Origin of the sequence: Massilia sp. METH4, from assembly GCF_037094685.1 — a bacterium.
Lineage (GTDB): Bacteria > Pseudomonadota > Gammaproteobacteria > Burkholderiales > Burkholderiaceae_D > Rugamonas.
The window spans coordinates 57672-114402 of sequence record NZ_CP146614.1 but is presented as its reverse complement, the minus strand read 5'-3'; the positions used below and the strand labels follow the sequence as shown (position 1 = coordinate 114402).

Annotated in this window: 52 protein-coding genes (2 of these 52 only partly in view); 39 read left to right on the top strand and 13 right to left on the bottom strand. The window is 64.8% G+C overall.

Annotation, left to right across the window (positions count from 1 at the left end; all coding sequences use genetic code 11):
* The 7 genes from V6Z91_RS00530 to V6Z91_RS00500 form a co-directional block, all read left to right on the top strand.
* Positions 1-1343: the 3' portion of an acetyl-CoA hydrolase/transferase family protein gene (locus V6Z91_RS00530; protein WP_338765205.1), read on the top strand. Its footprint begins 190 nt before the window's first position; the window shows 1343 of its 1533 coding nt (coding positions 191-1533); the start codon falls outside the window, past its left edge; its stop codon occupies positions 1341-1343.
* 93 nt (positions 1344-1436) lie between these two features.
* Positions 1437-1760: a tail fiber protein gene (locus tag V6Z91_RS00525; protein WP_338765202.1), complete on the top strand. Its 324-nt coding sequence runs from the start codon at positions 1437-1439 to the stop codon at positions 1758-1760.
* Between the two features lie 146 nt (positions 1761-1906).
* A complete protein-coding gene (locus V6Z91_RS00520; protein ID WP_338765199.1) occupies positions 1907-3370 on the top strand; it encodes a catalase in 1464 nt (487 codons plus the stop codon).
* A 171-nt stretch (positions 3371-3541) separates the two neighbouring features.
* Positions 3542-4666: a M14-type cytosolic carboxypeptidase gene (locus V6Z91_RS00515; protein WP_338765196.1), complete on the top strand. Its 1125-nt coding sequence runs from the start codon at positions 3542-3544 to the stop codon at positions 4664-4666.
* On the top strand, positions 4666-5130 hold the full coding sequence (locus tag V6Z91_RS00510) for a CYTH domain-containing protein (RefSeq protein ID WP_338765193.1): 465 nt from the start codon (positions 4666-4668) through the stop codon (positions 5128-5130). The genes V6Z91_RS00515 and V6Z91_RS00510 overlap by 1 nt, the downstream gene beginning before the upstream one ends.
* Positions 5131-5274: 144 nt before the next feature.
* Positions 5275-5778, top strand: a complete 504-nt coding sequence (locus V6Z91_RS00505; protein ID WP_338765190.1) for a hypothetical protein — start codon at positions 5275-5277, stop codon at positions 5776-5778.
* Between the two features lie 67 nt (positions 5779-5845).
* Positions 5846-6184, top strand: coding sequence for a hypothetical protein (locus tag V6Z91_RS00500; RefSeq protein ID WP_338765188.1), 339 nt, complete (start codon positions 5846-5848; stop codon positions 6182-6184).
* Between the two features lie 60 nt (positions 6185-6244).
* Here V6Z91_RS00500 and V6Z91_RS00495 read toward each other — a convergent pair whose 3' ends face one another.
* The 5 genes from V6Z91_RS00495 to V6Z91_RS00475 form a co-directional block, all read right to left on the bottom strand.
* Positions 6245-7510: a DUF2863 family protein gene (locus V6Z91_RS00495; protein ID WP_338765185.1), complete on the bottom strand. Its 1266-nt coding sequence runs from the start codon at positions 7508-7510 to the stop codon at positions 6245-6247.
* 321 nt (positions 7511-7831) lie between these two features.
* Entirely contained in the window at positions 7832-10543 is a 2712-nt protein-coding gene (gene acnA, locus V6Z91_RS00490; protein WP_338765182.1) for an aconitate hydratase AcnA, read from the bottom strand.
* 70 nt (positions 10544-10613) lie between these two features.
* A complete protein-coding gene (locus V6Z91_RS00485; RefSeq protein WP_338765179.1) occupies positions 10614-11195 on the bottom strand; it encodes a hypothetical protein in 582 nt (193 codons plus the stop codon).
* A complete protein-coding gene (locus V6Z91_RS00480; RefSeq protein ID WP_338765176.1) occupies positions 11195-12196 on the bottom strand; it encodes a CoA ester lyase in 1002 nt (333 codons plus the stop codon). Before V6Z91_RS00480 ends, V6Z91_RS00485 begins: the two co-directional genes overlap by 1 nt.
* A 101-nt stretch (positions 12197-12297) precedes the next feature.
* Positions 12298-13287, bottom strand: a complete 990-nt coding sequence (locus tag V6Z91_RS00475) for a malate dehydrogenase (RefSeq protein ID WP_338765173.1) — start codon at positions 13285-13287, stop codon at positions 12298-12300.
* Between the two features lie 428 nt (positions 13288-13715).
* On the opposite strand from V6Z91_RS00475, the gene V6Z91_RS00470 reads away from it, so the two are divergent.
* The 7 genes from V6Z91_RS00470 (at position 13716) to gltA (ending at position 19833) form a co-directional block, all read left to right on the top strand.
* Positions 13716-14546 carry a GntR family transcriptional regulator gene (locus V6Z91_RS00470; protein WP_338765171.1) on the top strand — a complete coding sequence of 277 codons (831 nt, stop codon included), beginning with the start codon at positions 13716-13718 and terminating at the stop codon, positions 14544-14546.
* 363 nt (positions 14547-14909) lie between these two features.
* On the top strand, positions 14910-15332 hold the full coding sequence (gene sdhC / locus V6Z91_RS00465; protein WP_338765168.1) for a succinate dehydrogenase, cytochrome b556 subunit: 423 nt from the start codon (positions 14910-14912) through the stop codon (positions 15330-15332).
* Positions 15333-15695 (top strand): succinate dehydrogenase, hydrophobic membrane anchor protein, encoded by a 363-nt coding sequence (gene sdhD, locus V6Z91_RS00460; protein WP_338765166.1) that lies wholly within the window; start codon positions 15333-15335, stop codon positions 15693-15695. It begins immediately after the preceding gene.
* Positions 15696-15698: 3 nt separating this feature from the next.
* The gene (gene sdhA / locus V6Z91_RS00455) at positions 15699-17477 is read left to right on the top strand and encodes a succinate dehydrogenase flavoprotein subunit (RefSeq protein ID WP_338765163.1); all 1779 of its coding nucleotides are present in this window, start codon (positions 15699-15701) and stop codon (positions 17475-17477) included.
* Positions 17478-17489: 12 nt separating this feature from the next.
* The gene (locus V6Z91_RS00450) at positions 17490-18200 is read left to right on the top strand and encodes a succinate dehydrogenase iron-sulfur subunit (RefSeq protein ID WP_338765161.1); all 711 of its coding nucleotides are present in this window, start codon (positions 17490-17492) and stop codon (positions 18198-18200) included.
* A gap of 5 nt (positions 18201-18205) precedes the next feature.
* On the top strand, positions 18206-18487 hold the full coding sequence (locus V6Z91_RS00445; protein WP_338765159.1) for a succinate dehydrogenase assembly factor 2: 282 nt from the start codon (positions 18206-18208) through the stop codon (positions 18485-18487).
* A gap of 41 nt (positions 18488-18528) precedes the next feature.
* Positions 18529-19833: a citrate synthase gene (gene gltA, locus V6Z91_RS00440; protein WP_338765156.1), complete on the top strand. Its 1305-nt coding sequence runs from the start codon at positions 18529-18531 to the stop codon at positions 19831-19833.
* Between the two features lie 148 nt (positions 19834-19981).
* Here the strand turns inward: gltA and V6Z91_RS00435 are convergent, their stop codons facing one another.
* Positions 19982-20386, bottom strand: coding sequence for a Dabb family protein (locus V6Z91_RS00435; protein ID WP_338765154.1), 405 nt, complete (start codon positions 20384-20386; stop codon positions 19982-19984).
* Positions 20387-20573: 187 nt separating this feature from the next.
* Between V6Z91_RS00435 and V6Z91_RS00430 the strand changes: the two genes are divergently transcribed.
* On the top strand, positions 20574-21779 hold the full coding sequence (locus V6Z91_RS00430; RefSeq protein WP_338765152.1) for a cation:proton antiporter: 1206 nt from the start codon (positions 20574-20576) through the stop codon (positions 21777-21779).
* 182 nt (positions 21780-21961) lie between these two features.
* Here the strand turns inward: V6Z91_RS00430 and V6Z91_RS00425 are convergent, their stop codons facing one another.
* Together V6Z91_RS00425 and V6Z91_RS00420 are read right to left on the bottom strand one after the other, a co-directional pair.
* Positions 21962-24022 (bottom strand): EAL domain-containing protein, encoded by a 2061-nt coding sequence (locus tag V6Z91_RS00425; RefSeq protein WP_338765150.1) that lies wholly within the window; start codon positions 24020-24022, stop codon positions 21962-21964.
* A gap of 164 nt (positions 24023-24186) precedes the next feature.
* Positions 24187-24570 carry a BlaI/MecI/CopY family transcriptional regulator gene (locus V6Z91_RS00420; protein WP_338765148.1) on the bottom strand — a complete coding sequence of 128 codons (384 nt, stop codon included), beginning with the start codon at positions 24568-24570 and terminating at the stop codon, positions 24187-24189.
* A 310-nt stretch (positions 24571-24880) separates the two neighbouring features.
* On the opposite strand from V6Z91_RS00420, the gene V6Z91_RS00415 reads away from it, so the two are divergent.
* The 6 genes from V6Z91_RS00415 to V6Z91_RS00390 all read left to right on the top strand — a co-directional run bounded on the left by V6Z91_RS00415 (position 24881) and on the right by V6Z91_RS00390 (position 32953).
* A complete protein-coding gene (locus tag V6Z91_RS00415) occupies positions 24881-27736 on the top strand; it encodes a 2-oxoglutarate dehydrogenase E1 component (protein WP_338765146.1) in 2856 nt (951 codons plus the stop codon).
* Between the two features lie 76 nt (positions 27737-27812).
* Positions 27813-29087 (top strand): 2-oxoglutarate dehydrogenase complex dihydrolipoyllysine-residue succinyltransferase, encoded by a 1275-nt coding sequence (gene odhB, locus V6Z91_RS00410; protein ID WP_338765143.1) that lies wholly within the window; start codon positions 27813-27815, stop codon positions 29085-29087.
* A gap of 211 nt (positions 29088-29298) precedes the next feature.
* A complete protein-coding gene (locus V6Z91_RS00405) occupies positions 29299-29664 on the top strand; it encodes a PspC domain-containing protein (protein ID WP_338765140.1) in 366 nt (121 codons plus the stop codon).
* Positions 29661-31094, top strand: a complete 1434-nt coding sequence (gene lpdA, locus V6Z91_RS00400; RefSeq protein WP_338765137.1) for a dihydrolipoyl dehydrogenase — start codon at positions 29661-29663, stop codon at positions 31092-31094. Before V6Z91_RS00405 ends, lpdA begins: the two co-directional genes overlap by 4 nt.
* 79 nt (positions 31095-31173) lie before the next feature.
* Complete coding sequence (zapE, locus tag V6Z91_RS00395; protein WP_338765134.1) at positions 31174-32271, top strand: cell division protein ZapE; 1098 nt, start codon at positions 31174-31176, stop codon at positions 32269-32271.
* 13 nt (positions 32272-32284) lie between these two features.
* Positions 32285-32953 carry a hypothetical protein gene (locus V6Z91_RS00390; RefSeq protein WP_338765131.1) on the top strand — a complete coding sequence of 223 codons (669 nt, stop codon included), beginning with the start codon at positions 32285-32287 and terminating at the stop codon, positions 32951-32953.
* Between the two features lie 360 nt (positions 32954-33313).
* Here the strand turns inward: V6Z91_RS00390 and V6Z91_RS00385 are convergent, their stop codons facing one another.
* Entirely contained in the window at positions 33314-33811 is a 498-nt protein-coding gene (locus V6Z91_RS00385) for a thioredoxin family protein (protein WP_338765129.1), read from the bottom strand.
* Between the two features lies 1 nt (position 33812).
* Entirely contained in the window at positions 33813-34487 is a 675-nt protein-coding gene (locus tag V6Z91_RS00380) for a cytochrome c biogenesis CcdA family protein (protein WP_338765126.1), read from the bottom strand.
* 178 nt (positions 34488-34665) lie between these two features.
* On the opposite strand from V6Z91_RS00380, the gene V6Z91_RS00375 reads away from it, so the two are divergent.
* From V6Z91_RS00375 to V6Z91_RS00365, 3 genes are read left to right on the top strand one after another with little or no spacing between them, the layout of a single operon-like run.
* Entirely contained in the window at positions 34666-34800 is a 135-nt protein-coding gene (locus tag V6Z91_RS00375) for a hypothetical protein (RefSeq protein WP_338765123.1), read from the top strand.
* Between the two features lie 16 nt (positions 34801-34816).
* A complete protein-coding gene (locus V6Z91_RS00370) occupies positions 34817-35557 on the top strand; it encodes a response regulator (RefSeq protein ID WP_338765120.1) in 741 nt (246 codons plus the stop codon).
* Positions 35554-36846 carry an ATP-binding protein gene (locus V6Z91_RS00365; protein WP_338765117.1) on the top strand — a complete coding sequence of 431 codons (1293 nt, stop codon included), beginning with the start codon at positions 35554-35556 and terminating at the stop codon, positions 36844-36846. Before V6Z91_RS00370 ends, V6Z91_RS00365 begins: the two co-directional genes overlap by 4 nt.
* A 100-nt stretch (positions 36847-36946) precedes the next feature.
* Here the strand turns inward: V6Z91_RS00365 and V6Z91_RS00360 are convergent, their stop codons facing one another.
* A complete protein-coding gene (locus V6Z91_RS00360) occupies positions 36947-37702 on the bottom strand; it encodes a serine/threonine-protein phosphatase (protein ID WP_338765114.1) in 756 nt (251 codons plus the stop codon).
* A 147-nt stretch (positions 37703-37849) separates the two neighbouring features.
* Between V6Z91_RS00360 and V6Z91_RS00355 the strand changes: the two genes are divergently transcribed.
* From V6Z91_RS00355 to rlmD, 9 genes are all read left to right on the top strand, one after another.
* Positions 37850-38050, top strand: a complete 201-nt coding sequence (locus V6Z91_RS00355; RefSeq protein ID WP_137314028.1) for a DUF465 domain-containing protein — start codon at positions 37850-37852, stop codon at positions 38048-38050.
* 174 nt (positions 38051-38224) lie between these two features.
* Positions 38225-40168 (top strand): ATP-dependent DNA helicase, encoded by a 1944-nt coding sequence (locus V6Z91_RS00350; RefSeq protein ID WP_338772124.1) that lies wholly within the window; start codon positions 38225-38227, stop codon positions 40166-40168.
* Positions 40169-40492: 324 nt separating this feature from the next.
* Positions 40493-41098 carry a toll/interleukin-1 receptor domain-containing protein gene (locus V6Z91_RS00345; RefSeq protein WP_338765108.1) on the top strand — a complete coding sequence of 202 codons (606 nt, stop codon included), beginning with the start codon at positions 40493-40495 and terminating at the stop codon, positions 41096-41098.
* Positions 41099-41179: 81 nt separating this feature from the next.
* Positions 41180-42985, top strand: coding sequence for a tetratricopeptide repeat protein (locus V6Z91_RS00340; RefSeq protein ID WP_338765105.1), 1806 nt, complete (start codon positions 41180-41182; stop codon positions 42983-42985).
* A 74-nt stretch (positions 42986-43059) separates the two neighbouring features.
* On the top strand, positions 43060-43797 hold the full coding sequence (surE, locus tag V6Z91_RS00335) for a 5'/3'-nucleotidase SurE (RefSeq protein ID WP_338765102.1): 738 nt from the start codon (positions 43060-43062) through the stop codon (positions 43795-43797).
* Positions 43794-44786 carry a protein-L-isoaspartate(D-aspartate) O-methyltransferase gene (locus V6Z91_RS00330; protein WP_338765099.1) on the top strand — a complete coding sequence of 331 codons (993 nt, stop codon included), beginning with the start codon at positions 43794-43796 and terminating at the stop codon, positions 44784-44786. The genes surE and V6Z91_RS00330 overlap by 4 nt, the downstream gene beginning before the upstream one ends.
* Before the next feature lie 148 nt (positions 44787-44934).
* Positions 44935-45852, top strand: a complete 918-nt coding sequence (locus V6Z91_RS00325; protein ID WP_338765097.1) for a peptidoglycan DD-metalloendopeptidase family protein — start codon at positions 44935-44937, stop codon at positions 45850-45852.
* 110 nt (positions 45853-45962) lie between these two features.
* The gene (rpoS, locus tag V6Z91_RS00320; RefSeq protein WP_338765095.1) at positions 45963-46994 is read left to right on the top strand and encodes an RNA polymerase sigma factor RpoS; all 1032 of its coding nucleotides are present in this window, start codon (positions 45963-45965) and stop codon (positions 46992-46994) included.
* A gap of 165 nt (positions 46995-47159) precedes the next feature.
* Positions 47160-48503, top strand: coding sequence for a 23S rRNA (uracil(1939)-C(5))-methyltransferase RlmD (rlmD, locus tag V6Z91_RS00315; protein WP_338765092.1), 1344 nt, complete (start codon positions 47160-47162; stop codon positions 48501-48503).
* A gap of 42 nt (positions 48504-48545) precedes the next feature.
* On the opposite strand, the gene V6Z91_RS00310 is transcribed toward rlmD, so the two are convergent.
* Together V6Z91_RS00310 and V6Z91_RS00305 are read right to left on the bottom strand one after the other, a co-directional pair.
* Entirely contained in the window at positions 48546-49328 is a 783-nt protein-coding gene (locus tag V6Z91_RS00310; RefSeq protein ID WP_338765089.1) for a hypothetical protein, read from the bottom strand.
* Positions 49329-49682: 354 nt separating this feature from the next.
* Entirely contained in the window at positions 49683-50366 is a 684-nt protein-coding gene (locus V6Z91_RS00305; RefSeq protein WP_338765086.1) for a Bax inhibitor-1/YccA family protein, read from the bottom strand.
* A 331-nt stretch (positions 50367-50697) separates the two neighbouring features.
* Here V6Z91_RS00305 and ndk point away from each other — a divergent pair, with 331 nt between their 5' ends.
* The 6 genes from ndk to hisS all read left to right on the top strand — a co-directional run.
* Positions 50698-51123 (top strand): nucleoside-diphosphate kinase, encoded by a 426-nt coding sequence (gene ndk / locus V6Z91_RS00300; RefSeq protein WP_338765084.1) that lies wholly within the window; start codon positions 50698-50700, stop codon positions 51121-51123.
* A 100-nt stretch (positions 51124-51223) separates the two neighbouring features.
* Positions 51224-52396: a 23S rRNA (adenine(2503)-C(2))-methyltransferase RlmN gene (rlmN, locus tag V6Z91_RS00295; protein WP_338765081.1), complete on the top strand. Its 1173-nt coding sequence runs from the start codon at positions 51224-51226 to the stop codon at positions 52394-52396.
* Positions 52396-53226, top strand: coding sequence for a type IV pilus biogenesis/stability protein PilW (pilW, locus tag V6Z91_RS00290; RefSeq protein ID WP_338765079.1), 831 nt, complete (start codon positions 52396-52398; stop codon positions 53224-53226). Before rlmN ends, pilW begins: the two co-directional genes overlap by 1 nt.
* A 73-nt stretch (positions 53227-53299) precedes the next feature.
* The gene (locus tag V6Z91_RS00285; protein ID WP_338765077.1) at positions 53300-54274 is read left to right on the top strand and encodes a helix-turn-helix domain-containing protein; all 975 of its coding nucleotides are present in this window, start codon (positions 53300-53302) and stop codon (positions 54272-54274) included.
* A gap of 5 nt (positions 54275-54279) precedes the next feature.
* Positions 54280-55557 (top strand): flavodoxin-dependent (E)-4-hydroxy-3-methylbut-2-enyl-diphosphate synthase, encoded by a 1278-nt coding sequence (ispG, locus tag V6Z91_RS00280; protein WP_338772122.1) that lies wholly within the window; start codon positions 54280-54282, stop codon positions 55555-55557.
* A protein-coding gene (gene hisS / locus V6Z91_RS00275) for a histidine--tRNA ligase (protein ID WP_338765075.1) crosses the window boundary here: on the top strand, positions 55558-56731 show its 5' portion. Its footprint extends 176 nt past the window's final position; the window shows 1174 of its 1350 coding nt (coding positions 1-1174); it begins with the start codon at positions 55558-55560; the stop codon falls past the right edge of the window.

Sequence of the window (56731 nt, the reverse complement as noted above, 5' to 3'; positions counted from 1 at the left end):
AGCGGGCGCGCGAACAGCCGCTCGATCTCACCCTGATCACCGGCGCCTCGCTGGGCAACGACAGCGACGGCCTGATGGCCAATGCCGGCGTGATCGCGCGCCGGCTGCCGTTCCAGGCCGACGCCTCGCTGCGCCGCAAGATCAATACGGGCGAGGTGATGTTCATCGACCAGCACCTGTCGGAGACGGCCGAACAGCTGCGCAGCGGCGCGCTGCCGCGCATCGACATTGCCGTTATCGAAGCCTGCGCGATCCGCGAGGATGGGGCCATCGTGCCCACCATGGCCGTGGGGAACAGCGCCAGCTTCGTGCAGAGTGCCCGGCAGGTGATCGTGGAACTGAACCTGGCCGCGCCGGCGGCGCTGGAAGGGCTGCACGACATCTACGTGCCGCGCCCGCGCCCGGAGCGCGAGCCGATCCCGCTCACGCATCCAGGCCAGCGCATCGGTTCCACCGCGATCGCGCTCGACCCGGAACGCATCGCCGCGATCGTGGTCACCGACAGCCCGGACAGCCCATCCTCGGTGCTGCCGCCGGATGCCGGAACCGATGCGATCGCGCGCCACGTGATAGCTTTCCTCGAAGGCGAAGTGGAGGCGGGCCGCATGACGCCTGAACTGCTGCCCCTGCAGGCCGGCATCGGCACCATCGCCAACGCGGTGCTGCACGGGCTCACGCAATCGTCGTTCCGCAACCTGTCGATGTATTCCGAAGTGCTCCAGGACAGCGCGATCGCCCTGCTCGAATCCGGCCAGCTGGCGCTGGCGTCGGCATCGTCGATCACGCTCTCGGGGCCGATGCACGAGCGTTTCCTCGCCAACCTGGAGCGCTACCGCGACCGCATCGTGCTGCGGCCGCAGGAGATCAGCAACCACCCCGAGATCGTGCGCCGGCTCGGCATCATCGGCCTGAACACGGCGCTGGAGTTCGACATCTACGGCAACGTGAACTCCACCCACGTTGGCGGCACGAACATGATGAACGGTATCGGCGGCTCGGGCGACTTCGCCCGCAACGGCGAGCTGGCGATCTTCGTCAGCAAGTCCGAGGCGAAGGATGGCGCGATCTCCAGCGTGGTGCCGATGGTGGCGCACGTGGACCACACCGAACACGACGTGGACGTGCTGGTGACCGAATGGGGCCTGGCGGACCTGCGCGGGCTGGCGCCGCGCGAACGCGCGCCGCGGATCATCGAGAAGTGCGCACACCCGGATTACCGGCCGCTCTTGCGCGACTACTACGAACGCGCGCTGCTGCGCGGCGGGCAGACGCCGCACGTGCTGGAAGAAGCGCTGTCGTGGCATGAAAGGTATCGGACCGGCAGGCACATGCGGGCCGGATGAGCGCCCCGCGCGTGGTGACATAAGCACGACAAACGATTACGCCTGCCGGCAAGCCTTCATGTGACCATGCTTGCTTTCCAACCAGGGGGAAGCATGGAAGTTTATCTCGGACAGGTCATCGTTTGGCCCGGCAGCTGGATCCCGAAAGGCTTTGCTGCCTGCGACGGCAGGCTGCTGCCGATCAATCAGCACCAGGCACTCTTCTCGCTGCTGGGGACGACCTACGGCGGCGACGGCAAATCCACTTTCGCGCTGCCGAACCTGGCGCCTGTCGTCTCGCGCAAGCCGAAGGGCGAAGGCTTCGGCATCACCGAGCGCGATGCCGCCGGTTTCGACCGGGTGGGCATCGACAAGGGCAGCCAGCCGGGGGCACGCTATCTCATCGCCATGTACGGCGAGTATCCGCCGCACCCGTGACATCCTTGCAACAGCGCCCCGGGTGCTTGGGGGATAGGCAGCTCTTCCATTGGAAATAGCTATGACATTGATTTAATCAATTAGCTTTTCCAATGCTGAGTGGGCACGTAGAATTTCCCTACGTTCACACCACCGAGGAGCCAAACATGAGCCAGCCGCCAATCACTACCGCATCGGGCATTCCGGTCGCCGACAACCAGAACTCGGCCAGCGCCGGCGCACGTGGCCCGCTGTTGCTGCAGGACTTCCACCTGATCGAGAAGCTGCAGCACTTCAACCGTGAGCGCATTCCCGAGCGCGTCGTCCACGCCAAGGGCTCCGGCGCCTACGGCACGTTCACGGTCACGCACGACATCACGCGATTCACGAAGGCCAGGCTGTTCTCGGCCATCGGCAAACAGACCGAGACGTTCCTGCGCTTCTCGACCGTGGGCGGCGAGAAGGGCAGCGCCGACACCGAGCGCGATCCACGCGGCTTCGCGGTGCGCTTCTATACCGAGGAAGGCAACTGGGACCTGGTGGGCAACAACACGCCCGTGTTCTTCCTGAAGGATGGCATCAAGTTCCCCGACTTCATCCACACGCAGAAGCGCGACCCGCAAACGAACCTGAAGTCGGCCACGATGATGTTCGACTTCTGGAGCAAGGCGCCGGAAAGCCTGCACCAGGTGACCACGCTGTTCTCCAGCCGCGGCACGCCGGACGGCTACCGCCACATGCACGGCTTCGGCAGCCACACCTACAGCCTGATCAACGATGCGGGCGAGCGCGTGTACGTGAAGTGGCACTTCCTGACGCAGCAGGGCATCAAGAACCTGACCGCGGCCGATGCCGTGCGGATCGCCGGCGAAGACCCGGACTACGCACAGCGCGACCTGTTCAACGCCATTGCACGGGGCGAGTTCCCGCGCTGGACCGTGTCGATCCAGGTGGCGACCGAAGCGGAACTGGCCGCATGGGAGCAGCGCACCGGCTGGAACCCGTTCGACCTGACGAAAGTCTGGCCGCATGGCGACTTCCCGCTGCGGCAGGTGGGAGTGCTGGAACTGAACCGCAACCCGCTCAACTACCACGCCGAAGTGGAGCAGGCCGCGCTGTCGCCCGCGAACGTGGTGCCGGGCATGGGCTACTCGCCGGACAAGATGCTGCAGGCCCGCCTGTTCGCCTACCACGACGCGCAGCTGTACCGCGTGGGCACGAACCACCAGTACCTGCCGGTGAACGCTCCGCGCTGCCCGGTGCACAACCAGCAACGCGACGGCGCCATGGCCTTCGCCAACGGCGGCGCCGAGCAGAATTATCACACGGTGCAGGCTGGCGGCTCGGGCGTGCAGGGCCTGGGGCACGGCGAACCGGCCCTGGCGCTGAGCGGCCCGGCCGGCATCTACGACCCGCGCGGCACGGATGACGACTACACGCAGGCAGGCAACCTGTTCCGCGTGCTGGACGCTGCCGAGCAGCAGAACCTGTTCGACAACCTGGCCGGCCCGCTGTCGCAGGTGTCCGACGAGATCATCGCCCGCCAGCTGGGGCATTTCGACAAGGCGGACAAGGCCTATGGCGCCGGTGTGCGCGCGGCGCTGAAGAAGCGGGGGCGCAACGTCGACTGATCCAGCGCGGCTGGTTCGGTCGAGGAAAACCGGTGTCGGACCTCAGGCTTTGCCTGGATGTCCGACACCAGCGGATCGGGCGCCTCGACAAGGCGGGCCAGGTGGCCCGCCTTTTGCGTTAACGCCCCAAACCAAGGACAATAACGCCATCCAAACCCAACGGATTCCACAATGACCATCAAAATCAGTCAGAACTTCGACTCCGGCGCGATCGACGTCGTGAGCGCGGAGGATCCCGCCAACATCGAGCTGAAGCTGCGCAGCGATTCGCATGCCGACATCCATCAGTGGTTCCACTTCCGGGTGCAGGGCGCGCGCGGTACGGGGCTCGTGCTGCGCTTCCTGAACGCCGGCCAGGCAACCTATGCCAAGGGCTTCGAGGACTACAACGCGGTGGCCAGCTACGATGGCGAGAACTGGTTCCGGGTGCCGACCTCGTTCGATGGCGAAGTGATGACGATCCGGCACACGCCGGACCTGGACAGCGTGTACTACGCCTACTTCGAGCCGTACTCGTGGGACCGCCACCTGCGCCTCCTGGGCGAAGTGGCCGAGAATCCGGTGGCGCGCGTGCTCGACCTGGGTTCTTCCGTCGACGGGCGCGACATGAACCTGGTGGTGATCGGCGACCAGCAGGCGGAAAAGAAGATCTGGTTCATCGCCCGCCAGCATCCGGGCGAATCGATGGCCGAATGGTTCATCGAGGGTTTGATCGATGCGCTGCTGGACGATGCCAATCCCATCGCCCGCAAACTGCTGCAACGCTGTGTGTTCTACATCGTGCCGAACATGAACCCGGACGGTTCGGTGCGCGGCAACCTGCGCACGAACGCGGCCGGCGCCAACCTGAACCGCGAGTGGATGACGCCGACGCAGGAGCGTTCGCCGGAAGTGCTGTGCGTGCGGCAGAAGATCCACGAAACGGGCGTGGACATGTTCTTCGACATCCATGGCGACGAGGCGCTGCCGTACAACTTCGTCGCCGGCAACGAGATGCTGGAAACCTTCACGCCGGAGCAGGCCGCCGCGCAGAAGGCCTTCATCGAGCGCTACAAGAATGCCAGCCCGGACTTCCAGGACGCGGTGGGCTATCCGATCAGCAAGTACAAGGCGGATGTGCTGACCCTGGCCTCGAAATACATCGGCCACCACTTCGGCTGCCTGTCGCTGACGCTGGAAATGCCGTTCAAGGACAACGCCGACCTGCCCGTGCCGCACATGGGCTGGAACGGCGCGCGCAGCGCCGCGCTGGGCGCCGCGATCCTGCAACCGATCCTGCTGTCACTGGACGACTGATGGGCATCGAGATCGAACGCAAGTTCCTGGTACTGGGGGACGGCTGGCTGAAGGAGGGCGAGCCCGTGTTGTTGCGCCAGGGGTACCTGTCCTCGCATCCGGAGCGCGTGGTCCGGGTGCGGATAGAGGGCGACCATGCCGTCATGACGATCAAGAGCAAGGCCGTGGGCGTGTCGCGCGGAGAGTGGGAGTATCCGCTGCCGATGGCCGACGCGATGGAATTCCTCGACCGGCTGTGCGAGCAGCCGATCATCGAGAAGTACCGGCGCCGCATCGCGCATGCCGGCTTCGTGTGGGAGGTCGACGAGTTCCTCGGCGTGAACGCGGGCCTGGTCGTGGCGGAGATCGAGTTGCCTTCGGAAGATACGGTGTTCGACAAGCCGGACTGGGTGGGCGAAGAGGTCACGCACGACAAGCGCTACCTGAACTCGAACCTGATCGGTCATCCGTACAAGGACTGGTAGGGCTTACTGTCGGGGCAGGTAGGAGCCTTCCGACCCCGTGACGGTGTCGGCTCCGATGCTGCGCGCATGGCGAAGGGGCTACTCTGGTTGTCCACGGTCCTTCGTGACCGCTGAACCAGATCGGACCTCAACAGGAGCTCTACCATGCGCAAAACCTTGATCGCAGCAGTCCTTGCAACGATGGCCACCGTCGCCTATGCCCAGACCGGCGCGGGCAGCAGCACCTCGACCGACCCGCAGCGCACGTCGGGCGCTTCGTCGAACAACGCCACCTCCGGCAGCTCGTCGTCGGACCAGCAGTCCACCAAGAAATCCAAGCGCAACAAGCAGTCGGGCTCCAGCTCCGGCTCGCAACAAAGTGGTTCGTCCGGAAGCTCCTCGGGCGGCATGTCGGGCGGCACCTCGGGCGGCACGTCGGGGAGTGGTGCTTCCGGCACGTCCGGTGCCGGCGGTGCTTCGGGGACCGGCGGCTCGTCCGGCACCGGCACTTCGGGGGGCAGCGGTTCCTCCGGCACCGGCACTTCGGGTGGCAGCGGTTCCTCCGGCACCAGCGGCTCGTCGGGCATGAGCGGCGGTACCGGGACGGGCAGCAGCAGCGGTTCCACGTCGGGTTCGCAAAACAGCTCGTCCGGCAGCACCGGTCGCTGATGCGGCGGCGCCGGCCAACAGACCAGGAGGCACTATGCGACGGAACTTCATCATATTGGGACTCTTCATGGCCGCACTGGCCGGCACCGCGCACGCGCAGTCGACTGTCGGCGACGCGCTGAAGAACAAGCCGGGCAGCGTCGGCCTGCAGGATACCGCCGCCAATAGCAGCGGCACGGACAGCAAGGATGGCCGCGCGCAATCCACGGGCACGGCGCCGAAAACGAGCGACAAGACGCGCCCCGTCCCCGGCAAGGATCCCGCACCGCTGGGCAGTACCGCGAACCGGGCAGGGCGGGACAAGGCCGCGGCGGACGATACGTCCGGCCATGGCACCGCGCATACCGACAGCCGCAAGTCCAGCAACGGCAAGCAGACCACGGGCAACAGCAACCTGACACACTGATCCGGCCTGAACGAAAAAAAACCTCGCGCGATGCGAGGTTTTTTCATTTGGCGTTGCCGGTCAGTGGAAGTGCTCGGTGCCGGCCGGCGCGTCTTCCGGCATTTCAGCATGCACCAGTTCGCCGGCAGGGTCGGCGAACAGCGGGGCGCCGCAATCGTCGCAGTACTCGGCCACGTAGCGCTCCGACAGTTTCTTGACGACGGAAACGCCCGCGGCACCCAGGTGCTCGACGATTTCCTCGACTGGCGTGCGCGGCTGCAGCAGGTTGGCCAGGCCGCCCGCCAGCGGGCCTTCCGGCGGCGTGCCTTCCTCGTCTTCCTGGCCGTACAGCGGCCACACGACCCCGTAGATCACATCGGTATCCGAACGGCGCGTGAACGCCACGCGGTATTCGTCGATCTGGCCGTCGGCCGATTCCTCGCCGAAGCCGGCGATCACGGCACGCAGGTCGGATGGCTCGCAGGCCAGCGTATGCGTGAGGTAGTGCACGGCGGCGCGGATCGAGACAGGGCGGATCAGCTTGTCCGCCTCGCGGCAAGCCATGTAATACGCTTCCGGCAGCAGCAGCTCGATGCCGCAGCCCGGCAGCAGGCGCGCCACGGTCGGCGTGGCCTGCGTGCGCCACGCGTCCAGCGCGTTGCGGCGCTCGTCCGCCTGGTGCAGGTGGGCGGCCGGCATCTGCCAGCGGAACATCGGGCCGCCGGCGGGCGCAACGATCGCCACGATCAGGTAGCGCGTATCGGCCAGGAACGGCGCCGTCTCGGGCGGCTTCACGTCCGTCTTCACGGCCACGCCCTTCACGGCGGCCTGGGCCAGCTTGTGCATCTTGGCATAGGTTTCGGCGTGCGTGCGCGGCAGCTGGTCGATCGAGAACAGGTTCGACGCCATGGCCATCTTCGTGCCATCGGCCAGCAGGTGGGCGGAGAAGTGGGCGGAGAGGGTGTTCAGGATGTCGGCCGGGACGGGGCCGGAAGCGATCGAATAACGCGTCCATGCCAGAATCGGCGCGGCCACGAGCAGCACGTCGTACTGGACCGGCGCGCCGTCGGTCTCGACCGTGATGGTGGCCGATTCGCTGACGGCTTCCACGCTGTCCATCAGCACGTCGTAGGCGGCCAGGTCGACCGCGAACAGGCTGTTCAGCGCGGCGTCGACGGTGTCCTGGTGGCTCGTCTTCAGGAGCTTGGTCAGCTGCACGTCCAGCGCACGCTCCCAGCTGCGCTCCTCGATACGGCTGCCCGCCTGGCCCACGGCCTGGGCAAGAGTGGAAAGGCGCTGGCTGTCGGCAGACAATTTTTGGGATGAATCTTTGGATGGGCGACGCATAGCGCTAGCAATCTCGGTAGTGGTGAAAAACTTATCAGACGTATTGTAGTTGATTCGCCGGGGGCTGTCCGACACTCCCGAACGGATGAGCAGGCGCATGCCTGGTGTCGTACATCATTCATGGTGTACGACACCAGTTTTCCCGTGAGGCATCTACCCTGCAGCGAGGGAAACCCGGCTGCCCGGCCCTCATGCACGGGATGCCTGCGGAGAAATCCGGTGTCGCACACCGATGAACCCGGTGTCCGACACCCGCGGATCTGCGGCCAACAATAAAAAACGCCGGGCGAACCCGGCGTTTTGGAGCGAAGCAGCTGGAGCTTAAGCAGCCAGCAGCTGGCGCAGCACGAACGGCAGGATGCCGCCATGCTTGTAGTAGTCGACTTCGATCGGCGTGTCGATGCGCAGCAGCACTTTCACTTCCTGCTTCGAGCCGTCTTCGCGGTTGATCACCAGGGTGGCCAGTTGCTGCGGCTTGATCTCGCCTTCCAGGCCGATCAGGTCGTAGGTTTCCTTGCCGGTGATGCCCAGCGATTCCACGCTGTCGTTGCCGATGAATTGCAGCGGCAGCACGCCCATGCCCACCAGGTTCGAGCGGTGGATACGCTCGAAGGAACGGGTGATCACGGCCTTCACGCCCAGCAGCTGGGTGCCCTTCGCGGCCCAGTCGCGCGACGAGCCGGTGCCGTATTCTTCACCGCCGAAGATCATGGTCGGGGTGCCGTCGGCGACGTATTTCATGGCGGCGTCGTAGATCGACATCTGTTCGCCGGTCGGCTGGTGAATCGTGATGCCGCCTTCCACCGCGGAACCGTCGGCCTTCGGCGGGATCATCTTGTTCTTGATGCGCACGTTGGCGAAGGTGCCGCGCATCATGATCTCGTGGTTGCCGCGGCGCGAGCCATAGGAGTTGAAGTCGGCCTTCGATACGCCGTGTTCCTTCAGCCACTTGCCTGCCGGGCCGTCTTCCTTGATCGAGCCGGCCGGGGAGATGTGGTCGGTCGTGATCGAGTCGCCGAACACGCCCAGCGCGCGGGCGCCGGTGATGTTGGCGTTATCCGACGATTTCGGCTGCATCTCGAAGCCTTCGAAGAACGGCGGCTCGGCGATGTAGGTCGATTCCGGCCAGTTGTACACCTGGCCTTCGACGGACGACACGGCTTCCCACAGCTTGCCCGGGTTGCTCTTCACCTGGGCGTAGTTGGCCTTGAACACTTCCGAGTTCATCGCGAACTTCATCAGGCCTTCGATCTCGGCCGAGGTCGGCCAGATGTCGCCCAGGTACACGTCGCGGCCGCCCGTGCCCTTGCCCACCGGCTCGGTCATCAGGTCGCGCGTCACGTTGCCGGCGATCGCGTAGGCGACGACCAGCGGCGGCGAAGCCAGGAAGTTGGCGCGGATGTTCGGGTGGATACGCGCTTCGAAGTTGCGGTTGCCGGACAGCACGGCGGCGGCCACGATATCGTTGCTCGTGATGGCGGCGTTCAGTTCCGGCGTCAGGTCGCCCGCGTTACCGATGCAGGTGGTGCAGCCGTAGGCGGTCACGCCGAAGCCCAGCTTGTCCAGGTACGGCAAGAGGCCTGCCGCTTCCAGGTACTCGGTCACCACGCGCGAGCCGGGGGCCAGCGAGGACTTGATGTGCGGTGCCACGGTCAGGCCGGCTTCGACAGCCTTCTTGGCCAGCAGGCCGGCGGCAAGCAGCACGCTCGGGTTCGACGTGTTGGTGCACGAGGTGATGGCGGCGATCAGAATGTCGCCGTTCTTCACCTGCACGCCGTTGGTCGTTTCGTAGGTGGCGGTCAGGTCTGCCGGGTTCTTGTTGAAGCCGTTCTGCGTGGTCGGCTTGGAGAACAGGTCGGTGAAGGTGGCCTTCACGTTGCCGATCTCGATACGGTCCTGCGGGCGCTTCGGGCCGGCCAGCGACGGGGTCACCGTGGCCAGGTCCAGGTGCAGTTCGCGGGTGTAGTCGATTTCGCCGGCGCGGGGCACGCCGTACATGTTCTGGGCCTTGAAGTAGGCCTGGAACGCGTCGATTTCCTCGCGCGTGCGGCCGGTGCCTTCGAAGTATTCGATGGTCTTGTCGTCGACCGGGAAGAAGCCCATCGTGGCGCCGTATTCCGGTGCCATGTTGCCGATGGTGGCGCGGTCCGTCACGGACAGCGACGCGGTACCTTCGCCGAAGAACTCGACGAACTTGCCCACGACCTTCTCTTTACGCAGCATCTCGGTGATCGTCAGCACCAGGTCGGTCGCCGTGCAGCCTTCGCGCAGCTGGCCGGTCAGGTTCACGCCGATCACGTCCGGCGTCAGGAAGTACACGGGCTGGCCCAGCATGCCGGCTTCCGCCTCGATGCCGCCCACGCCCCAGCCCACCACGCCGATACCGTTGATCATGGTGGTGTGGGAGTCGGTACCCACCAGCGAGTCCGGGTAGTACACGCCATCGGCGTTGTGCACGCCGCGTGCCAGGTATTCCAGGTTCACCTGGTGGACGATGCCGAAGCCCGGCGGCACCACGCCGAACGTGTCGAAGGCCTGCATGCCCCACTTCATGAACTGGTAGCGCTCGTTATTGCGCTGGAATTCCAGCTTCATGTTCAGGTCCAGCGCCTTCGGCTCGCGGAAGTGGTCGATCGTGACCGAGTGGTCGACAACCAGGTCGACCGGCACCAGCGGTTCGATCTTCTTCGGGTTCGCGCCCTGCTTGTAGGCGACGTTGCGCATGGCGGCCAGGTCGGCCAGCAGCGGCACGCCGGTGAAGTCCTGCAGCACCACGCGGGCCACCACGAACGGGATCTCGTCGGTGCGTTCGCCGGTCGGCGCCCAATTGGCCAGCTGCTTCACGTGCTCTTCGGTCACCTTCTTGCCGTCGCAGTTGCGCAGCACGGATTCCAGCACCACGCGGATCGACACCGGCAGGCGGGAGATCTTGGCGCCCAGGGCCTGTTCCAGCGCGGGCAGGGAGTACAGTTTGCCCTTGGTCTTGCCGGAAATCGGGAATTCCTTGAGCGTGTTGAATGTGTTACTTGACATGACCTCTCCTTCAGGTGGGCGTCTTTATTGATCGAGGGTGTTGCTATAACAGTCTTGCGTGACTTGTCGATTACATCTGGCCCGACGGCGCGGCCGGTGGCACGGGCACGGCGGCCGAGGTTGCCGGTGCGGCCGGCGCCGCGGCCTCGATGATCGCGGGCGGTTCGGCCGGCTTCAACTGCTCGGCATTGCGGCACTCGTTGGCCAGCTGGCGGTTCTTCTTCGAGTCCAGCAGCATGCCCTTGGCGGGAATGCCAATCCAGATCAGGCCGTAATGCTTGTTCTCGAAGCGTTGCGCGCCCGTCGTCGTGGCCACGCGGGTCAGGCGGTGCAGGCGCGTCTTCCAGCGCAGCGCGACGTGGCTGTCGTCGCCGGCGTTCTGGTAGATCGTAACTTTGTTGCCGAGCTCGCAGTCGTAATCGACCACGGCCGAACCCAGTACGTCGGGCTCGTCCGCCTCGGGATCGGGGGCGGCGGGAACCGGAGCCGGCTTGGCTTTCGACTTCGCCTTTTTCGCCTCGGACTTCTTGGCGGCGGGCTTTTTCTTCGCCTCTGCCTTCGGCTTGGCGGTATCGACGGCGGCGTGGGCGGCCGGGGCGCAGGCCAGCGTGCACGCGGCGGCGCAGGCGGCAATGAGTTTCAGGATGGACATCAGGTGTTTTCCGTTGCGTTGGGTTGTGGTTCCAACAGCGCGCTTGCCACCTCTGGCAGATTCAAGCCCGCAAGCCTGGCGCGCTGCAGCACCGTCCAATAGTAGCGATAGCTCGCGCGGTCGTGCAAGCGGCCATGCTGGCTGATCGGGCCCCAGTTGACCTTCGCCGCCTCCTGCAGGATCGCCGCCGCCTCGTTCACTTCCGAAAGCCGTGGCGTAAACGCCTTCACGATCGGCTTGATCTGGCTCGGGTGGATGCTCCACATGCGCGTATAGCCGAATTCGACGAATGCGCGCTGCGCGTCGTTGGCGACCACGGCCGAATCCTTGATATCGGTCGTGACGTTGTGCGACGGCACCTTGCCATGCGCATGGCAGGCGGCCGCGATTTCCAGCTTGGCCCGCACCACCAGCGGGTGCCCGAACTGGTTCGGCGTGCGCATCGCGTTGGCGGGAATGGCGCCGTAATGGCTGGAGACGAAATCCATGATCCCGAACGACAGGCATTCGACCTGGGGCAGGGCGGCGATGGCGAACACGCCGCGCAGCGCGCCGTGGGTTTCGATCAGCACGTGCACGGGTAAATTGTCGCGCCCGGCCTGCACCGCGTGCACGTTGATGAAGTCGATGGCCTTCATCACGTCCTGCACGCTGTCGGGCTTGGGCAGCACGATATAAGCGAGCCGATTTGCCGCCGCGCCGACGATGATCTCGACATCGCGGGCGAAATGCGCGCTGGTCACGTCGTGCACGCGCACGCCGATGCGGTTGAAACGGTTGTCGTCGGAATTGACCAGCTCGGCCACGAGGCGCGCATGCGCTTCCTCGTTGCCGGCCGCGGCGCCGTCCTCGCAGTCGAAGGTGATGTCGAATACGGGGCCAAGCTCTTGTTGCAGGGCCATCGACTTGCGCATCAGTTTTTCGGAACCTGCGTAGTGATCGCAGGCCGGCAACAGCAGCGGCTGGCGTTCGCCCTGGAATAAGACCTCGGATGGATGCATCGTGGATGTTCCGGATGAAGAGACCGCCGCGCGGCCGGAAACGGCGGCGCGGCGAGCTGTGTGGAGCGGCGGATCGGCTACCGGGTCCACGGAAGGGATAATTACGGCAGCAGGTGCTTCACGCCGTCACGCTCTTCCAGCAGTTCCTTCAGCGTGAGGTTGATGCGTTCCTGGGAGAATTCGTCGATTTCCAGGCCCTGAACGATCTTGTATTCGCCGTTCTCGGTGGTGACCGGGAAGCCGAACATCACGCCTTCCGGAATGCCGTAGGAACCGTTGGACGGCACGCCCATCGTGGTCCACTTGCCGTTGGTGCCCAGCACCCAGTCACGCACGTGGTCGATGGCGGCGTTGGCGGCCGAAGCAGCCGACGACAGGCCGCGCGCCTCGATGATGGCGGCGCCGCGCTTGCCCACGGTCGGCAGGAACGTGTTGGCGTTCCATTCCTGGTCGTTGATCAGGTCCTTCACGGACTGGCCGTCGACGGTGGCGAAGCGGTAGTCGGCGTACATCGTCGGCGAGTGGTTGCCCCACACGGTCAGCTTCTCGATGTCCTTGACGGCCTTGCCGGTCTTGGCGGCCACTTGCGACAGGGCGCGGTTGTGATCCAGGCGCAGCATGGCGGTGAAGTTCTTGGCCGGCAGGGAAGGTGCCGATTTCATGGCGATGTAGGCGTTGGTGTTGGCCGGGTTGCCCACCACCAGCACTTTCACGTTGCGCGAAGCAACGGCGTCCAGCGCCTTGCCCTGCACCGTGAAGATCTGCGCATTGGCTTCCAGCAGGTCCTTGCGCTCCATGCCCGGGCCGCGCGGACGCGCGCCGACCAGCAGGGCCACGTCGACATCCTTGAAGGCGGTCATCGGGTCCGAGTGGGCGGTCATGCCTGCCAGCAGCGGGAATGCGCAGTCGTCGATTTCCATCATGACGCCCTTCAGCGCCTTCTGTGCCTTTTCGTTGTCGATCTCGAGCAGTTGCAGGATGACCGGCTGGTCTTTGCCCAGCATGTCGCCGTTGGCGATGCGGAACAGCAGGGAATAGCCGATCTGGCCGGCGGCGCCGGTAACGGCAACACGCATTGGGGTTTTAGCCATGATGAATCTCCATTGTGGAATAAAGAAGCTGGACGGACCTGGAGTGCAGGACCTGTACCGGCAACCACCTGGCGAGCGGTGTGCTGGTAAAACTGCAATGATACCAAATTCGCCCCTGCGCAAGGCTCGACATTGCAAGCCAAGTTTAGCCAACTGAGCAGCTTATTGAGCAGCCAACCGAGCACCCAACTGAGCACCCAACTAAGCCACTGACTGAGCAGCGAATTCCGTTCATCCAGGGCTGCCGCGGGACCTGGTGATGAAATCCTGTCCGGTGCGCCATCGGAGCGTCGCCAGGACTAACATCGACGGCGAGTGTAGGCTGGCGGAGTCCTTCTGTCAATGCTATCTTATGTCTTATATAAGACATATAACTTAGTAGGTTTATTACTAGACGGACAGTGCCTTTTGTGGTGAAATCGCGGTCTATGAATCCCGTCACGCCCAACCAGCCCAGCCCAGGCAGCAGTGCGAACGCGCCGGCTGCGCCGGGCGCGGGCGCGACCCCGAGCAATCCCGCGCCGACCGGGGGCGCCGCGCCGGCTCCCACCTTTTCGCCGCTCTATCAGCAGATCAAGGCCCTGATCACGCAGAGCCTGCAGTCCGGCGAGTGGAAACCGGGCGAAATGATCCCCAGCGAAGTGGAACTGGCCAACCGCTACAAGGTCAGCCAGGGCACCGTGCGCAAGGCGATCGACGAACTGGCCGCCGAGAACCTGGTGATGCGCCGGCAGGGCAAGGGCACGTTCGTGTCCACCCACCACGAGGCGCGCGCCCATATCCGGTTCCTGCGGCTGCGGCCCGACGAGGGGCAGCCCCATTATCCTGAGAGCCGCTTCCTGGAAGTGAAGCGCCTGCGCGCCCCGGCGGACGTGGCGCGGCTGCTGGACATGAAGTCCGGGGACGCCACCGTCTACATCAAGCGCGTGCAATCCTTCGATGGCGTGCCGACGATCGTCGAGGAGTTGTGGCTGCCGGGCCAGCTGTTCAAGGGTCTTACGGCCGAGCGGCTGTCCGAGTACAAGGGTCCGATGTACGGCTTGTTCGAATCCGAATTCGGCACGCGCATGATCCGCGCCGACGAAAAAGTGCGTGCCGTGCTGGCCAGTGCCGAGGATGCCGCGCTGTTGGGCGTGGAGGCGGGCACGCCGCTGCTGCTGGCCGAACGCGTGTCGTTCACGTACGGCGACAAGCCCGTGGAATTGCGCCGCGGCCTGTACCTGACCACTCGCCACCACTACCAGAACGATCTGAACTAAGCGATCTGAACTAAGCGATCTGAACTAAGCGATCTGAACTAAGCGATCTGAACTGGGCGAATGGGAGAGGTTGGCACCGCCCGGAAGGGTGGGGAATGCGCTTGAATAGCGGAAATGAATGGAGCGGTGCAACATCGATTTGGTTATATGTAAGAATAGCAGTCGTTGCGGCGGTCGTTGTGGGGAAAAGAGCGAAAGATGAAGGTGTTTCGCAGCAAGGCTCTGCAATTTGCCGTCAGATGCAATCACACAGCGCAGTAGTCAAAAAAGCGCGCACCGGATGAATCCACACGCTAGGGCCCCTGGGCGGCGACAAAAATTCACGGGTAGCAACAAAAAGCAATATCAACTGGGAGGTAAATCATGTCTGACGCCGTCACGGACCCGCGCCGCAAGCCGCGCCGCGAGTTCCGCAACATCCACGTTACCGAGCTGTCGAACTACCGGATGCCGTTCTCGGCCATCGTGTCGATCCTGCACCGCATCAGCGGCCTGCTGCTGTTCGTGCTGCTGCCCTTCATCCTGTACCTGCTGCAGGAAAGCATCCGCTCCGAAATCTCCTTCGCCCACTTCCAGGGCATTGCCTCGCACCCGTTCTCGAAACTGGTGATCCTGGCGCTGGTCTGGGGCTATATGCACCACTTCTGCGCCGGCATCCGCCACCTGGTGATGGATACGCACATCGGCCTGGACAAGGATTCGGCCCGCCAGACGTCCGTCGCCGTGCTGGTCATCAGCCTGGCCGTAACGTTCCTGGTCGCCCTGAAACTGTTCGGAGTGTTCTAAATGAAAAACAATGTCGGACCGAAGCGCATCGTCGTCGGCGCCCACTACGGCCTGGGCGAATTCCTGGCCCAGCGCGCCACCGCCGTGGTGATGGTGGTGTACACCCTCGTGCTGCTGATCGCCTTTTTGACCGGTTCCAACTTCAGCTATGAAGGCTGGGCCGGCCTGTTCGCCAAAACGTGGTTCAAGCTGTTCACCCTGGCCACCCTGATCGGCCTGTTCTATCACGCGTGGGTCGGCGTCGTCTCCGTCTACCAGGACTACATCAAGAACGTGGGCGTTCGCTTCCTCATCCAAACCGCGTCGGCCATGTGGCTGATCGCGTGCGCCGTGTGGTCGGTGCAGATACTCTGGAGTGTGTAAATCGTGGCAGCAATCAAATCTTCTCTCCCTGTCCGCCGCTTCGACGCGGTGATCGTCGGCGCCGGCGGTTCCGGCATGCGCGCCTCCCTGCAACTGGCGGAAGCTGGCCTGAACGTGGCCGTGCTGTCGAAGGTATTCCCGACCCGCTCGCACACCGTGGCGGCGCAGGGCGGCATCGGCGCATCGCTGGGCAACATGGCCGAGGACAACTGGTTCTGGCACATGTTCGACACCGTGAAGGGTGGCGACTACCTGGGCGACCAGGACGCGATCGAATTCATGTGCCGCGAGGCACCGAAGGTCGTCTACGAGCTCGAACACTTCGGCATGCCGTTCGACCGCAACCCCGACGGCACGATCTACCAGCGTCCGTTCGGCGGCCACACAGCGAACTTCGGCGAGAAGGCCGTGCAGCGCGCCTGCGCCGCGGCCGACCGTACCGGCCATGCGCTGCTGCACACGCTGTACCAGCGTAACGTGCGTGCCCGCACCCACTTCTTCGTCGAGTGGATGGCGCTGGACCTGATCCGCGACTCGGAAGGCGATGTGATCGGCGTGGTCGCGCTCGAAATGGAGACGGGCGACGTGATGATCCTGCAGGCGAAGACGACGATCTTCGCCACCGGCGGTGCCGGCCGGATCTTCGCAGCATCGACCAACGCGTTCATCAACACCGGCGACGGCATGGGCATGGCGGCACGCGCCGGCCTGCCGCTGCAGGACATGGAATTCTGGCAGTTCCACCCGACCGGCGTGGCCGGCGCGGGCGTCCTGATCACCGAAGGCGTGCGCGGCGAAGGCGGCATCCTGATCAACTCGCAGGGCGAGCGCTTCATGGAACGCTATGCGCCGACGCTGAAGGACCTGGCGCCGCGCGACTTCGTGTCCCGCTCGATGGACCAGGAAATCAAGGAAGGCCGCGGCGTGGGCCCGAACAAGGACCACGTGCTGCTCGACCTGCGCCACATCGGCAAGGAGACGATCGAGAAGCGCCTGCCGTCGATCCTGGAAATCGGCCACAAGTTCGCCAACGTCGATGCGACGAAGGAACCGATCCCCGTCGTGCCGACCATCCACTACCAGATGGGCGGTATTCCGACGAACATCCACGGCCAGGTCGTGGTGCCAAGCGGCGACGGTTCGCAGAAAGTGGTCAACGGCCTGTACGCGATCGGCGAATGCGCCTGCGTGTCGGTGCACGGCGCGAACCGCCTGGGCACGAACTCGCTGCTGGACCTGGTGGTGTTCGGCCGCGCGGCCGGCAACCACGTGGTGGCATCGAACCTCAAGCAGAAGGAACACAAGGACCTGCCGAAGGATGCCGGCGACTTTGCGATGGACCGTCTGAACCGCCTCGAAACGTCGACCGGCGGCGAGCGCGTGCAGGGCGTGGCGAACGACATCCGCGCCACGATGCAGAAATACTGCGGCGTGTTCCGTACCGACGACCTGCTCAAGCAAGGTTTCGACGAGATCATGAAGCTGGACGAACGCCGCAAGCACGTGTCGTTCAAGGACAAGTCCAAGGTGTTCAACACCGCCCGCGTCGAAGCGCTGGAACTGGACAACCTGATCGAGACGGCCAAGGCGACCATCACGTCGGCCGTGGCGCGCAAGGAATCGCGCGGCGCGCACGCGCACAGCGACTTCCCGAACCGCGACGACGAAAACTGGATGAAGCACACGCTGTGGTTCTCCGAAGGCTGCCGCCTGGAGTACAAGCCGGTCGTCACCAAGCCGCTGACGGTGGAAACCTTCAAGCCAAAAGCACGTACTTTCTAAGGGCCTCATACCATGGCACGCACTCTCAAATTCAAGATCTACCGCTACGATCCGGACAAGGATGAAAAGCCGTACATGCAAGACCTGACGGTCGAGCTGAAGGACACCGACAAGATGCTGCTGGACGCGATCCAGCGCATCAAGTCCGACGTGGACGATTCGCTGGCCCTGCGCCGCTCCTGCCGCGAAGGCGTGTGCGGTTCCGACGCGATGAACGTGAACGGCAAGAACCGCCTGGCTTGCACGACGAACCTGAACGAGCTGACCGAACCGATCATCCTGCGCCCGCTGCCTGGCCTGCCCGTGATCCGCGACCTGATCGTGGACATGACGCAATTCTTCAAGCAATATGATTCGATCAAGCCGTTCCTGATCAACGACTCGATTCCGCCGGAGAAGGAACGCCTGCAGACCCCGGCCGAGCGCGAAGAGCTCGACGGCTTGTACGAATGTATCCTGTGCGCCTGCTGCTCCACGTCCTGCCCGTCGTTCTGGTGGAACCCGGACAAGTTCGTGGGCCCGGCTGGCCTCTTGCAAGCCTACCGCTTCATCGCCGACTCGCGCGACGAAGCTACAGCTGCGCGCCTGGATAACCTGGAAGACCCGTACCGCCTGTTCCGCTGCCACTCGATCATGAACTGCGTGGACGTCTGCCCGAAGGGCCTGAACCCGAACAAGGCCATCGGCAAGATCAAGGAATTGCTCGTACGCCGGGCGATTTGAGCACTATGAGTATTGATAACAACCGTACGCATCAATCGGACCCCGCCAACCGTGCCCGCTTGCGCTGGCGCTCCCGGCGGGGCCTGCTGGAAAACGACCTGATCTTGACCCGTTTTCTCGATGCGCACGAAACGGAATTGACCGACGAGGAAGTGGACGCGCTGACGCGGCTCCTGGACTTGTCGGACAATGCGCTGATGGATCTGGTGCTGGCGCGCAGCGAGCCGGAAGGCGAGCTCGATCTGCCGCACGTGCATGCACTGCTTGGTCGTCTGCGCCACGCCTGATTTTTTGACAATAGCCGCACCTCATCCAGGAAGGAAGAGCCATGAATACTTCTGAAAACAAAGCCACCCTGTCGTTCTCCGATGGCAGCCAGTCGATCGAGTTCCCGATCTACAAGGGCACCGTGGGCCCGGACGTCATCGACATCCGCAAGCTGTACGGCGCCACCGGCAAGTTCACCTACGACCCGGGCTTCATGTCCACCGCGGCGTGCAACTCGTCGATCACCTACATCGACGGCGACAAGGGTGAGCTGCAGTACCGCGGCTACCCGATCGAGCAGCTGGCCGTGAACGCCGACTTCATGGAAACCTGCTACCTGCTGCTGAACGGCGAACTGCCGAACGAAGCGCAGAAGAACGAATTCGTGAACACGGTGACCAAGCACACGATGGTCCACGAACAGATGCAGTTCTTCTTCCGCGGTTTCCGTCGCGACGCGCACCCGATGTCGGTGCTGGTCGGTACGGTCGGCGCGCTGGCCTCGTTCTATCACGACTCGCTGGACATCAACGATGCCAAGCAGCGCGAAATCTCGGCAATCCGCCTGATCGCGAAGATGCCGACCCTGGTCGCCATGGCGTACAAGTACTCGATCGGCCAGCCGTTCATGTACCCGCGCAACGACCTGTCGTACAGCGCCAATTTCATGCGCATGATGTTCGGTAACCCGTGCGAAGAGTACAAGGTGAACGACGTGCTGGTGCGCGCGCTGGACCGCATCCTGATCCTGCACGCCGACCACGAGCAGAACGCTTCCACGTCGACCGTCCGCCTGGCCGGTTCGTCGGGCGCGAACCCGTTCGCGTGTATCGCGGCCGGCATCGCCTGCCTGTGGGGCCCGGCACACGGCGGCGCCAACGAAGCGGCACTGACGATGCTGAAGGAAATCGGCTCGGTCGACAACATCCCGTCGTTCATCGAGAAGGTCAAGGACAAGAACTCCGGCGTGAAGCTGATGGGCTTCGGTCACCGCGTGTACAAGAACTTCGACCCGCGTGCAACGCTGATGCGCGAAACCTGCCACGAAGTGCTGAACGAACTGGGCCTGCAGGACGACCCGCTGTTCAAGCTGGCCATGGAACTGGAAAAGATCGCCCTGAACGACGAGTACTTCGTGTCCCGCAAGCTGTACCCGAACGTGGACTTCTACTCGGGCATCGTGCAGTCGGCCCTGGGCATCCCGGTCTCGATGTTCACCGGTATCTTCGCGATGGCCCGTACCATCGGCTGGATCGCCCAGTGGAACGAAATGATCGCCGACCCGGAACAGAAGATCGGCCGCCCGCGCCAGCTGTTCGTGGGCGCGACCGCGCGCGATGTGCCGCCGCTGAAAGAGCGCAAGTAATCCATCAGGATGGCCGCAAAACGAGAAGCGGGCTTCGGCCCGCTTTTTTTCGTTTGCGCGGCAAGTAGCGCCGGACGTGCAGGTCGTTCGACCGTGCGGCGAACGTTTGACTCAGCTGGGTAAAGCGCAGTCTTGCAGCGGGGCCGGCTCAGGTCACGCTGGCCAGTATCCGCGCCTGCTCCTCCTCCGGCCCCGGTCGCTGCCGCGCCCAGTAATCGATCACGAGCGAGCGTTCTAGGCAGGTGCCCAGCGTTTTCACGAAAGCCACGTGGGCCGGGTGGTTCAGGTAGTCGTCGCGCGCTTCTGCGCTGGTGAAGGTGAGGGTGAAGCAGTGGGTGAAGCCGTCGTTCAAGCCTTCCGGGCTCACATTGGTCCCCGATTCATACCCGACGATGCCTGGAATCTCGTCGGGCAATTTGCCAAAGCCCGTGACGACGGCATCGACGGCCTCGGCCGGGGCATCGTTCTTGAACGCAAACAGCACGACGTGACGCAAGACTAATGTGGAGATCTCGGCAAGCATGGCGGTCCAGTAGAGTAATTGACAAGCCATCCTACACCGCCGCCCTGGAACGCCGCGCGCGAGTCCGCCCTGTCGTACCAGCGTTGCGCAATTGTCGGAAAATTTTCTCCAAGGTATTCATTGGCTTGCCGTTCTGGTATCTTCTTTCCCGCACTTTTTCGACCAGGATTTTCACGCCGCAAGCCACCCATGGTCGGTGCACGACAAGGAGAACACGATGCACATGGGTACCACCGAACTGTTCCTGATCGCCATGACGGCGATCGTGGGCATTCCCTACCTCGTCTGGCGGCTGGGCGACACGGATTACTGGGCACCATTGGTGGTCGTGCAGACGGTCACGGGCATCATCCTCGGGCCCGGCATCCTCGGCAAGGCATTCCCCGAGTACTACACGTTCGTGTTCACGCCGGCCGTGATCAATTGCCTGAACGGCCTGGCGTGGTGGGCCGTCATGCTGTTCGTCATGCTGGCCGGGATCGAACTGGACCTCAAGAAAGCATGGGCGCACCGCCGTGAGAGCACGGTCACCGCCGGGCTCGCGCTGGGTACGCCGCTGGTGATGGGTTGTCTGGCCGCCGCCGGCATGCTGGCGTTCGACGGCTGGACGGGTGCCCGGGCGGCCGACTGGCAGTTCGTCACGGGCGTGGGCATGGCATGTGCCGTGACGGCGTTGCCGGTGCTGATCATGCTGATGGAAAAATTGGAGATCCTGCGCCAGCCGCTGGGCCAGCGCGTGCTGCGCTACGCCAGCCTGGACGACCTCTTGATCTGGGGCGTGCTGGCGCTGATCCTGCTGGAGTGGGAGCGGGTAGGGCGGCAGGCCGGCTTCATCGTACTGTTCGTGCCGGTGACGATGCTATTCCGGCGGCTGATGGAGCGCCTGGCCGAGCGCGACCGCTGGTTCGTGGCGCTGATCTGGCTGTGCGTGTGCTCGTTCGCTGCGGACTGGGCCGGTCTTCACTTCATGGTGGGTGCTTACCTGGCCGGCGCCGTGATGGATGCGGAATGGTTCGGCGAGGAAAAGCTGGACAAGATGCGGCAGGTGCTGCTGCTCACGCTGATGCCGGTCTACTTCCTCAGCACCGGCCTGCGCACCAACTGGGCCGTGGGCGGGTATGCGGTCTTCGTGGCGGCCGGCGTGCTGCTGTTCGTGTCGACGGCCGGCAAGCTCGCCGGCGCGCACGTGGCCGGCAAGATGCTGGGCTGGAGCCGGACCGAATCCTCGGTGATCGGCTGGCTGTTGCAGACGAAGGGGCTCGTGATGATCATCTTCGCCAATATCCTGCTCGACAAGGGGATCATCTCCAGCGAGACGTTTACGGCGCTGCTGCTGATGGCCGTGGGGAGCACGATGTTGACGGTGCCGGCCGTGTATCCGAAGCTGCGCGCGGCGGTGCAACTGATTTTCAAGCCGGCGTGAGGGGCTGTTCCGCCTGGTGTCGTACACCTTTTCCTGGGTGCCTCATCCAGGAAAAGGTGTACGACACCGGTTTTCTCGTCCGGCATCGAGACCTCGAGGGAAAACCGGTGTCAGACACCTTTTCCGGATGAAGCGCCCGGAAAAGGTGTCTGACACCAGGGTAACGCCTGTGCGGCCAGCACTCAATGCGCCGCCAGCCACTGCTCCAGCATCGGCCGCGTCATCGGCTGGCTGATGTAATTGCCCTGCACGCTGCTGCACCCGTTGGCCGCCAGGAAGTCGTGCTGGTCGCGCGTTTCCACGCCGGTGGCGACGACGCGGATGTTCAGGTTGTTGCCGATGTCGAGCATCGTCTTGGCCAGCGCGCCGCTGCCGGGATGGCCGTTGATCTCCTGCACGCGCTGGCGCGTCATCTTCAACTGGCTGACGGGAAGCTGGCGCAGACAGGTGAGGTTGTTCATGCCGGCGCCGAACTCATCCACCGAGAGGCAGATGCCCAGTTCCTGCAGGCCGTTGGCCAGCCGGGTGGCCTGTTCAGGGTTGTTCATCAACTGTTCCTCGCGCAATTCCAGCGTGAGTCGCGAAGGGTTCACGCCGTGGTGCGCCACGCGGTTGGCGATGTAGGGCAGGTAGTCGCGCTGGGTGAACTCGCGCGACGATGCATTGATCGAGATGGGGACGTCGCCGAAGCCCAGGTCCGCCAGCCGGCGCAGCGTGGAGCACACGTCTTCCAGCACGCGCCGCCCCAGCGGCACGATCAGGCCGCTTTCTTCGGCATCGGGCAGGAAATCCGCCGGCAGCAGCTCGCCGCGCTCGGGATGCCGCCAGCGCAGCAGCGCCTCCACGCCAAGGATCTTGCCCGTGCCGACGGCCACGCTCGGCTGGAACAGCAGGTACAGGTCGTCCCGTTCCAGCGCGTCGCGCAGCGCCTGTTCCATGCGCTGCCGGGCGGCCGAGCTGTCGGCCATGCCGGGCGAATAGAAATGCACGGCGTCCGGTCCGCCATGCTTGCCCTCGTACATGGCCACATCCGCGGCGTGCATCAGGTCGCCGGGCGTGCGCCCGTCATCGGGCCACACCGCCACGCCCATGCTGGCGCCGACCGACAGCAGGCGGCCATCGACTTCCATCTCGGGTGCCATGGCGCGCCGGATCCGCTCGATCATCCGCAACGTGTAGCGCAGGCTCGGCTGCGCGGCCAGCACCATCACGAACTCGTCGCCGCCCAGGCGCGCCACCGTGTCGGACTCGCGCAGTGCCGATTGCAGGCGCTGCGCGACCTGCTTGAGCACCTGGTCCCCCGAGTTGTGGCCCATCGTGTCGTTGATTTCCTTGAACTTGTTCAAGTCCATGAGGATCAGGGCCACCTTCTCGTCGCTGCGCTGGGCCGCCTGCAAGGCGTGTTCCAGCCGGTCGCGCAGCAACAGCCGGTTCGCCAGTCCAGTGAGCGGATCGTGCGTGACGAGGTGTTCGAGCTGCGTGGTGCGCTGCTTCATCGCGGTAATGTCCTCGATGATGCCGATGAAGTGCGTGACCTGGCCGGCGTGGTCGCGCACCGGCGTTACCGACAGGTGGTTCCAGAACAGCTCGCCGTTCTTGCGCTTGTTGCGGAACACCACGGTGGCCGGGCGCTGGGCGAGAATCGCACCGGCCAGGTGGGCGCGCTGGTCGTCGTCCATGCCGGGCGCGGCCATGAAGCGCGAGTCGTGGTTGATCGCTTCCACGGTCGAGTAGCCGCTGATGCGCTCGAACGCGGGATTCACGTATTCGATCGGATTGTCGCGGCCTTCGTGGCGGGCGATCACGATGCCGTTGCTGGCCGCCATCAGCGCACGCTCGAACAGTTCGAGCCGGTCGCGCTGCTCGTAGTGCCGGGCGAGATCGACACCCATGCCGCACAGGTAGCGGCCGTCGCCCACGATCGACAGCCGCGAACTGATGAACAGGAAGGGCGTGGTGCCGCCCTTGCCGTCGCGCAGGCGCGCTTCCAGCTGCACCTTTTCATCGCTCTGGAACACGGTGCAGAAGGCGCGGGCCACCTTCGAGCGTGTGTCGGGCTCGAACAATTCGAGCATATGGACCGAGCGCAGCCGCTCGGACGACAATCCCGTCACGTGCTCCAGCTGGCGATTCCACAGCACAAAATAACCGGACTCGTCCAGGACATAAAAGGCGCCCGAGAGCAAATCCATCACCTCCCGCAACGGCAAATCGCCGACCAGGGTGGCCGCGCTATCCACCATGTCACTCCCCACTTATGTTGTTATATCGGGTTGCCGGCGAGCCGTTGCAAGCCTGGGGCCGGCAGCCAGGCTTGCTGAAACATTCAAACGTGAAGCACGGGAAAAGTGTGGACGAAAACTCAAAAGAGTGACGCGCGGTTGCAAAATATGGCTGAGCACCGGTTTCAATCGGGAAGCCGGTCTTCTCCCAGGAGGGCGGAGATTTCGGCGCGCTCGCGCGCCGTCACGTGGCCGCCGCGCAGGGCCGCCAGCACGAGCGCCTTGCCGGAGCCGGCGAAGGCCTTCTGGATCAAGTCCTTTAACAGACTGGTCTGGATCGAAGCCTGTTCCTGGGCGGGCGCGTAGACGTGGGCGCGGGCACTTTCGTCGCGCGTCACGATTCCCTTGCCATGCATGACCTGCAACTGGCGCAGCACGTTTGCATAGGTCAGTTCGGGCCGGGCGGCGAGGGCGGCCGCATGGACCTGCTTCGCGGTAGCCGGGCCCAGTTCGTACAGCAGCCGCAGCATCTCGAGTTCGGCGGGAGTCGGTTTCGGTGGGGAGTTCATGGCGCTCTTCCTGGTGGGCACGGAAGTAGAATAAATGATCTAGAACATGCTGTCTATCTTGCGCCGGCGCGCCGCCCATGCCGGACGGAAGAAACGTTCGATTAACTCGTTGGTGGTTGTTCCATCTCAACGCAGCGTGCTATGCTAGGTGGCTATTTATGGAAGCTCGTAGGTCGATTGTCTTTCGGGCAACCAAAGAGGTCCTTCCCCCCACAACTTGATGTGCGATCCGCTAACCGGTCAGGCCGTGTCGCGGAAGGTTTGTATAACCCGCCCCAACCTCGCGAAGCGCGAAGAAAGGTGAGCAAGAATGATGCAGCAACTGACGTCCAACTCCTACCTGTTTGGTGGGAATGCGCCGTACGTAGAAGAACTCTACGAAGCGTACCTGGAAAACCCCGGCTCGGTGCCGGATAACTGGCGCGCTTATTTCGACGCCATGCAGCACGTGCCTGCCGTCGACGGTTCCAACAAGCCCGACGTCAACCACTCCTCCGTGATCGCCTCGTTTGCCGAGCGCGCGAAAGCCGGCCCGATCCGGACCGTGACCGCGACCGCCGATGTCGAAATGGGCCGCAAGCGCGTGGCCGCCACCCAGCTGATCGCAGCCTACCGCTACCTGGGCTCTCGCTGGGCCAACCTCGACCCGCTGCAGCGCCAGGAACGCCCGGCCATCCCGGAACTGGACCCTGCCTCCTACGGCTTCACCGACGCCGACCTGGACACCGTATTTAACATCAGCAACACGTACTTCGGCCCGGAAACCGCGTCGCTGCGCGACCTGCTGAACTACCTGCGCGAAACGTACACCCGCTCCATCGGCGCGGAATTCATGTACATCTCCGATCCGGCCGAGAAGCGCTGGCTGCAGGAACGCCTGGAATCGATCCGCTCCACGCCGAACTTCTCGCCGGAAAAGAAAAAGCACATCCTGGAACGCCTGACCGCGGCCGAAGGCCTCGAGCGCTACCTGCACACCAAGTACGTGGGCCAGAAACGCTTCTCGCTGGAAGGCGGCGAAACGTTCATCGCCTCGATGGATGAGATCATCCAGCGCGCCGGCGAAAAGGGCGTGCAGGAAATCGTGATCGGCATGGCCCACCGTGGCCGCCTGAACGTGCTGGTCAACACCCTGGGCAAGGCACCGAAGGACCTGTTCGAGGAATTCGAAGGCAAGCACGGCGACGACCTGCCGGCCGGCGACGTGAAATACCACCAGGGCTTCTCGTCCGACATCTCCACCGCCGGTGGCCCCGTCCACCTGTCGCTGGCGTTCAACCCGTCGCACCTGGAAATCGTCAATCCGGTGGTCGAAGGTTCCGTCAAGGCGCGCATGGACCGCCGCGGCGACACCCAGGGCGCGCAGGTGCTGCCGATCCTGGTGCACGGCGACGCGGCATTCGCCGGCCAGGGCGTGGTGATGGAAACGCTGAACCTGGCGCAGACCCGCGGCTATGGCACGGGCGGCACGGTGCACGTCGTGATCAACAACCAGATCGGCTTCACCACGTCCGACCCGCGCGACGCGCGTTCGACGATCTATGCCACCGACGTCGTCAAGATGATCGAGGCGCCGGTGCTGCACGTGAACGCCGACGATCCGGAAGCGGTCGTGCTGGCTTCGCAGATCGCCCTGGACTACCGCGCGCAGTTCCAGAAGGACATCGTGGTCGACATCATCTGCTACCGCAAGCTGGGCCACAACGAGCAGGACACGCCGGCGCTGACGCAGCCGCTGATGTACAAGAAGATCGCGCAACACCCGGGCACCCGCCGCCTGTACGCCGACAAGCTGGCGGCCCAGGGCGTGATCCCGGCCGACGGCGGCGACCAGATGGTGGCCGCGTACCGCGCCGCCATGGACGCCGGCAAGCACACCGTCGACCCGGTCATCTCGAACTTCAAGAACAAGTTCGCCGTCGACTGGCTGCCGTTCCTGAACCGCAAGTGGACCGACGCGGCCGATACCGCCGTGCCGCTCACGGAACTGAAGCGCCTGGCTACCCGCATCACCACCGTGCCGGAAGGCTTCAAGGTGCACTCGCTGGTGGAAAAAGTACTGGCCGACCGCGCCAACATGGGCAAAGGTGAACTGAACCTGGACTGGGGCATGGGCGAACACCTGGCCTACGCGTCGCTGGTCTCGTCCGGCTACGCCGTGCGCCTGACCGGCCAGGACGCCGGCCGCGGCACGTTCACGCACCGCCACGCGGTGCTGCACGACCAGAACCGCGAACGCTGGGATGCCGGCACCTACGTGCCGCTGCAGAACGTGTCCGACAACCAGGCACCGTTCACCGTCATCGACTCCGTGCTGTCGGAAGAAGCGGTGCTGGGCTTCGAATACGGTTACTCGACCGCCGAGCCGAACACGCTGACGATCTGGGAAGCCCAGTTCGGCGACTTCGTGAACGGCGCCCAGGTGGTGATCGACCAGTTCATCTCGTCCGGCGAAGTGAAGTGGGGCCGCGCTTCGGGCCTCGTGATGCTGCTGCCGCACGGCTATGAAGGCCAGGGTCCGGAGCACTCCTCCGCCCGCCCGGAACGCTTCCTGCAGCTGTGCGCCGAGAACAATATGCAGGTGGTGCAGCCGACGACGGCCGCGCAGATCTTCCACCTGCTGCGCCGCCAGATGGTGCGCCAGTTCCGCAAGCCGCTCGTCGTGCTCACGCCGAAGTCGCTGCTGCGCAACAAGGATGCCGGCTCGCCGCTGAACGACCTGGCCAAGGGTGCGTTCCAGACCGTGATCGGCGAAGTGGACGACAAGATCGATGCGAAGAAGGTCAAGCGCGTGATCGCCTGCTCCGGCAAGGTGTATTACGACCTGGCCAATGCCCGCAAGACCCGCGGCCAGACCGATACGGCCATCATCCGTGTCGAACAGCTGTACCCGTTCCCGCACAAGGCATTCGCCGCCGAACTGAAGAAGTTCCCGGCCGCCACCGAAGTGGTGTGGGCGCAGGACGAGCCGCAGAACCAGGGTCCATGGTTCCAGATCCAGCACAACATCTTCGAGTCGATGGAAGCGGGCCAGCGCCTGGCGTATGCCGGCCGTCCGGCTTCCGCCTCGCCGGCTGTCGGCTACTACGACAAGCACTACGCCCAGCAGAAAGAGCTGCTGGAAACGGCGTTCTCGAAGCTGAAGGGCTTCATCCTGACCAAGTAAAAGCAAGGCAAGCCGCGCGGACTCCGAGGAGGTCTGCGCGGCCTCTACGCATCTATCGAATACGGAGTAACAACAAATGGCACAAATCGAAGTCAAAGTTCCACAACTGTCGGAATCCGTCGCTGAAGCGACCCTGCTGGCCTGGCACAAGAAGGTCGGCGACACCGTGGCGCGCGACGAGAACCTGATCGACATCGAAACCGACAAAGTGGTCCTGGAACTTCCCGCACCGGCCGCCGGCGTGATCGTGCAGATCATCAAGAACGATGGCGCGACCGTCGTTGCCGATGAAGTGATCGCCATCATCGATACGGAAGGCACCGCAAAAGTTTCGCCGATCCCCGTGACGGCAGCCCCGGTGGAAACCGCGGCCGCACCGGCACCTGCCGCAGCGCCGGCAGCCGCCACCGGTGGCTCGAAGGGCGACGTGGCCATGCCGGCCGCCGCCAAGATCCTGTCCGAGAAAGGCCTGTCCGCTTCCGACGTGACCGGCTCCGGCAAGGATGGCCGCGTGACCAAGGGCGATGCCCTGGCCGCTTCCGCCGCATCTGCCAAACCCGCAGCCGCCGCACCGGCACCCGCCGCTCCTGCTGCCGCCGCCAAGCCGGCCCTGCAGAAAGTGGCCGCACCGGTCACGCTCAACCTGGGCGACCGTCCGGAAGAGCGCGTGCCGATGAGCCGCCTGCGCGCCCGTATCGCCGAGCGCCTGGTCGAATCGCAATCCACCAACGCCATCCTGACCACCTTCAACGAGGTGAACATGAAGCCGGTGATGGACCTGCGTAACAAGTACAAGGACAAGTTCGAGAAAGAGCACGGCGTGAAGCTGGGCTTCATGTCCTTCTTCGTCAAGGCCGCCGTGGCAGCCCTGAAGAAGTACCCGATCCTGAACGCATCGGTCGACGGTAACGACATCGTCTACCACGGCTACTTCGACATCGGTATCGCCGTCGGTTCGCCGCGCGGCCTGGTGGTGCCGATCCTGCGCAACGCCGACCAGATGACGATCGCCGAGATCGAGAAGAAGATCGGCGAATTCGGCGCGAAGGCCAAGGAAGGCAAGCTGACCCTGGACGACCTGACCGGCGGCACGTTCTCGATCTCCAACGGCGGCACCTTCGGCTCCATGCTGTCGACCCCGATCATCAACCCGCCGCAGTCGGCGATCCTGGGCGTGCACGCGACCAAGGACCGCGCCGTGGTGGAAGACGGCCAGATCGTCATCCGCCCGATGAACTACCTGGCGATGTCCTACGACCACCGCATCATCGACGGCCGCGAAGCCGTGCTGGGCCTGGTGGCGATGAAGGAAGCGCTGGAAGATCCGGCGCGCCTGCTGCTGGACCTGTAATCGAGCGTAGGTAGATCACCGGCCGGCTGCGTACCCCGCAATCGGCCGTAGCCTGCGGCTCCAGCCTTGGTGTCGGACATCTTTTCGCGCAGCGAAAAGGTGCCCGACACCGGTTTTCCGCCCCCACTTCGGCTTCGTTCGGCCGCAGTGGTGAAAACCGTGGTTAGCCCCCATCTGGGAACTGACCCCACGACCTCAGGAGCCGACGGCCATGACCATCTCCGACGAAATCCGCCGCCTGCACGAGTTGCACCAGGCCGGCGCCCTGACCGACGCGGAGTTTGCCCGCGCCAAGGAGCGCCTGCTGAACGGCGCCCCGCCCCCCGCGGCCGGTGACGGCGACCTGGCCAGCGAGTTCTCGCGGCTGCGCCGTTCGCGCGCCGACCGCTGGCTGGGCGGCGTGTGCGGCGGGATCGGCAAGGCTTCCGGCGTGGCGTCGTGGATCTGGCGCATCGTGTTCGTGTTGTTCACGATCTCGTTCGGCTTCGGGCTGGTGATTTACATTCTGTTGTGGATATTCGTCCCGGAAGAAGAGCGTCTCCCGGGTAACGACATAATTGGGAAATCAGACACATGAGCAACAAACAATTCGACGTAGTGGTGATCGGCGCCGGCCCCGGCGGCTATATCGCGGCCATCCGCGCTGCACAGCTGGGCTTCTCGGTCGCGTGTATCGACGAGTGGGCCAATGAAAAGGGCGGCCCGGCACCGGGCGGCACCTGCACCAACGTCGGCTGCATCCCGTCCAAGGCGCTGCTGCAATCGTCCGAGCACTTCGAGCATGCCGGTCACGCGTTCAAGGAGCACGGCATCGAGGTGTCCGGCCTGGCGCTGAACCTGGGCCAGATGCTCAAGCGTAAGAACAACGTCGTGAAGCAGAACAACGACGGCATCCTGTACCTGTTCAAGAAGAACAAGGTGACGTTCTTCCACGGCCGCGGCGCATTCGGCGGCGCAGCCGGCGCGGAAGGCTATCCGATCGAGATCACCGGGCAGACGACCGAAACGATCAACGCGAAGCAGGTGATCGTGGCCACGGGTTCCAACGCCCGTGCGCTGCCGGGCGCACCGTTCGATGAAAAGCTGATCCTGTCGAACACGGGCGCGCTGGCCATCGAGGCAGTGCCGGCCAAGCTGGGCGTGATCGGCGCCGGCGTGATCGGCCTGGAAATGGGTTCCGTATGGCGCCGCCTGGGCGCCGACGTGACCGTGCTGGAAGGCCTGCCGACCTTCCTGGGCGCCGTGGACGAGCAGATCGCCAAGGAAGCGCACAAGATGTTCACCAAGCAGGGCCTGAAGATCAGCCTGGGCGTGAAGGTGGAGTCGGTGACCGCCGGCGAGAACAACGTGACCGTGAAGTACGCGGATGCGTCGGGCGCCGCACAGGAAGCCGTGTTCGACAAGCTGATCGTCTCGATCGGCCGCACCCCGAACACCAACGGCCTGAACGCCGAGAAGGCCGGCCTGGCGCTGGACGAGCGTGGCTTCATCGCCGTGGACGACGACTGCAAGACCAACCTGCCGAACGTGTGGGCGATCGGCGACGTGGTGCGCGGCCCGATGCTGGCGCACAAGGCCGAGGAAGAGGGCGTTGCCGTGGCCGAGCGTATCGCCGGCCAGCACGGCCACACCAACTTCGACACAATCCCCTGGGTCATCTACACCTCGCCGGAAATCGCCTGGGTCGGCAAGACCGAGCAGCAGCTGAAGGCGGCCGGCGTGGCGTACAAGGCCGGCACCTTCCCGTTCCTGGCCAACGGCCGCGCACGCGCGCTGGGCGACACGTCCGGCATGGTGAAGTTCCTGGCCGATGCCACGACCGACGAGATCCTGGGCGTGCACATCGTGGGCCCGATGGCTTCCGAGCTGATCTCCGAAGCCGTCGTGGCGATGGAATTCAAGGCTTCGGCCGAGGACATCGCGCGCATCTGCCACGCTCACCCGTCGCTGTCCGAAGCGACCAAGGAAGCTGCACTGGCCGTCGACAAGCGCACGCTGAACTTCTAACTGTTGCTTGAAGCCTTACCTGGGCCGGCCAAGCGAGCCACTTGGCCGGCCCGGCGTTTTTGTACGAAGCGAATCTTTCATGAACGTCCTCGAGTTTTACCAGCACGCGCTGGAACAGCGCAACTTCAAGCCCGACGAAGCCCAGCGCCGCGCCGTGGAACGGCTGCAGCACTGCTACGACGAATGGGTGGAGTACAAGGCCCAGCGCTCGAACAGCTTCAAGCGCCTGATCAACCGCCCGGACCCGCCACGCGGCGTGTACATGTGGGGCGGCGTGGGGCGCGGCAAGTCGTTCCTGATGGATTCGTTCTATTCGGTCGTGCCGGTGGTGCGCAAGACGCGCCTGCACTTCCATGAATTCATGCGCGCCGTGCATATCCAGCTCGACGAGCTGATGGGCATCGCCGACCCGCTCGACGAGGTGGCGAAACGGATCGCCAAGAAATACCGGCTGATCTGCTTCGACGAATTCCACGTCTCGGACGTGGCCGACGCGATGATCCTGTATAACCTGATGAAGGCGCTGTACGACAATGGCGTGTCGTTCATCATGACCTCGAACTACGAACCGTCCACGCTGTATCCGGACGGGCTGCACCGCGACCGTATCCTGCCCACCATCGCGCTCCTGAAGGAAAAGATGGATGTGCTCAACGTGGATGCGGGCGTGGACTACCGCGGCCGCGCGCTGGAGCAGGTGCACGCCTACTACATGCCGCTCAATGCGGCCACCGACGCCAAGCTGCGCGAAGCTTTCACCAAGCTCGCCGACACGCAGGAAGAAGACAAGCACGTCACGATCGAAGGCCGTGAACTGACGGCGCTGCGCCGCGCCGGCACCGTGATCTGGTTCGATTTCCAGACGCTGTGCGGCGGTCCCCGTTCGCAGAACGACTACCTGGAAATCGCCAGCCGTTTCCATACCGTGATATTGTCCGGAGTGCCGATGATGTCCGCCGGCCAGTCGTCCGAGGCACGCCGCTTCACGTGGCTGATCGACGTGTTCTACGACCAGGGCGTGAAGCTGATCATGTCCGCCGAGGTGGAGCCGGAAGAGCTGTACACTTCGGGCATGCTGGCCAATGAATTCCACCGCACCGTGTCGCGCATCGTGGAGATGCAGTCGCGCGAGTACATGGAAAAGGCACAGCGGGGCGGCGCCGCCGCACTGACCTGAACTACGGATGAGGATGATGGGGAAAGTATTGACGTTGATGGGCGGCCTGCTGCTGGCCGGTGGCGCGCTGGCGCAGGCGACGATCGGGTCGGTGGAGCAGGCCGACACGCTGCTGGCGCAGGTGGCGAAGGACCGCGCGGCGGTCGAGGCCGAATTCGCCGAGAGCGAACAGGTGTGCTACACGAAGTTCTTCGTCAATAACTGCCTGGACAAGGCGAAGGATAAACGCCGCGAGCGGCTGGCGGAACTGCGCGCGATCGAGATCGACGCGAACTACTTCAAGCGCAAGAGCGCCGTCGAACAGCGCGACCGCGAACTGACCGACCGCAACCAGCGCGACGCGGCCGAGGACGCAAAGCGCGCCGCCAACCCGCCGGCCCCACGCGTCACCCCCGAGGAAAAGCCGCGCCCGCAGCCGATCAAGACACTGCCGGCCCAGCGCCAGGCCGAGCACGCCGCCCGCGAACAGCAGCGCGCCGCGCGGGATGCCGCCGAGGCGAGCGAGCGCGCGAAGAAGGTCGAGGACTACAACCGCAAGCAGGCCGAAGCGGCCGAGCGGCAAAAACGCGTGGCCGAGAAAAAGGCCGAACGCGAAGCCAAGCGCGCCCAGCGCGAAGCCGACGAGGCCGCGAAAAAGGCGGCCGAGGCGGAAAAGGCAAAGCAGCACGGGCAGGGCAAGTAAGCTTTCCCTTCCATCACGAACAGCCGGCAGCCACGCCGGCTTTTTTCTTGCCAGCAGCGCTTGCATCTCCGACACCGGCGTTCCTCACGAAGTCAGCAGCATCCGGCGAAAACCATGGTGGCTTCCGCCAAGGCCTGTCTCGCCGCGCTCGACAGGCTGCATGCCAGGGAGCGGTGAAGACCGAGCGGACTTGATCCGTGCCGCCGAACTTTGGTGTCGGACACTATTTTTCGTAGAAAAATAGTGTCCGACACCGGTTGTCTCCCGAGGCACTGTTGCTGCATGGGAAAACCGGTGTCGCACATATTTTCCGGGATGAGGCCCGGAAAATATGTCCGACACCAGGCCAGCGGCCGGCGATTACTTCTGCGCCAGCAGCGCACGGATCGTCGCCTCGGTCTTGTCGTACGCGCCTTCGCCGAAGTGCGTGTAGACGATGCGGCCCTGCTTGTCGATCAGGTAGACCGCCGGCCAGAACTGGTTGTCGTAGGCTTTCCATGTGGCGTAGCGGTTGTCCTGCGCGACCGGGTAGGTGATGTCGAAGCGCCCGATGGCTTTCCTGACATTGTCGGCGCTGCGCTCGAACGGGAATTCGGGCGTGTGCACACCCACCACCACGAGCCCCTGGTCCTTGTACTTGCGGTGCCAGTCGGTCACATGCGGCAGCGTGCGGATGCAGTTGATGCAGGTGTAGGTCCAGAAATCCACCAGCACCACCTTGCCGCGCAGCTGCTGCATCGTCAGGGGCGCGCTGTTGTGCCATCGCTCGATGCCGGCGAATTCGGGGGCGGTGACGGGAGCGGCGGCGGCACTGCTGGCGACGATGGCGGCGGCGATGAAGGTCAGTACGGTTTTCATGTCAGAGTCCTTTCAGTTGGGGGAAGAAGTCGGCGGCCTTGGCATAGACCAGCACGTCGTATTGCAGGTACATCGCCAGCGCGGTGAGCACGATCAGCACCCCGAACACCTGCTGCAGCAGTGCGCCGTGCCGGGCCAGCAGCCGCACGCGCTGCGTGACGGCCTGGCCGCCCAGCAGGATCGCCAGCATCGGCACGGCGGCACCGACGGCGTACAGGAACAGCAGCCAGGCCGAGCGCGCCACGTCCTGCGCACCGGCGACCAGCACGAGGATCGAGGCAAGGACGGGGCCGGCGCAGGGCGTCCACACGGCGCCCAGCGAGGCGCCGAGCAGGAAGCCACCGCCCGCAGGCACGGGGAAGGACGGCAGCTTCGCCATCAACCAGTCATACGGCCGGCTCCAGATGCGCAGCAGCCCGAAGGCGCCGAGCAGCAGCAGCGAGGCATTGCGCAGCGTTTCCTGCGCCACGTGCACGGCGCTCGAGGCGGCGCCGAGCAGCAGGCCGAACGCGGTGAAGGTGACGATGAAGCCGGCCATCGTCATGAAAGGCCGGCGGCGGTCGGCATCGCCGGCGGCGCTGCCGAACAGGATGGGCAGCACGGGCAGGATGCAGGGTGAGGCGACGGTGAAGACGCCGGCGGCCAGCGCCAGCGGTGCTTCCAGCAGGTGGTTCATTGCGTTCTCCGTTGAATGGGCATGTGCTCATTGGACGGCCGCCACGTATCGCGGATGTGTACCGCCACGGGGAGAATTGCAACCGTGTATGTCCACGCTCGGGCCGGATACATTGGCATACAAAGGCCAGTCGCCGTTTCGCTATAAAGACACTCATGCACCAGGATCGGAGACAACCATGAACCGCATTGCAAGAATCAGGCACCTGCTGGCGACGCTCCTGTTCGCGGCCGCCGGCATCGCCGCCGAGCTGCGCCACCCCGGACCCTGTCCTTTGGTGGCAATACAAGTGAAACGCCGTACGCTAAGATGAGCCCATGAAAACAACGATGAACGACAGTGACCACGTATTGATCGTCGACGACGACCGCGGCATCCGCGAGCTGCTCGCCACCTACCTGGAAAAAGAAGGCATGCGCACCTCGCTGGCCGCGAACGGCCGCGAGATGCGCGCCGCGCTGGAAGCGGCCACGCCCGACCTCGTCGTGCTGGACCTGATGCTGCCCGGAGAGGATGGACTGATCCTGTGCCGCGAGCTGCGCGCCGGCCGGCACCGGCACGTGCCCGTGCTGATGCTGACCGCGCGCGGCGACGAGGTGGACCGCATCATCGGCCTGGAGATGGGCGCGGACGACTACCTGGCCAAGCCGTTCGGCGTGCGCGAGCTGCTGGCGCGCATCCGCGCCGTGCTGCGCCGCACGCGCATGCTGCCGCCGAACATCCAGGTGACGGAAAGCGCGCAACTGATCGGTTTTGGCGACTGGAGGCTCGACACCACGCACCGCCACTTGCTCGACGCGAACGGCATCATGGTCGACCTGTCCGGCGCCGAGTACCGCCTGCTGCGCGTATTCCTCGACCATCCGCAGCGCGTGCTCACGCGCGACCAGCTGATGAACCTCACGCAGGGCCGCAATGCGGACATCTACGACCGTTCGATCGACCTGCTGGTAAGCCGCCTGCGCCAGCGGCTCGGCGACGGCGCGCGCGAGCCCCGCTATATCAAGACGCTGCGCAACGAGGGCTATGTGTTCTCGTCGGCCGTCACGCTGCTGGCCGATCCGCCATGATGCCGCGCAGCCTGTTCGCGCGCATCACGCTGATCCTGTGCATCGGCCTGGCCGCCGCCCAGGGCCTGTCGACCTGGCTGACGGTGATGGAGCGCGACCGCGCCACCCTCGACATCATGACGGGCTACGTGGAACGCGAAGTAGTCACCTCGGTGGCATTGCTCGACCACCTGCCGGCGGCCGAGCGGGAGCGGTGGCTGCCGCAACTGGCGCGGCGCAGCTACCGGTTCATCCTGGGCCCCGGCATTCCCGGCCTGGCCCCCGACGCGGAACTGTCGCAGCGCTTCGCGGGCGCGATCACGGACGGCATAGGCAAGCACTACCCGCTGACGGTGAACGCGGTGCCGGGTGACGCCGAGCGCTTCCAGGTTCACCTGAAGCTGGCCGACGGCGCGCCGCTGACGATCGACATGCGCCCGATGCGGGGCGCGCCGCTGGCGGGCTGGCTGCCGGCGCTGCTGGCGGTACAGCTGGTGGTACTGGGCCTGTGCTGCTGGATCGCCGTGCGCCTGGCCACGCGGCCGCTGCACCAGCTGGCCCAGGCCGCCGACGGCCTCGGGCCGGACATGAAAACGACACGGCTGGCGGAAACGGGTCCTTCGGAAGTGGTGCGCGCGGCGCGGGCATTCAACGCCATGCAGGAACGCATTGCGCTGTACGTGGCGGAACGCATCCGCATCCTCGCCGCGATCTCCCACGACTTGCAGACGCCGATCACGCGCATGCGCATGCGGGTGGACATGATGGACGAGAGCCCCGAGCAGGGCAAGCTGCGGCAGGACCTGCACGAGCTGGAAACGCTGGTGAAGGAGGGCGTCGCCTACGCGAAGACCCTGCACGGCACGCAGGAAGAAGCGTGCCGCATCGACCCGGATGCGCTGATCGACAGCCTGGTATGCGACTACCTCGACGCCGGACAGCAGGTCACGCTCACGGGGAAGGTCGGCACGGCGATCGTCTCGAAACCGAAGGCATTGAAACGCATCCTCGGCAACCTGGTCGACAATGCGCTCAAATTCGGCGGCGCGGCCGAGATCGAGGTGGGCCGGGCGCCCGATGGCCGCGTGATGCTGGCCGTGCTCGATCGGGGGCCGGGCATTCCGGAAGACCAGCTGGCCGCCGTATTCGAACCCTTCGTGCGGCTGGAGGCGTCGCGCAACCGGGAGACGGGCGGCACCGGCCTCGGCCTGTCGATCGTGCGGCAGCTGGCCACCACGCTGGGCGCCGAGATCGTGCTGCGCAACCGGGAAGGCGGTGGGTTGGAGGCGCGCCTGCTGCTGCCGGTCTAAGAGCGCCTAACAAAACCCCCATGGCAGCGTTGCAGCGTCTCGCCGTACAGGTGTACTGTCTTCGACGCCGCGCCTTGCCCTGTGGGTTTTGTTAGGCGCTCTAAGCCGGCGCGACGAGCCGCACGATCGCCATCGTGCAATTGTCACCCTGGCCCTGCGCCCGTTCGCGTGCCTTTTCAACCAAAAGTCCGGCGGCCTGGCGCGGCGTGCGGCGCGAGACGGCGGCGGCCAGTTCGTTGTCGGCGAACCAGGGCCATACGCCATCCGTGCACAGCAGGAAGGCGTCGCCGGGTTGCAGGTTCTCATGCGTGCCGATGCAGATGAACGGCGGCTTCAACGGGTTGCCGAGCACATTGTTCAGCAGCCGGGAGGCCCGGTGCCGCCGTGCCACGTCCGGCGCCAGGCCATCGGCGGTGACGAGATGGTCGATGTAGGCCGCATCGTCCGACCTGGCGGCCGGGGCGCCGTTGGCAAAACGATACAGCCGGGTATCGCCGACGGTGGCCCAGACGGCCTGGCGCGCGGGCGTCAGCACGAGCAGGGCCATGGCCGACTGGGCACCGTGGCCGGCGGACAACGGGTTCATCAGCAGTACGTCGTGCGTTTCGCGGGCGATGGCGCGCAGCAGGTCCGCGATGCGTTCCACACCGGGCGCATCGCCCATCCGGTAGTCGTCGAATAATTGCTTGGCGGTATGCAGCAATTGCTCGGCGCCCAGCGCATTGGCGGCGCCCCCGTCGCCCACCACGGCCAGCACGCAGCCGGGGGCGGTCGGGGTGGTCAGCAAGGCCGCGCGGTCGTTCTGGCGGGGGCGGTTGCCGACATGCTGGGCGGTGCCGGCTTCGATTTTATACATGTTGATGGTTGGGCAAAAAATGGCCCCAGCTTCTTTCTGTTGCTCACCTGAGTTAAACTATGCACCGGTAAGCAGTTTGATGGCAAGTAAAAATGTTGCCCCACGGATTGTTGTGGTTTCGGCAATCTCACACAGTAGCGAATTCCCATGAAGAACGAAGAAGAGATCCGGCGCCGCATCGTCGAACTGGACGTGGAGCATCGCGACCTCGACGCCGTGATCGAAATGCTCACGCGCGACGGCCATCACGACCAGCTCCAGCTGCGCCGTTTGAAGAAGCGCAAGCTGCAATTGAAGGACTACATCACGCTGTTGAAAATGCAGCTGGTGCCCGACGTACCCGCCTGACGCGCGCCCGACCGCCGCATTTTCTTCGCCGCATTTCTTTGCCGCATTTCTTTGCATTTTCTTTCTTAAATAGCAGGAACCCAATTGACCGACCATGACCAGGCGCCAGCCGTCCCCGACGGCACTGGCGACGAACCCGCTTCCGCCTCCACCCCCGGCAAGTACGATGCCGAGGTGGAGCGGCTGTTCGGCGTCGGCGGCCCGCTGGGGCCGGCGGTCGGCGGTTTTCGTCCGCGCAAGTCGCAAACCGAAATGGCGAAGGCGATCGCCAACGCGATCGCCGAACAGCAGACGCTGATCGCCGAGGCAGGCACCGGCACCGGCAAGACCTTCGCCTACCTGGTGCCGGCGCTGATGTGGGGCGGCAAGACCATCGTTTCCACCGGCACGAAGAACCTGCAGGACCAGCTGTTCCTGCGCGATATCCCCACCGTGCGCGCGGCACTGAAGGCGCCCGTCTCGGTGGCGCTGCTGAAGGGACGCGGCAACTACCTGTGCCACTACCACCTCGAGCGCACGCTGGCCAACGGCCGCATGACGTCGCGCGAGGACGTGGGCTATCTGCGCGAGATCTCGCGCTTCCTGAAGATGACGCAGACCGGCGACAAGGCCGAACTGGCGCGCGTGCCGGAAAACGCGCCGGTGTGGAACCTCGTCACGTCCACGCGCGAGAACTGCATCGGGCAGGAGTGCCAGTACAACCAGGATTGCTTCGTGATGAAGGCGCGCCGCGAGGCGCAGCAGGCCGACGTGGTGGTCGTCAACCACCACCTGTTCTTCGCCGACGTGGCGCTGAAGGATACCGGCGTGGCCGAACTGCTGCCGTCGGCAAACACCATCATCTTCGACGAGGCGCACCAGCTGCCCGACACGGCCACGCTGTTCTTCGGCGAAACCGTCTCCACGAGCCAGGTACTGGAATTGTGCCGCGACGTGCTGGCCGAAGGCCTGGCGCATGCGCGCGACGGCGCCAACTGGGCCAGCGTGGTCTCCGTGGTGGAAAAGGCGGCGCGCGACCTGCGGCTCACTTTCCCGCAGGACGTGGTGCGGCTGTCGCTGCCGCAGATCGCGCCGTCGTCCGACTTCTTCCCGGCGCTGGAAAAGCTGAAGGAAGAGCTGGACGGCATGCTGGAAGTACTGGAAGGGCAGGCGCAGCGCGCCGAAACGATCGAGCATTGCCGCACCCGGGGCCTGGAACTGGCGCAGAAGTACAAGGACTGGACCTACGACCCGAAGGTGAAGGTGCCGCCGGGCCAGGAGGCGGTGTACTGGGTCGAGGCGTTCGCCAGCTCGCTGCAGCTGCACAAGACGCCGCTGTCGATCGCGCAGATCTTTTCCAACCAGCGAGAAGGCACGCCGCGCAGCTGGATCTTCACGTCCGCCACGCTGGCGGTGAAGAACGACTTCAAGCACTTCGCCCACCAGCTCGGGTTGTACGACGAACCGGCGATGTCCTGGCCCAGCCCGTTCAACTACGGCGAGCAGGGCATCCTGTACGTGCCGCAGGGCTTGCCCGACCCGAATTCGATGGGTTACACGGATGCCGTGCTCGACTGCGCGCTGCCCGTCATCGAGGCCGCCGGCGGGCGCACCTTCCTGCTGTGCACCACGCTGCGCGCCGTGAAACGCGCGGCCGAGCGCCTGCGCGACGAATTCGAGCGGCGCGGCCTGAAATTCCCGCTGTTCGTGCAGGGCGACCGTGGCCGCACCGAGCTGCTCGATCAATTCCGCAAGGCCGGCAACGGCGTGCTGATCGGCAGCCAGAGCTTCTGGGAAGGCGTGGACGTGCGGGGCGAAGCGCTGTCGCTCGTCATCATCGACAAGCTGCCGTTCGCGCCGCCGGACGACCCGGTGCTGGCCGCGCGCATCGAGGTGATGGAAAAAAAGGGCATGAACGGCTTCGTCCACCACACGCTGCCCGAGGCGATCATCAACCTGAAGCAGGGTGCCGGCCGCCTGATCCGCGACGAGGGCGACCGCGGCGTGCTGATGCTGTGCGACCCGCGCGTGATCACCAAGCCCTATGGCCGGCGCATCTGGCAAAGCCTGCCCCCCTTCAAGCGCACCCGCGACCAGGCGGAAGTGATCGCCTTCTTCCAGCCGCCGGCGGCGGAATAATCCGTTCTTTCGCGCCTTGTACTAGGGAAGCGCTGATTTATTCATGGCGGCGATCTTGGCCCTGAAAAACGCGCCCAGCTGCGGCACAAATGGCCCGCCATACCTCGGTATGCCGGGCCATTTGCGTCTTGCTGGACACGTTTTTCAGGACTAATCTCATCCACCAGCAATAAATCAGCGCTTCCCTAGGCAGTCGTCTGACTGCGCAGTCAACAAGAAAATGAGGTTTGCGCCAGCGCAAAGTAACCGTTGACCAGCTTGTTACAGTGGGCCGCAGTAGTTACACAAAAAAATACAATCAGGGGAGAAACAGGAGAGGACGACATGACGATCCGCTATGGCTGTTTCTTCAGCTATGCCCATGGCCAGCATGCCTACATGAGGGAGTTCCGCAATGCCCTCGTCGACGCGCTGCGCTGCTACCTCGAGCCGCACCTCGATACCGAAGCCGAGTTGTTCATCGACAGCGAACAACTGGGCGGCGGCGACGATCTGGACCAGAAAATCGCCCGCGCCATGTGTGAAAGCGTCTGCATGATCATGATCTACACGCCCAAGTACGAGGCGCATGCGTACACCCGGCGTGAATTCGCCGCCATGCAGATGATCGAGGCGGAGCGCCGCACGTGGTATCCGCTGCCCAGCCACCTGATCATCCCCGTGATCATGACCCGCCACCCGATCGGCCTGCCGCCGCAGGTGTCCGAGCCGGGCTTCTACGTGGATTTCTCGCGCTACACGCTGGCGACGGGCGACCTGAAGACGAATCCCGACTACCTGCCCGATATCGACAAGATCGTGCAGCGCATCGTCGCCCATTATCACTACCTGAAGTACTGCATCCCGCCGGGGCACGAGTGCGGCCGCTTCGTGCTGCCACCCGTGCCGCCCGAGTGGCGCCCGATGCCGCCGCCCCATTTTCCCCGCTGATTTTTCCGCCATCGATCCGTCATCACGGCCAATCCACGCGCATTGCGCGCGCATTTTCCGATCTCACGATAAGGGCCCGCTATGGAACCGCACCGACTGTCTCTCCCGCCCCTGGACGAACCGGGCGAAGTCGTCACCTTCTATTCCCACAAGGGTGGGGCCGGGCGCACCATGGCGCTGGCCAATCTTGCCGTGATGCTGGCGCGGCGCCACAACGCGACGGTGCCGACCCTCATGATCGACTGGGACATGGAAGCACCGGGCCTGCACCATTACTTCAGGGCGGCGGAAGCGGGGGCAACAGAGGGGCCGGGGGTGCTGGAACTGTTCGAGGCATGCCGCGACCAGCTGCTGCGCCGCGCGCGGCTGGCGGCCGGCGGCGACGATACCGCCCTCGCGCAGGCCGTGCTGGACGCGGTGGGGTGGGAGCAGTACGTGAGCCGGGCCGATAACGGCCGGCCCCTGTACCTGATGCGCGCGGGCCGGCAGGATGCGAGCTACGCCGAGCGCCTCGCCCGGCTGGACTGGGAAGCCCTGTTCGATGCCTGCCCGGCGCTGTTCCGCGTGTTCGCGGAAAACCTGGCGCGCCGCTTCCGCTACGTGCTGGTCGATTCGCGCGCCGGGCGCGGCGGCACGTCCGGCATCTGCACCACGCTGCTGCCCACGAAGCTCGTGCTCGTGTTCGCACCGAACCGCCAGAGCCTGGAAGGCGTCGAGGACCTGATCCAGCGCGCCACCACGTGGCGCCGCAGCCACGAGGAGGAGCAGCGGCAGATGCTGATCTACCCGCTGCCGTCGCGCATCGAAATGGACGACTCGGCGCGCCGTGCCCTGTGGCGGCGCGGCGACCCCGAGCGCGGCATTGCCGGCTACCAGCCGCTGTTCGAGCGGGCGTTCACCGAGGCTTACGGCCTGTCCCGCATCTCGCTGGAAAGCTATTTCGACGAGGTGCAGTTGCAGCAGGCGCGCAGTCTCGCGTTCGGCGAGCCCTTGCCCGTGCATGCGGACGAAGAGGATGACCGCTTCTCCGTGACCCGCACGTTCCAGGCGTTCCTGAACTGGTTCATCGGCGGCTACCAGCCATGGCAGTCGCGCGACGAGTTGCCGCTGCTCTGCACGGTGGCGCAGGGGCGGGCGGCAATGGAGCGCGGCGGCGGCCGCGGCGTCTCGCTGCCGCTGGCGCGCGACCTGGCCCGCCTGGGCGAGCTGTATCGCCGGGAAGGCCGTCTCGACGCAGCCGTGGGCTGCCTGGAGGAGAGCCTGGCGCTGCACGTGCTGATCCTGGGTGACGACCATGTGGACACGCTGGACAGCAAGGCCGCCCTGGCCGACCTGCTGTTCGAACAGGAGAAATACCAGGAAGCGCATTTCCTGCAGGAGGGGGTGCTGGAGGTCCGCGAGCGGCTGTTCGGCGCTGGCGCGCCGGTGACCCTGGAGGCGGCGTCGGCGCTGGCGGCCACGCTGGCGCAGTTGAACCAGATTCCCGAGGCGCTGGCGCTTCAGGACGCCGTCATCGACGCGCACCAGCGCCAGCTGGGCAGCGAACACCTGGCGACGATCGAAAGCCTCGCGGTGCGGGCCGATATCCTGTGCCATGGCGAACAGGTCGGGAGCGCCATCGAACTGCTCGAGCAGGTGCTGGCATTGCGCAGCCGCCTGCTGGGCCCCGAACATGCCGACACGGCGCGCACGCGCAAGGTGCTGGCCCAGGCGCGCAGCCGGCTCAAGCAGCCCGAGCCGCCAGCCGCGCGCGACGTGCATGGCTGCGATCACCACATCCTCGGCGTGGAGCAGGCCCGGGCCGGTTACCTGGCTGGCCGCGGCCCCCGTATCACACCGGACGAACTCGCGGTGGATGGTGACCTGTCGCCGTCGCGCATGCGCTGAATGCGCCACATTTTTGGGCATTCGGCGAACCGCGCATGCGCTGGGCGGGCGTTGCTTCAGGTAAAATCCCCTTCATGAGGATCCTTATCAGTAATGACGACGGCTACCTGGCGCCCGGCATCAATGCGCTGGCGGACGCGCTGGCCGCCATCGCCGACATCGTGGTCGTGGCACCGGACAGCAACCGTTCCGGCGCATCGAATTCCCTGTCGCTGGATCGCCCGCTGTCCGTTCAGCAGGCGGCGAACGGTTTCTATTTTGTCAATGGCACCCCGACCGATTGCGTGCACGTGGCCCTGACCGGCATGCTGATCGAGCGGCCGGACCTGGTGGTTTCCGGCATCAACAACGGCCCGAACATGGGCGACGATACGCTGTATTCCGGTACGGTGGCGGCGGCGACCGAAGGTTATCTGTTCGGCATTCCCGCCATCGCCTTTTCGCAGGGCGAGTGGGGCTGGGCGCACATCGACGATGCGGCAAAGGCCGCGCGCGATATCGTGCAGCGCTACGCGGACGCGCTGGAAAAGCCCTACCTGCTGAACGTGAACATTCCCAACCGGCCGTATGAAGCGCTGGGCCAGCCGGTGGCGACACGGCTGGGCCGGCGCCACCAGGCCGAGCCGGTGATCAAGTCGCATGATCCGCGCGGGCGTGAAATCTTCTGGATCGGCCCGCCCGGCGCCTGCAAGGATGCCGGCGAGGGTACCGATTTCCACGCCGTGCAGCACGGGCGCATCTCGATGACGCCGCTGCAGATCGACCTCACCCACAGAACGCAACTCGACCTCCTGGCAAAGGCCCTCGGATGACCGACAAGCCCCGAACCTTCCCGCTGCCCCTGTCGTCGGTGACGGACAAGGGGCTGAAGAAGCAACCCGTGTTCGGCCCGGTGGCCACGCCCCAGACGGCGACGCGCAATGCCGCCCAGAATGCGGCCACCCAGGGCATGACGCAGCACGCCGCGCAGAACCCCGGGCATGGCCCGGCCCATCATGCTCCCGGTGCCATGGCGAAGAGCACGGTCCACGCCGCGGTGCGCGGCACGCTGCACGGCGTGGCGGGTGGCACGGCGGGCGGCACGGCCGGCAACGGTGCCCAGGCGCGCCAGCCGCGCGCGGCGCATGGCATGCCCGAGCGGGTCCAGCCGGCCATGCGGCAGGATGCGCTGGTGTCGGGAGCGGTGCGCCGGGCCATGGTGGCGCGGGTGGCGAAGCAGGGCGTGCAGGACCCGGTGGTGCTGGCGGCGCTCGAAGCGGTGCCGCGCCACCTGTTCGTGGAGGAAGGACTGGCGCCGCAGGCGTATATCGACGCCTCGCTGCCGATCGGCCACCACCAGACGATCTCGCAGCCCTACATCGTGGCGCGGATGATCGAGGTGATGCGGCAGGGCACGCAGATGAAGCAAGTCCTCGAAATCGGCACCGGTTGCGGCTACCAGGCAGCCGTTCTTGCATGTATTGCACAAGACGTGTATTCCATTGAGCGCATCAAACCGTTACATGAGCTGGCGAAAGCCAACCTGCGGCCGCTGCGGGTACCGAACCTGCGGTTGCACTACGGAGATGGTATGCTTGGGTTGCCACAGGCAGCGCCTTTCGACGGCATCATCCTCGCCGCCGCGGGTCTGGAAGTACCCCGGGCACTGCTGGAACAACTGACTATCGGCGGCCGATTGGTGGCGCCGGTGGGCGAACGCTCCCAGCACCTCGAGCTGGTGACGCGTGTGGCGAAGAGCGAATGGCGACGCCAGACGCTCGAAGATTGCCACTTCGTACCGCTGCGGCCCGGTACTGTGTAAGTGGCCACGCTTGTGTAGAAGCAAGCTTGTGAAGAACAATGAATAGCGAATAGCTAGCCCGCCTGGCCGCATGAAACGCACCGTTCGCAGGAGCGGTGCCTACCATGCTGCTCGTCAGGCGTAGCCGAGAGATATGAATCAGATGAGCATGACGAAAAAAAGTTCCCTGTTGGTGTTGTTGCCCCTGGCGGTGCTGACCGCCTGTACTACCACCCCGAACCAGGCACCGGTGGTCGAACGCCAGATCACGCGCCGCGCGCCCCCGCCGGCCCCGGCGCCGGCACCTGTGCAGGAAGTCCGCGAGGGCTACTATATGGTGAAGAAGGGCGATACGCTGATCCGGATCGCGCTCGATCATGGCCAGAACTACCGCGACATCGTGGCCTGGAATAACCTCGCCAATCCGAACGACATCAAGGTGGACCAGGTGTTGCGCGTGGCGCCGCCGGAAGACGCGCCAGGCGTGCGCACGGCCGCTGTGGTAATGCCGCCGGATTTGACCAAGGCGCCGCCGGCACCGAAGAAGACGGAACCGAAAGGCGACAAGAAGCCGTACACCGATGCCGAGCTGAAGGCCGACAAGGATGCCGATCCCAAGCCGGCGACGCCGCCGCGGGTCGACAAGCCCGTGCAGCTGGCAAGCGTGAAACCGTCGGTGCCGGCGGCCGCGCCGGCACCGACCCTGTCGGCCGAAGACCGCGAAGTGAGCTGGATGTGGCCGGCCGAAGGCAAGGTCGTCGGCCAGTTCGACGAAGGCCGGAACAAGGGCATCGACATCGCCGGCCGGGCCGGACAGCAAGTGCTTGCGGCAGGTGCAGGAAAGGTGATGTATGCCGGTAGCGGCATCCGCGGTTATGGTAATCTCGTCATTGTGAAACACAGTAACGGCCTGCTGTCCGCATACGCCCACAACCGGTCCATCCTCGTGAAGGAAGGCCAGACGGTGAACAAGGGGCAGGCGATCGCCGAGATGGGGGATTCCGATTCGGATAGCGTCAAGCTGCACTTTGAAATCAGGCAGCAGGGCAAGCCGGTCGATCCTTCCAAGTTCCTGCCGAACCGCTGAGTACCGGTCCGTAGTGTAGTCGCGCAAGTGTAGTCGCGCAGTGCTGTCGATGATGTTTCCATATCGCCAGCACTCACTGTCGGGCAGGTACCGCCCTTGAGGTAACGCCCATGACGAGCTCGCCGAACGATCCTCTGGAAGAAGACCCGCTCCAGGACGACATGTCGGACGAGCCATTCGGCAGCGACGAGCTGGCCGATGGCGCGGACGAAGACGGCGGCGACGACGCCGCCAACATGCCGATCGATGGCCGCAGCGCCGCGCTCGTCACCGTCGACGAGCTGAAGAAGGTGCTGGCGGCCGAGCTGTCTACCGACACCACCCAGCATTACCTGAACCAGATCGGCACCCGCCCGCTGCTGACGGCGCCGCAGGAAGTGCATTACGCCACGCTGGCCAAGGCCGGCGATTTCGCCGCCCGGCAAACGATGATCGAGCACAATCTGCGGCTCGTCGTCTCGATTGCCAAGCACTACATCAATCGCGGCGTGGTGCTGCTCGACCTGATCGAGGAAGGCAATATCGGCCTCATGCGGGCGATCGACAAATTCGAGCCCGAGCGGGGCTTCCGCTTCTCCACCTACGCCACCTGGTGGATCCGCCAGAGCATCGAACGCGCCATCATGAACCAGGCGCGCACGGTGCGCCTGCCCGTGCACATGGTGCGCGAGCTGAACCAGATCCTGCGCGGCAAATACCATCTCGAGGCCCAGCACCACAACGGCAAGGATGCGACGGCCGAGGATATCGCCGACCTCGTCGGCCGCCCGGTCGAAGAGGTGCAGGATATCCTCGCGCTGTCCGAGCATGCCACCTCGCTGGACGCGCCGCTGGACAACGATCCCCAGTCCTCGCTGATGGACATGCTGCCGGGCGATGCGGACGACAGCCCGGATGCGCGCGCCGAACACCAGGAAATGACGCAGCTGGTGCGCGACTGGCTGTCGCGGCTGCCGGACAAGCAGCGCATCGTCATCATGCGCCGCTTCGGCCTCGACAACGACGATCCCGCCACCCTGGAAACGCTGGCCGAGGAAATGGGCGTTACGCGCGAGCGCGTGCGGCAGATCCAGCAGGAGGCGCTCGTCAAGCTGAAGCGGGCGATGGCCGCGCGCGGCGTGGTGCGCGACTCGCTGCTCTGAACTTGAAAAAACAGCCTGGAAAACGGGGGCACACTCCCTTTTCCAGGCAATTTTTTTGCAGCGCCGGCGGCGGCGCCGCAGCGATGCCGTCCCCACTCTCTGCTATCATATCGGCCTTCCGAATCGCGGTCCTCCACCACGCCGCCGGCCAACCGATAGACACTCATGCAAGACAACACCATCGAAATCAAATCGCTCGACATGGACGCGCGCGGCGTCGGCCACATGCAGGATAACGAAGACGGCACGCCGGGCAAGGTGGTGTTTGTGGAAGGCGCATTGCCAGGCGAGCGCGTCAGTTTCGAGATGCTGCGCAAGAAGAAGAACTGGGAATCGGGCCGCGTGACCGAGATCCACCGCGAATCGGCCATGCGCGTGGAGCCGAAGTGCGTGCACTTCGATTATTGCGGCGGCTGCTCGATGCAGCACCTCGAGGCATCGGCCCAGGTGGCGATCAAGCAGCGCGTGCTGGAAGACAATCTGTGGCACCTGTCGAAGGTGAAGGCCGATGTGATGATGCGTCCGCTGCACGGGCCGACCTGGGGCTACCGCTACCGCGCCCGCCTGTCGTCGCGCTACGTGGCGAAGAAGAGCACGGTCCTCGTCGGCTTCCATGAGAAGAAATCCGTGTACGTGGCCGACATCCAGAGCTGCCAGATCCTGCCCAAGCATGTGTCGGACATGATGATGCCGCTCCGTGCCCTGATCGGTTCGCTGTCGATCTTCGACAAGGTGCCGCAGATCGAACTGGCGATCGGCGAGGACCTGACGGTGCTCGTGATGCGCAATATGGAGCCGCTCACGAAGGATGACGAAGCGAAGGTGAAGGCGTTCGCCGACGAATACGGCATCCAGTGGTGGCTGCAGCCGAAAGGCCCGGACACCGCCTATCCGTTCTACCCGCTGGACAAGGAACTGCACTACCTGCTGCCGGAATTCGGCATTCGCATGCCGTTCAAGCCGGTCGACTTCACGCAGGTGAACCACCAGATCAACCGCGTGCTGGTGCACAAGGCGCTGCGCCACCTGGACGTGCAGCCGGGCGAGCGCGTGGCCGATCTGTTCTGCGGCATCGGCAACTTCACGCTGCCGCTGGCTACGCAGGCGCGTGAAGTGGTGGGTATCGAAGGCAGCACGGCGCTCACGGAGCGCGCGCAGCAGAACGCCGTCGTCAATGGCGTCGGCGAGAAGACCACGTTCTACTGCCGTAACCTCTTCGAAGTGACGAAGGACGACCTGATCGCGCTGGGCAAGTTCGACCGCATGCTGATCGATCCGCCACGCGACGGCGCGATGGCGCTGTCGCTGGCCCTGGCCGAGCTGAAGGAAAGCAATCCGGAGCTGCTGCCGAAGCGGCTCGTCTACGTATCGTGCAGCCCGTCCACGCTGGCGCGCGATGCCGGCGTGCTGGTGCACCGCGCCGGCTACCAGCTGTCGCAGGCGGGGGTGATGAACATGTTCCCGCATACCTCGCACGTCGAATCGATGGCGGTGTTCGATCTCGCCTGATGCCCGGCGCCGCGGTGAGGGCGGCGCCGTATCTGCATCGATTCATCGCCCGCGGCGGCGCGCTTCTGCCGCGATGCCCAGCATCAGGAGTCCTGCCGTGAGCAGCCAGCCTGGCGCCGGTTCGGGTACCGGCGTGGCGAGCCGCATGACGTTCGACAGCGCCTGGAAATACACCGACACGGGCCGGTAATCCGCGCTGCCGTTGGCGAAGGCCAGCATGAAGTCGTCTTCCACCGTCATCCTGTCGGGCCAATCCGCGAAGGACAGGCTCTGGCGGGTGAACTGCGTGAACGTATACCCATCGCCATCGACGATGCCGACATAGGCCATGCCCACCACGTCGTAATATTCCGCCGGCCTGCTTGATCGCTCCGCCAGCGTCGCCAGGCGGCCGCTGATCGTCAGCACCGTGTGCGGGCTCAGCATGAAGTGCACTGCCTGGTTCGCCGTGCCGCCCAGGGACCCGAATTCGCCGAGGCTCGCGTCGCCGCCAGCCATGCTTGACACATCGGCCAGCGCTCCGCTCGTGCGGGCCGCAACCGCCGCCGTTCCCAGGTCCAGTTGCACCGCCGCTTCGGTCAGCGCGGTCGGGTAGCCGGTCACATAGTACTCGGCGGTCAAGGTATGCACGCCGGCGAACAGCGAGGGCTGGACCGAAAGGATGTCAAAGCCGGCCGCGCTGCCGTCGCCCTGTGTCAGGTCGAGCGCGCCGAAGCGGACATTGCTGATCGATGCCGTGGCGGTACCGTTTGCCGCAGCTCCGGCCGAGGCCAGCAGCAGCGCCAGCGCCAGCGCCACGTTGATTGAGCGTAGTGAATGAACCACGAAGCCTCCATGCGAGGGGTTGGACGGGGAACTCAAGCGTGTTCGAGCTGGCGCATGATACGTACTGCTCAGTCCGCCCCCTTTGACATCGCCCACAGCACCGCACGGAACTTCCGAAAGTTGCCTAAAACCGGGGTCGGACCCCTTTTCAGGAAATATTTCCGGAAATTGGGGTCTGACCCCGATTCTGGGAAATATTTCTCCAACTGCGGCCCCCTACGGTTGCAGGAAACATTTCCTGGAAAAAGGGGACTGTCCCCAGTGTTGTATTGCGACCAGCTCTGCGGTACGGGCGTAAATACGGGCGTAAAAAAAGCCGGCGCGAGGCCGGCTTTTCGATGATGCGGGTGGAGCTTAGTCGCGGTCGCCGCTCGTGAAGCCCAGGATCGACAGCAGGCTGGTGAAGATGTTGTACACGTCCAGGTACAACGCCAGCGTGGCGCTGATGTAGTTGGTTTCGCCGCCGTTGACGATACGTTGCACGTCATACAGGATGAAGGCGGAGAAGATGCCGATGGCCAGCACGGAGATCGTCAGCGACAGCGCCGGGATCGCGAAGAAGATGTTCGCCAGCGATGCCAGGATGATCAGCACCAGGCCGATGAACGCGAACTTCGCCACGCCGGAGAAATCGCGCTTCGACACGGTGGCGATGCTTGCCAGCACGGCAAAGATCGCCGCGGTACCGCCGCCGGCCAGCATGACCAGCGTGCCGCCGTTCGCGAACGCCAGCGTGCGCGACAGCAGCGGCGTCAGCATCAAGCCCATGAAGAACGTGAAGCCGAGCAGCAGGGCAACGCCCAGCCCGCTGTTCTTGTTCTTCTCGATCGCCCACATGAAGCCGAACGCAATGCCCAGGAAGAGCAGGGCGCCCAGGAAACCGCCCGGCATCGGCACGCCGAGCGTCATGCCGGCAGCTGCGCCCAGCACGGTGGGAACCAGCGACAGCGACAGCAGCCAGTAGGTGTTGCGCAGGACACGATTCTGGGCGACCGCTCGCCCGCCTGCATATTGATAAGTTTTTTCCAAGTTAGCCATTTTGCACTCCTTTTGTCGGTACGGTGTACCCTTGCCAAAGCTTAGCACGCGAGGTGCCGAAAAGGGCTGATGCCCGCCGGGATGGTCTATTGATTGATTTCTCTCTTGAAATCCACCGGAAACCGCCCAACTGCCTGCGAACGGCTGGGCTTCCCAGCCAAAACCGCTCGCGATGATGCGCTTTCCAGGGTTTCGATGCGGCTATCCGCCGCTTGTTACGCCATCTTCCGCCCCAACACGCATAGTATATGGGGTGTTGTATGCTAAAATCAAAGGTTGATCGAGAAATCAATTTCGTTTTAACCCTTTCTTTTTACTGGAGTTTTTAATAATGGCAATCGAACGCACCCTGTCCATCATCAAACCGGACGCAGTGGCGAAGAACGTGATCGGCCAGATCTACAGCCGTTTCGAAGGTGCCGGCCTGAAAGTCGTGGCTGCCCGCATGACCCAACTGTCGCGCGCCGAAGCCGAAGGTTTCTACGCCGTGCACGCTGCCCGTCCGTTCTTCAAGGACCTGGTGGACTTCATGGTGTCCGGCCCGGTCATGATCCAGGTTCTGGAAGGCGAAGGCGCCATTGCCAAGAACCGCGACCTGATGGGCGCGACCGACCCGAAGAAGGCTGAAAAAGGCACCATCCGCGCCGATTTCGCCGACTCCATCGATGCCAACGCCGTTCACGGTTCGGACGCTGCCGAAACCGCCGCCACGGAAATCGCTTACTTCTTCCCGGCACTGAACGTGTACTCCCGCTAATCGCTCGGCGATAGCGGCGCTCCAAGCTGTAACCAAAGCTGTACCGCCTGGCGCCCCGGCATGTCCGGGGCGAAGGCGTTTTGAATTGAAGATTAAAGATATGGAAACGACCCTCACCAACCTGCTGGACCTCGATCCCGCGCAACTGATCGACTACTGCGCGCAGTTGGGTGAGAAGCCGTTCCGCGCCAAGCAATTGCAACGGTGGATCCACCAGTTCGGCGCGTCGGACTTCGACAGCATGACCGATCTCGCCAAGTCGCTGCGCGAGAAGCTGAAGACGCGCGCCCATATCACGGCGCCGGCGATCATCAGCGACCACACGTCGAGCGACGGCACGCGCAAGTGGCTGGTGGACGTGGGCAACGGCAACGCCGTCGAAACCGTCTACATCCCCGAGGAAAACCGCGGCACGCTGTGCATTTCCACGCAGGCCGGCTGCGCCGTCAACTGCCGCTTCTGTTCGACCGGCAAGCAGGGCTTCAACCGTAACCTGACGGTGGCCGAGATCATCGGCCAGCTGTGGATGGCCGAGTTCGAGCTGCGCAAGACGAAAGGCATCGAGCCGGGCCCGAAAGGCGAGCGCCAGATCACCAACGTGGTGATGATGGGCATGGGCGAGCCGCTGCTGAACTACGAGCCGACCGCCACCGCCTTGAAACTGATGCTGGACGATAACGCCTACGGCCTGTCGCGCCGCCGCGTCACGCTCTCGACCTCGGGCGTGGTGCCGATGATCGACAAGCTGTCGCAGGATGTGCCGGTGGCGCTGGCCGTGTCGCTGCACGCATCCAACGACGAGCTGCGCAACGGCCTGGTGCCATTGAACAAGAAGTATCCGCTGGCCGAGCTGTTGGCGGCCTGCAAGCGCTACCTGGAATTCGCCCCGCGCGACTTCATCACCTTCGAATACTGCATGCTGGACGGTTTCAACGATACCGACGAGCATGCGCGCGAACTGGTGGCGCTGGTGAATCACCCGCAGTATGGCGTCAATTGCAAGTTCAACCTGATTCCGTTCAACCCCTTCCCGGAATCGGGCCTGACGCGCTCGAAGAACCCCCGCATCAAGGCTTTCTCGGAAATCCTGATGAATGCCGGCATCGTCACGACGATCCGCAAGACCCGTGGCGACGACATCGATGCCGCGTGCGGCCAGCTTGCCGGCGAGGTCAAGGACCGTACCCGCGTGGCGGAGCGCATGGAAAAGATGGCCGAGTATCAAAACAAGTTCGGTGCCGATTTCGGCAAGATCGTGGAGATTCGTTCCTGATGGCCAAGCCCGTCCAGAGCCGCGCGCGCCTGGCAGCCCTCGGCATGGCCGTGGTGCTGGCGACGCAGCTGGCTGCCTGTACGGGCGGGCCGGGCGGGGCTGCCGCCACGAGCGGCAAGGCCGAGTTGCCCACGCTGTCGGATGCGACGGCCGCGCAAAAGCGCGCCCAGATCCGCATGCAGCTGGCGGTCGGCTACTACGAAGCGGGCCAGTTGCCGGTCGCGCTCGACGAGATCAAGAAGGCGATCGACGCCGACCCGCAGTACGCGGATGCCTACGGCATGCGCGCGCTGATCTACATGGGCATGGGCGAAACGACGCTGGCGGACGATAACTTCAAGCGCGCGCTGCAACTGGCGCCGAACAACCCGGACGTCGCCAACAACTATGGCTCGTTCCTGTGCCAGAGCGGGCGGGTGGCGGAGTCGTTCCGCTGGTTCGACGCCGCCCTGGCCAGCCGGCAGTACGCGTCGCCCGCGAAGGCGCTGAACAATGCGGGCAATTGCGCGCTGAAGAGCAAGGATTACGACCGGGCCGAGCAATATCTGCTGCAGGCACTGCAGCTGGCGCCGGACCAGCCATCGACCAGCGCCAACCTGGCGCGGGTTTATTTCGAGCGACGCGACTACGCGCGCGCCAACTTCTTTATCACCCGGCTGGGCAAGGTGGCCCGGCCCGACAGCCTGCCGGCCGACGTGCTGTGGCTGGCGATCCGGGTGCAGCATCGCCTTGGCGACAAGGCGGCGGAAGAGGAATGGGCGGCCGGGTTGCGTCGTCACCAAGCCTCGCCCGAGTATGCTGCGTATCAACGTGGGGCGTTTGATGAGTGAGACAGGGGTAACAATGGATTCAGAAGGGCAAAAAAAGCCGCAGAGCCAGCCACCAGCGCAGCCGGCCGGAGCAATGCTCGCCGCGCAACGCGAGGCCATGGGCCTCTCGGTGGAACAGATTGCTGACCAGCTGAAACTGGCGCCGCGCCAGGTGGTGGCGATCGAGCAGGGCGACTACGCGTCGCTGCCGAACATGGCCGTCACGCGCGGTTTCATCCGCGCCTACGCGAAGGTGGTGCGGCTCGACCCCGCGCCGCTGGTGGCCCAGATCGAGGTGACGCCCGCCGTCACCGCGACCGACCATCACCCGGTGCGCCGCGAGAAGATCACGACCACGTTCTCCGAGTCGCGTTTCCCCACGCTGACCGAGCGGCATTCGAAGCCGAAGATGTGGATCATCGGCGGCGTGGTGGCCTTGGCCGTCGTCGGCGTGGCCGCCGCGTGGCAGGCCGGCCTGCTGTCGCCGGCCGCGCTGACCAAGCCCGGCACCGCTACCCCGGCCGTCGTCGGCACGCCGGCCGCGCCTGGCACTGCCGCGACGACGGCGCCCGCCCCGGCCACCGCCGCGACCACGCCGCCGCTGCTGTCGCCGAACGTGCCGCTGGTCTCCACGCCGGGGCCGGCAACGCCCGAGAATACGGCACCGCTGGTGACGACGCCGGCGCCGAACACGGCTGCCGCGTCAGGCGCCGCGGCAACGGCCCCCGCGGCAACGCCGCCGGCCGCTGTCACGCCGCCGGCGGGCACTCCCGCGACGGCTGCGGCCGTGCCCGCCCCGGCCGCGACGCCGGCCGCGCCCGCCGCGCAGGGCGCGAATACGCTGACGATGGTGTTCACGGCCGATTCCTGGGTCGAGATTCGCCGTCCCGGCGCGTCGCCGCTGATTTCCCGCCTGGTGAAGGCGGGCAGCACCGAGAGTTTTGAAATCGACCGCCAGTCCACGCTGATCGTCGGCGCGCCCGACGGCGTGCGCGCCACGCTGCGCGGCCAGCCGCTGCCGTTGCCGAAGGTGGCGAACGGCACCATTTCCCGCGTCCAGATCAAGTAATGAGCATGACCGAAACGAACAACGCGATCCCGTCCGGCCCCGCATCCGGCCCAGCCGCGCGCCGCTCCAGCAAGGGTGTGCTGGTCGCCCATGGCGACCGCAAGGTGTGGGTCGGCGGCGACCACCCGGTCGTCGTGCAATCGATGACGAACACCGATACCGCCGATGCCGTCGGTACCGCCATCCAGATCAAGGAGCTGGCCCGCGCCGGCTCCGAGCTGGTGCGCCTGACGGTCGACCGGCCGGAAGCGGCGCAAGCCGTGCCGTATATCCGCGAGCAGCTCGACAAGATGGGTGTCGACGTGCCGCTGGTGGGCGACTTCCACTACAACGGCCACACGCTGCTGACCGAATATCCGGACTGCGCCGCCGCGCTGTCGAAGTACCGCATCAACCCCGGCAACGTCGGCAAGGGCGCCAAGCGCGACACGCAGTTCGCCCAGATGATCGAAGTGGCGATCCGCCACGACAAGCCGGTGCGCATCGGCGTCAACTGGGGTTCGCTCGACCAGGCACTGCTGGCGCGCATCATGGACGAGAACGCGGCGCGCACGAATCCCTGGACCGCCCAGCACGTGATGTACGAGGCGCTGATCACGTCGGCCATCGAGAATGCCCGGCGCGCCGAGGATATCGGCCTGGGGCGCGACAAGATCGTCCTGTCGTGCAAGGTCTCCGGCGTGCAGGACCTGATCGCCGTCTACCGCGAGCTGGCCAAGCGCTGCGACTACGCGCTGCACCTGGGCCTCACGGAAGCGGGCATGGGCAGCAAGGGCATCGTCGCCTCGACGGCCGCGCTGTCCGTGCTGCTGCAGGAAGGCATCGGCGACACGATCCGCATCTCGCTCACGCCGGAACCGGGCGGCGACCGCACCAAGGAAGTCGTGGTCGGCCAGGAAATCCTGCAGACGATGGGCTTGCGCAAGTTCATGCCGATGGTGATCGCCTGCCCGGGCTGCGGCCGCACCACGTCGACCACGTTCCAGGAACTGGCCGACGATATCCAGACCTACCTGCGCGAGCAGATGCCCGAGTGGAAGAAGAGCTATCCGGGCGTGGAAGCGATGAACGTGGCCGTGATGGGCTGCATCGTCAACGGCCCGGGCGAGTCGAAGCACGCCAATATCGGCATCAGCCTGCCGGGCACCGGCGAATCGCCGGCCGCGCCGGTGTTCGTCGACGGCCAGAAGGTGGCCACCCTGCGCGGCGACACGATCGTGCAGGAATTCCAGCAGATCGTGCTGGATTACGTAAAAAAGAATTACTCCAAACAGGCAGCTTAAATGAGCGACAAGAAAGCAGACAAAATCACAGCGGTGAAGGGGATGCCCGACATCCTGCCGGCCGATGCCCACCTGTGGGAAATCTTCGAGAACACCGCGCAGTCCATCCTGCAAAGCTACGGCTACCAGAACATCCGCACGCCGATCGTCGAGGAAACCCGCCTGTTCGCGCGCGCGATCGGCGCCGTGACCGATATCGTCGAAAAGGAAATGTATTCGTTCGAGGATTCGATGAACGGCGACCAGCTTACGCTGCGCCCGGAAGGCACGGCCGGCGTGGTGCGCGCCGTGCTCGAACACAACCTGGTGTACGACGGCCCGAAGCGCCTGTGGTACAAGGGCCAGATGTTCCGCCACGAGCGCCCGCAGCGCGGCCGCTACCGCCAGTTCCACCAGTTCGGCGCCGAGGCCGTCGGCTTCACGGGCCCGGACATCGACGCGGAACTGATCATGCTGTGCCGCCGCCTGTGGGACGACCTGGGCCTGCCGAACATCCGCCTGGAACTGAACTCGATCGGCGATGCCGAGGAGCGCGCGCGCCACCGCGTGGACTTGATCGCCTACCTGCAACACCACGAGGAATTGCTGGACGCGGACGCCAAGCGCCGCCTGCACACCAACCCGCTGCGCATCCTGGATACGAAGAATCCTGCCCTGCAGGAGATCGTCGAGAACGCGCCGAAGCTGCTGGACTATTTGGGCGAAGAATCGCTCAAGCACTTCGACGGCGTGCGCAAGATCCTCGACAAGAACGCTGTGCAGTACACGGTCAACACGCGCCTGGTGCGCGGCATCGACTACTACAACCGCACCGTGTTCGAATGGGTCACCGACGAGCTGGGCGCGCAGGGCACCGTGTGCGCCGGCGGCCGCTATGACCCGCTGATCGAGCAGTTCGGCGGCAAGCCCACGCCGGCCGTGGGCTTCGCGATGGGCATCGAGCGCCTGATCGAATTGATGAAGTCGGCCGGCGACATCGCCGCGCCCAACCAGTGCGACGTATACCTGGTGCACCAGGGCGAGGAAGCGCAATCGCAGGCGTTCATCCTGGGCGAGCGCCTGCGCGACGCCGGGCTGGACGTGATCCTGCACTGCGCCACCGCGGCCGGCGCCGGGTCCTTCAAGAGCCAGATGAAGAAGGCCGACGGCAGCGGCGCGTCCTTCGCCGTGATCA

What these genes read in the sequence shown, in the direction of transcription:
- V6Z91_RS00305 (WP_338765086.1), bottom strand. Translation starts at nt 50,366, where the DNA reads ATGGCTAACTTGGAAAAAACTTATCAATATGCAGGCGGGCGAGCGGTC.
- V6Z91_RS00380 (WP_338765126.1), bottom strand. Translation starts at nt 34,487, where the DNA reads ATGAACCACCTGCTGGAAGCACCGCTGGCGCTGGCCGCCGGCGTCTTC.
- V6Z91_RS00500 (WP_338765188.1), top strand. Translation starts at nt 5,846, where the DNA reads ATGGCCGCACTGGCCGGCACCGCGCACGCGCAGTCGACTGTCGGCGAC.
- V6Z91_RS00365 (WP_338765117.1), top strand. Translation starts at nt 35,554, where the DNA reads ATGATGCCGCGCAGCCTGTTCGCGCGCATCACGCTGATCCTGTGCATC.
- V6Z91_RS00510 (WP_338765193.1), top strand. Translation starts at nt 4,666, where the DNA reads ATGGGCATCGAGATCGAACGCAAGTTCCTGGTACTGGGGGACGGCTGG.
- V6Z91_RS00390 (WP_338765131.1), top strand. Translation starts at nt 32,285, where the DNA reads ATGATGGGGAAAGTATTGACGTTGATGGGCGGCCTGCTGCTGGCCGGT.
- V6Z91_RS00415 (WP_338765146.1), top strand. Translation starts at nt 24,881, where the DNA reads ATGATGCAGCAACTGACGTCCAACTCCTACCTGTTTGGTGGGAATGCG.
- V6Z91_RS00520 (WP_338765199.1), top strand. Translation starts at nt 1,907, where the DNA reads ATGAGCCAGCCGCCAATCACTACCGCATCGGGCATTCCGGTCGCCGAC.
- sdhD (WP_338765166.1), top strand. Translation starts at nt 15,333, where the DNA reads ATGAAAAACAATGTCGGACCGAAGCGCATCGTCGTCGGCGCCCACTAC.
- V6Z91_RS00360 (WP_338765114.1), bottom strand. Translation starts at nt 37,702, where the DNA reads ATGTATAAAATCGAAGCCGGCACCGCCCAGCATGTCGGCAACCGCCCC.
- sdhC (WP_338765168.1), top strand. Translation starts at nt 14,910, where the DNA reads ATGTCTGACGCCGTCACGGACCCGCGCCGCAAGCCGCGCCGCGAGTTC.
- V6Z91_RS00385 (WP_338765129.1), bottom strand. Translation starts at nt 33,811, where the DNA reads ATGAAAACCGTACTGACCTTCATCGCCGCCGCCATCGTCGCCAGCAGT.
- gltA (WP_338765156.1), top strand. Translation starts at nt 18,529, where the DNA reads ATGAATACTTCTGAAAACAAAGCCACCCTGTCGTTCTCCGATGGCAGC.
- V6Z91_RS00430 (WP_338765152.1), top strand. Translation starts at nt 20,574, where the DNA reads ATGCACATGGGTACCACCGAACTGTTCCTGATCGCCATGACGGCGATC.
- V6Z91_RS00445 (WP_338765159.1), top strand. Translation starts at nt 18,206, where the DNA reads ATGAGTATTGATAACAACCGTACGCATCAATCGGACCCCGCCAACCGT.
- acnA (WP_338765182.1), bottom strand. Translation starts at nt 10,543, where the DNA reads ATGTCAAGTAACACATTCAACACGCTCAAGGAATTCCCGATTTCCGGC.
- V6Z91_RS00425 (WP_338765150.1), bottom strand. Translation starts at nt 24,022, where the DNA reads ATGGTGGATAGCGCGGCCACCCTGGTCGGCGATTTGCCGTTGCGGGAG.
- V6Z91_RS00480 (WP_338765176.1), bottom strand. Translation starts at nt 12,196, where the DNA reads ATGCATCCATCCGAGGTCTTATTCCAGGGCGAACGCCAGCCGCTGCTG.
- V6Z91_RS00375 (WP_338765123.1), top strand. Translation starts at nt 34,666, where the DNA reads ATGAACCGCATTGCAAGAATCAGGCACCTGCTGGCGACGCTCCTGTTC.
- rlmN (WP_338765081.1), top strand. Translation starts at nt 51,224, where the DNA reads ATGGAAACGACCCTCACCAACCTGCTGGACCTCGATCCCGCGCAACTG.
- V6Z91_RS00370 (WP_338765120.1), top strand. Translation starts at nt 34,817, where the DNA reads ATGAACGACAGTGACCACGTATTGATCGTCGACGACGACCGCGGCATC.
- ispG (WP_338772122.1), top strand. Translation starts at nt 54,280, where the DNA reads ATGACCGAAACGAACAACGCGATCCCGTCCGGCCCCGCATCCGGCCCA.
- V6Z91_RS00285 (WP_338765077.1), top strand. Translation starts at nt 53,300, where the DNA reads ATGCTCGCCGCGCAACGCGAGGCCATGGGCCTCTCGGTGGAACAGATT.
- V6Z91_RS00325 (WP_338765097.1), top strand. Translation starts at nt 44,935, where the DNA reads ATGACGAAAAAAAGTTCCCTGTTGGTGTTGTTGCCCCTGGCGGTGCTG.
- pilW (WP_338765079.1), top strand. Translation starts at nt 52,396, where the DNA reads ATGGCCAAGCCCGTCCAGAGCCGCGCGCGCCTGGCAGCCCTCGGCATG.
- V6Z91_RS00505 (WP_338765190.1), top strand. Translation starts at nt 5,275, where the DNA reads ATGCGCAAAACCTTGATCGCAGCAGTCCTTGCAACGATGGCCACCGTC.
- V6Z91_RS00355 (WP_137314028.1), top strand. Translation starts at nt 37,850, where the DNA reads ATGAAGAACGAAGAAGAGATCCGGCGCCGCATCGTCGAACTGGACGTG.
- zapE (WP_338765134.1), top strand. Translation starts at nt 31,174, where the DNA reads ATGAACGTCCTCGAGTTTTACCAGCACGCGCTGGAACAGCGCAACTTC.
- V6Z91_RS00515 (WP_338765196.1), top strand. Translation starts at nt 3,542, where the DNA reads ATGACCATCAAAATCAGTCAGAACTTCGACTCCGGCGCGATCGACGTC.
- V6Z91_RS00475 (WP_338765173.1), bottom strand. Translation starts at nt 13,287, where the DNA reads ATGGCTAAAACCCCAATGCGTGTTGCCGTTACCGGCGCCGCCGGCCAG.
- V6Z91_RS00450 (WP_338765161.1), top strand. Translation starts at nt 17,490, where the DNA reads ATGGCACGCACTCTCAAATTCAAGATCTACCGCTACGATCCGGACAAG.
- V6Z91_RS00330 (WP_338765099.1), top strand. Translation starts at nt 43,794, where the DNA reads ATGACCGACAAGCCCCGAACCTTCCCGCTGCCCCTGTCGTCGGTGACG.
- odhB (WP_338765143.1), top strand. Translation starts at nt 27,813, where the DNA reads ATGGCACAAATCGAAGTCAAAGTTCCACAACTGTCGGAATCCGTCGCT.
- V6Z91_RS00345 (WP_338765108.1), top strand. Translation starts at nt 40,493, where the DNA reads ATGACGATCCGCTATGGCTGTTTCTTCAGCTATGCCCATGGCCAGCAT.
- surE (WP_338765102.1), top strand. Translation starts at nt 43,060, where the DNA reads ATGAGGATCCTTATCAGTAATGACGACGGCTACCTGGCGCCCGGCATC.
- V6Z91_RS00420 (WP_338765148.1), bottom strand. Translation starts at nt 24,570, where the DNA reads ATGAACTCCCCACCGAAACCGACTCCCGCCGAACTCGAGATGCTGCGG.
- V6Z91_RS00470 (WP_338765171.1), top strand. Translation starts at nt 13,716, where the DNA reads ATGAATCCCGTCACGCCCAACCAGCCCAGCCCAGGCAGCAGTGCGAAC.
- V6Z91_RS00485 (WP_338765179.1), bottom strand. Translation starts at nt 11,195, where the DNA reads ATGTCCATCCTGAAACTCATTGCCGCCTGCGCCGCCGCGTGCACGCTG.
- V6Z91_RS00525 (WP_338765202.1), top strand. Translation starts at nt 1,437, where the DNA reads ATGGAAGTTTATCTCGGACAGGTCATCGTTTGGCCCGGCAGCTGGATC.
- rlmD (WP_338765092.1), top strand. Translation starts at nt 47,160, where the DNA reads ATGCAAGACAACACCATCGAAATCAAATCGCTCGACATGGACGCGCGC.
- V6Z91_RS00435 (WP_338765154.1), bottom strand. Translation starts at nt 20,386, where the DNA reads ATGGCTTGTCAATTACTCTACTGGACCGCCATGCTTGCCGAGATCTCC.
- ndk (WP_338765084.1), top strand. Translation starts at nt 50,698, where the DNA reads ATGGCAATCGAACGCACCCTGTCCATCATCAAACCGGACGCAGTGGCG.
- V6Z91_RS00340 (WP_338765105.1), top strand. Translation starts at nt 41,180, where the DNA reads ATGGAACCGCACCGACTGTCTCTCCCGCCCCTGGACGAACCGGGCGAA.
- rpoS (WP_338765095.1), top strand. Translation starts at nt 45,963, where the DNA reads ATGACGAGCTCGCCGAACGATCCTCTGGAAGAAGACCCGCTCCAGGAC.
- lpdA (WP_338765137.1), top strand. Translation starts at nt 29,661, where the DNA reads ATGAGCAACAAACAATTCGACGTAGTGGTGATCGGCGCCGGCCCCGGC.
- V6Z91_RS00405 (WP_338765140.1), top strand. Translation starts at nt 29,299, where the DNA reads ATGACCATCTCCGACGAAATCCGCCGCCTGCACGAGTTGCACCAGGCC.
- V6Z91_RS00495 (WP_338765185.1), bottom strand. Translation starts at nt 7,510, where the DNA reads ATGCGTCGCCCATCCAAAGATTCATCCCAAAAATTGTCTGCCGACAGC.